Source organism: Paenarthrobacter sp., from assembly GCF_031180005.1.
Classification (GTDB): Bacteria; Actinomycetota; Actinomycetes; order Actinomycetales; family Micrococcaceae; genus Arthrobacter.
Genome location: NZ_JAPSHI010000031.1, coordinates 1 through 41,814 on the forward strand (window position 1 = coordinate 1; position 41,814 = coordinate 41,814).

Genomic DNA, 41,814 nt, shown 5'->3' on the forward strand with positions numbered 1-41,814 from the left:
CGCCAGGCGTCCAGGTGGTCTCCGGAAACGGCGATTTCCAGGCCGTCATAGCCCCAACCGGAAGCGAGGCGCGCGACTTCCTCGAAAGGGAGGTCGGCCCACTGGCCAGTGAACAGGGTGTACGGGCGGGGCATGTCAGGCTCCTTCAGTGGTGCTGGCGGAAAGCTGGATGAGTGAACTCTTGGCTGCCGCGGACTCTTCCACCGCGGCCAGGATGTGCTGGACGTTCAGGCCCTCTTCGAACGACGGCGACGGTGCCTCACCGGAGGCGATCGCGGTAAGGAAATCGCGGATCTGGTGGGTGAAGGTGTGCTCCCAGCCGATGATGTGACCCTGTGGCCACCACGCTCCGAGGTACGGGTGCTCGGGTTCGTTTACCAGGATTCTCCGGAATCCCTGTTCGCGGACAGGCACTGTGGTGTCCATGAACTGGAGTTCGTTGAGGTTCTCCAGGTCGAATGTCAACGAACCGAGCGAACCGTAGATCTCGAGCCTGAGGGAGTTCTTCTGGCCCGTAGCCACGCGGGAGGCTTCCACAGAGGCGATTGCTCCGGAGGCGAGAGTCAGATTAACCCAGGCGGCGTCGTCGACCGTGACATCCTCCGGACCTTCCGCGCCGGGGCGCTGATCCACGAAGGTCTGGAGACGGCCCGAGACCTCGGTGACGGCATCATCCAAAAGGTAAAGGATCTGGTCGATGGCGTGCGAGGCGATGTCGCCCAGGGAGCCGGATCCGGCGGTTTCCTTCCGTAGGCGCCAGGTCATGGGGGACTCGGCGTCGGTCAGCCAGTCCTGCAAGTACGCTGCGCGGACGTGGCGAACGGTCCCAAGGCGGCCCTCGGCAATGAACTCACGGGCGAGGGCAAGCGCGGGGACCCTGCGGTAGTTGAAGCCGATCATCGACTGCACGCCGCGGGCACGGGCTTTAGCGGCGGCCGCCGTCATCGACTCAGCCTCGCCGATGGTGTTGGCCAGCGGCTTCTCCACCAGGACATGCTTGCCGGCTTCCAGCGCGGCGATGGCGATTTCGGCGTGCATCCAACCCGGTGCGCAGATGTCGATGATGTGGATATCGTCGCGCTCAATGACGGAGCGCCAATCAGTGGCGGACTCGGCCCAGCCGTACTTGGCAGCGGCTTCTGCGACGGCACCGGCGTCCCGGCCGACGAGCACTTTCTGCTCGAAGGCCGGCACGTCAAAGAAGCTGGCTACGTTCCGCCACGCATTCGAGTGGGCCTTGCCCATAAAGGCGTAGCCGATTGCCGCAACGCCCAGTGGCGTGTTTCCAGGGATAGTCATAGTGTTCCTCGCCTCTAGAGCGTCGCTGTTTCGGGGGCCCAGTCCTCGGGAAGGGCAGCCGAGACGGGGGCGTTGCTGGTGACGTCCACGAAAGTGCCTGATTCCACCGATTCGGTGATGGAGACCATGGTGTCCAGGACGTGGTAGGCGAGTTCGCCCGTGGCGCGGTGCGGTGCGCCGGTACGGATGGCGCGGGCCATGTCCAGGGCTCCCATGCCGCGGCCGTTGGCCGGTCCGGTGGCGGGGATGATCTCGGGTTCTTCGGCACCGGGTCGCCAGAGCTTCAGGTCGCCGTCGAAGTAGTTCGGGTCCGGGAGGGACAGCGTCGCTTCGGAGCCGGTGATCTCCACGAATCCCATGCGTTGGCGGGGGGATTCGAAGGAGAACACGCTGTGGGAGGACTGGCCCCCTTCGAACTGCGCCATCGCGGAGACGTGCGTGGGGACCTCGACGGCGAATTCCTCGCCCGCCTTGGGTCCGGAACCGATGATGCGGCTCGCTTTGGCGGAGGAGCCGACGGCGGCGACCTTGCGGATCGATCCGAAGGTCTGGATCAGGGCAGTCAGGTAGTACGGGCCCATGTCGAACAAGGGACCGGCTCCGTGCTGGAACAAGAACGCCGGGTTTGGGTGCCAGGATTCCGGGCCAGGGGTCTGGAACGTGGTCATTCCGGTGAGCGGGGTGCCGATGTCGCCGCGTTCGATGATCCGCCGTGCCGTCTGCAGGCCCGCACCCAGGAAGGTGTCCGGGGCAGTGCCGAGGCGGATACCTGCTGCATCTGCTGCCTTGAGCAGTCCCAGCCCGGATTCGCGGTCCAGCGAGAAGGGCTTCTCGGTCCAGACGTGCTTGCCCGCGTTCACTGCCGCTGTGGCGACTTCGACGTGCGCTGCCGGGATGGTGAGGTTGATGATGAGCTCGACGTCGGGATGGTTCAGTGCCAGCTCGGGCGTACCGAATTCTGCGACCCCGTATTCCTTGGCGCGGGCTTCCGCGGCCTCGACGAAGAGGTCCGCGATGACCAGGACCTTCAGGTCGGGAAAGATCGTCAGGTTGTCCAGGTACTGCTTGCTGATGTTGCCGGCACCGATGACGGCAACGCCCACGGGGCCTTTCCGGGTGGAAGGGGTGAAGCTCATGCCTGCACTCCTTCCGCTGCCTGGGCGCCGGTTGCGCCGGCTGCCTCTGCGCTGGCTGCGGCGGCTGCCTCTGCGCTGGTTGCGGCGGTCAGGTAGGCCAGGCTCTGGGTGATGCCTTCGAAGATGTCACCGGAGTAGTCATCGAATTCCACGACGCCCACTTCCAGGGACTTGGCTGCGGCGATGACGTCCAGCACCGGGATGGTGCCCTGGCCGGCAGGCTGTTGTGCTTTGGTGTCGGTGTTCCCCGGGCCGTCCTTGATGTGGATGAGCTTCACCCGGTCACCGAGGCGGGCCAGCAGCTCCACCGGGTCGTGACCGCCGACGGCAACCCAGTACGTGTCTACTTCCAGGACCAGTTCCGGATCCAGCAACCCCTCGAGGTATTCCAAGGCGGTCTTGCCCTCGATGGTGGACTCCAGCTCCCACGCGTGGTTGTGATACCCCACCCGGATGCCATACCCGGCACCCTTCTTCGCTGCAGCGTTGAGCTTGGCGGCCGTAGCTTGAATGTCCTCGGCGGACTGCCAGTGCTCCGCGGGAAGGAAGGGATCGATCACCGTGGTGATGCCCAGTTCCTTGGCCGCAGCGAAGATCTCGTCCTGATCCTGGGACAACAACGGGGCATGCCCGGAAGGCGCGGTCAGGCCGTTCTCCTTCAATGCCTCACCCAATTCCTTGGCCGTGGCCACAAAGTTGTACGGCTCCACCTGCGTAAAACCGATCTCGGCAACCTTCCTAATGGTGCCCGGCAGGTCCTCCTGAAGAGCGTCCCGCAGGGTGTACAGCTGGATCGAATAAGACATTGGGTTCCTTTTCCGGGGAGGGTTGTTCTGGAGTATCAGCGAGATGGCGCCAGTCTAGTGAGCCCTTGCCGAGGGAGCTACAGGTTCCACCAAGCACGCCGGTTACGCACTCATTTCAGCCTAAGGGTACTTTTGTCGATGGTCCAGCAAAAGCTGCAGATAGTCCGACAAACTTCCGCTGGGTGACATGCATAAGCAATCGTGCTTCACTAATTGGATGACAAAAGCTGCCGGGACCGACGCCGGAAACACCTCCGCGCCAGAGGCCGGCAATCTTTCACGCGCTGGTAATCTCTTCCAACTCCTCCGCGACGGCAAGGCCCGCACCCGCGCTGAGCTCGCCGAAACCACGGGACTGGCCCGTTCCACTGTGGCCTCACGCATTGACTCCCTCATCAGCGCGGGGCTCGTCGGACCCGCCGGCGAAGCGAGCTCCACCGGCGGACGGCCGCCGTCGCGTTTTGCTTTCAACCCGGCAGCGCGGGTGGTCCTGGCCGTCGACGTCGGAGCTACCCACGTGATTGTTGCCGTCACCGACCTCGGCGGCAACGTCCTGGCGGAGCGACGATTGGGGCAGGAAGTCGCCGATGGTCCGGACATCGTCCTGGGCCGCGTCGTTGCTGCAGGCCGCGAGATCCTCGCCGAAGCGGGCCGTGAGCCCGGCGACCTCGCAGGCATGGGCATCGGCCTCCCCGGTCCCGTTGAACACGACACCGGGCGGCCGGTGAAGCCGCCCATCATGCCGGGCTGGGACGGATTCGACGTCGTCACGTTCGTCCAGCGCTCCCTGCCGGTTCCCGTCCTGGTGGACAACGACGTCAACATCATGGCCCTCGGTGAACGGACAGCGTACTGGCCGGACCACGACAACTTCCTGTTCGTCAAAGTGGCCACCGGTATCGGCGCCGGCATCATCAGCAGTGGTCAACTGCAGCGCGGCGCCAACGGAACCGCCGGCGACCTCGGGCACGTCCGTGTCCCGCGCGGCGACGACGTCCTCTGCCGTTGCGGCAACCACGGATGCCTTGAGGCGCTTGCTTCAGGTCCCGCCGTCGCGCGCCAACTACAGTCCCAAGGGCTGGAAGCTACCAACGGCGCTGACGTCCTGCGGCTTGTTGATGAGGGCAACCTGCAGGCAATTCAGGCGCTTCGGCAGGCCGGGCGCGACGTCGGTGATGTGCTCGCCACCGTGGTCAACCTGCTCAACCCGTCCATCATTGTCATCGGAGGCAGCGTGGGGGAAGCAGGCGAGCATCTGGTGGCGGGGATCCGCGAAGTGGTCTACCGGCGGTCCCTGCCCCTGGCCACGACGCACCTGCGCATCGGCATTTCCATGGCCGGGCAGCATGCAGCGATCCTGGGCGCCAGCCACATGGTCACCCAGCACGTCCTGTCGCCGGCAGTGATTGAGGCCACGCTTCAAGCAGCGGGATAAGCGCTCCATATGGCCCTTCGCGGCGCGGGAGCGTGATAGCAATGAAAGTGATGAAAACGCTTCCTGTCACATTTCGGCCTGTCCCTTGAGCCAATTTCTTGCCAAGATTCCCCGAGGCTGGTTGATCCTTGCGTGCATCGGACTGATCGCCCTCAACATGCGGGGCCCTTTCGTGGCGGTGGCGCCCGTGGTGGACTCCCTTCAGCAGGACCTTGGGTTCTCTCCGGTTGAGCTCGGACTGCTGACCGGCATCCCCGTGCTCTGCTTCTCCCTTGCTTCGCCCTTGGCCTCACTGGCAGGCCGCCGTCTTGGGGCAGAAGTCGCCGTGATGCTCACGCTTCTTGGTGTGCTGGCCGGCGTGGTGATCCGCTCCAGCGGCGGTGGCGTTTCGGTGATGGTGGGCACGGTCATCATTGGTGTGGCCATCACTATCGGCAACATAGCAGTGCCACTCATCATCCGGCGCGACTTCGCGCCCCGGCGCCAGGCAACGGCCATGGGCGTCTACACGGCCGCCCTCAACGTTGGCTCGTTCCTCACTTCCGTGGCCACGGCGCCCCTTGCCGAACTGGTGGGATGGCGACTTGCCTTGGCTGCGAGCGCTTTGTTGGCTTTGGCGGCCATCCTGTTCTGGGTACCCACTGTTGGTGCCCGGAAGGCCTTTGTTCCCCTGGCGGTTCCTGCTCCGTCCTCTGCCGGTGCCGGTCGTGTTGCGGGTGTTCGATGGCTGACTGTGGGCCTCACACTTGGCTTCGCGGGCCAGGCGTTCTCCTACTACGGGGTTACCGCCTGGCTGCCGAGCTTCCTGTCCGACGAACTCGCCATGGGCACCGCCGAGGCCGGTGCAGGTTCCTCGCTGTTCCAGATCTTCGCGATTGTGGGCGGCTTGGGTGTGCCGCTCCTGGCCCGGTTCGCGAGTACGACGACGGTCGCAGTCACCTTGAGTGCGCTATGGCTTACAGTTCCCGTTGGCTTGTTGCTGGCACCTGAGTGCTGGTGGATGTGGTCCTCGCTGGGCGGTGTTGCACAGGGTGGAGGCATCACGGTGATCTTCATTGCCATCATCAAGTTCGCACAATCGCAGGCCGCCGCCGGGAAGATGTCCGCCGTGGTGCAAGGCGTTGGCTACTGCTTCGCTGCGTTGGCTCCCACTGTCGTTGGGTTCGTGCACAGTGTTACCGGGGGGTGGACTGTCCCGCTGTTCGTGATCCTTGGCTCGGTACTCGCGTTCTGCGTGTGCACCACGTTGTCCGTGCGCTGGGTGGCCCGGCAGCGCTAGGTTTGTGCCCGGCCCAAACCCGCCCAACCCCGCCCTGCCCCGCGCTGCCCCGCCTCCGCCCGTCTCCACCCTGCCCTGCGCTGCCCCGCCTCCGCCCTGCCCGTCTCCACCCTGGCCGTTTCGGGGGTTCCCTGCGGAGCGTGCCGTGCGCCCGGCATGCTGTGCAGCTAGGCCGCGAAGCGGAGTGCGCGGGGCATGGGAAAGCCCCGTTGCTGGGCTGCCTCCCCGACGGTCGGGGTCACTTGTTGCGAAGAGTGCAGGCAGCCCAGCGTCGGGGCTTGATGTGTCGCTACCCAGTAGACCTAGGCGGCGACGAGTTCCTCTTCCGTGGCCTCTTCACGGGCCTCGGTGAGGAAACGGGCGTACGCAGGGATGGTCAGGAAGGTGGGGAATTCCTCGGCCAGGGTGACTTCTTCGAAGATGGCGCGGGCGTCAGCGAAGCGGTCTCCGTCGAAGCGTTCCAGTCGGGCGTATTCCTCATCCAGCATGTCTTCCACCCATTCACGGGTGATGATGTCGCCGTGGTCGGTGATGGCGTGGGAGTGGATCCACTGCCAGAGCTGGGAGCGGGAGATCTCAGCGGTGGCAGCGTCTTCCATGAGGTTGTGGATGGCCACAGCTCCGTTGCCGCGCAGCCAGGACTCGATGTAGCGGATGCCCACCTCGATGTTCAGGCGAACGCCCCCCTCGGTGATGGTGCCCTCGGTGCTGGCGATGTCGATCAGCGCCCGATCATCCGGGGTGACGTCCTCACGGGAGCGGTCCAGCTGGTTGGGGCGGTCTCCGAGAACTGAGTCAAAAACTTCCCGGCAAACAGGCACCAGGTCCGGATGGGCAACCCACGAACCGTCAAAACCGTCGTTGGCCTCACGGGTCTTGTCTGCACGTACCTTCTCGAACGAGGCCTGGTTTGCTGCCTCGTCCTTGCGGTTGGGAACAGCGGCAGCCATGCCACCGATCGCCATGGCACCGCGGCGGTGGCAAGCCCGGACCAGCTGCTCAGTGTAAGCGCGCATGAAGGGCTGGGTCATGGTCACCTGGCCGCGGTCCGGGAGCACGAAACGCGGTCCGCGGGTACGGAAGTTCTTGATCAGCGAGAAGATGTAGTCCCAGCGCCCGGCGTTCAAACCGGAGGCGTGATCGCGCAGTTCGTACAGGATCTCTTCCATCTCGAAGGCGGCCGTGATGGTTTCGATCAGCACCGTGGCGCGGATGGTGCCCTGCGGGATACCCAAGAGGTCCTGGGCCAGGACGAAGATGTCATTCCACAGCCGTGCTTCGAGGTGGTTCTCGATCTTCGGCAGGTAGAAGTACGGGCCCTTGCCCTGGGCGAGCAGGCGGCGGGCGTTGTGGAAGAAGAACAAACCAAAGTCCACGATGCCGCCGGCAATCGGCTTGCCGTCGATCAGCATGTGCTTCTCCGGCAGGTGCCAGCCACGCGGACGAACCACAATAGTGGGCAGGTCCTTTGCAGCTTTGAGCTTGTATTCCTTGCCCTCAGGGGAGGTGAAGTCGATGCGGCGTTCCAAGGCATCAGTCAGGTTCAGCTGTCCCTGGATGACATTGCGCCACGTCGGCGTGGAGGAGTCTTCCATGTCTGCGAGCCAGACCTTCGCACCCGAGTTCAGGGCATTGATGGTCATCTTCTTATCCACCGGGCCCGTGATCTCCACGCGGCGGTCCTCCAAGCCCGGGGCCGGAGGAGCCACACGCCACGACGGGTCGTTTCGGATGCCCTCGGTTTCCGGGCGGAACCGCGGATCCTGGCCGGCGGCGATCTGCCCACGGCGGGCATGCCGTGCCTGCATCAGCTCCTGACGACGATCAGCCGTGGCCCGGTGCAACTTGCCGATGAACTCGAGCGCATCCGGCGTGAGGACCTCGTTCTGCCGGCAAATGGGCTGCGCGGTGATAGTGATGCCGTTGATAGTGAAGTTGTCAGTGAAGCTGTTCATTTCAATCTCTCCTATGAGAAGCAAAAGTTCGACGGCGGCACTCGGGTGAGGTGGGCACGAGGCTAAGGAGCCGGTGGCGTGGCAGCCTGCGTAAAAGGGGCCCTGCGTCCCGGTCTCGTCCTCGCTCAGCGAGGTCGAAACCGGGACGTGGGGAATAGCAGGCAGAGCGTTGCCGGTCCGCGGGCCGGCGGAGGCACCGCCGTCGGGTGTTGGTTAGTGGAACTGGCCCTCTTCGGTCGATCCGACCAATGCGAGGGTGGATGCGTTCGGGTTGAGCGCAGTAGCGATGTCGTCGAAGTAGCCGGTGCCGACTTCGCGCTGATGCTTGGTGGCGGTGTAGCCGCGGGACTCGGAGGCGAATTCTTTCTCCTGGAGCTCGACGTACGCGCTCATGCCTTCACGGGCGTAACCGTGGGCGAGGTCGAACATCGAGTAGTTCAGGGCGTGGAACCCGGCCAGGGTGATGAACTGGAACGTGAAGCCCATGGCACCGAGTTCACGCTGGAACTTGGCGATGGTGGTGTCGTCCAGGTGCTTGCGCCAGTTGAAGGACGGGGAGCAGTTGTAGGAGAGCATCTGGTCCGGGAACTCGGCCTTGACCGATTCGGCGAACTTGCGGGCCAGCTCCAGGTCCGGGGTGCCGGTCTCCATCCAGATGAGGTCGGAGTACGGTGCGTAGGCCTTGGCACGGGCGATGCATGGTTCGATGCCGTTGCGGACCTTGTAGAAGCCCTCGGCGGTGCGTTCGCCGGTGATGAATTCCTGGTCGCGCTCGTCAACGTCTGAGGTGATCAGGGTTGCGGCTTCGGCGTCGGTGCGGGCGATGACCACGGTGGGGGTGTCGGCGACGTCGGCTGCCAGGCGGGCTGCGTTCAGGGTCCGGATGTGCTGCTGGGTGGGGATCAGGACCTTGCCGCCGAGGTGTCCGCACTTCTTTTCGGAAGCGAGCTGGTCTTCCCAGTGCACGCCCGAGGCACCTGCGGTGATCATGGACTTCATGAGCTCGTAGGCGTTGAGCGGTCCACCGAAGCCGGCTTCGGCGTCAGCGACGATCGGAACCAGCCAGTCCTCAACGGTCTTGACGCCCTCGGCGTATTCGATCTGGTCTGCGCGGAGCAGGGCGTTGTTGATGCGGCGGACAACCTGGGGTACCGAGTTGGCCGGGTACAGGGACTGATCCGGGTAGGTCTGGCCGGAAAGGTTGGCGTCTGCGGCCACCTGCCAGCCGGACAGGTAGATGGCGCGGAGGCCGGCCTTGACCTGCTGCACTGCCTGATTTCCGGTCAGTGCGCCCAGAGCGTTGGTGTAGCCGCCGGTGGGAGCTTCCTCGGTGAGCTGCTTCCAGAGCTTCTCCGAACCGCGGCGGGCCAGGGTGTGCTCTTCGGAGACGCGACCGCGGAGGCGGACGACGTCGGTGGCCGAGTAATCACGGGTGACGCCTTCCCAACGCGGGTTGGCGGACCATTCAAGTTCCAGCGCTGCTGCCTGCTGCTCTGCGGTCTGCTCTGCTGGTTCAAACGATGCGGTCATTGCATGTCTCCTAAGTGGTGCCCGGGCCGGCCTCCGCTGCGCCTTTGCTGCATCGGCCGGCTTGTCCGGGGTCTGTATTTCTTTTTCGTAAGACCTACTTTTCTGCACTTCCAAGAGGGTTACTAGAGGAAAACTATGGAAAGAAATGCACTTCTTCGCGTATTCTCAAGAAATGTCGCCTGTTAGCTGGAATCGCGAAGTCGCGTCGCCGTCGTTGTCCGCTGCGTCCCCTGAACTGGACGTCATCAGCCTTGGCCGCCGCGTGCGCCATCTGCGCAAGCAGGCCGGGCTGACCCTCGACGACTTGAGTGCCGCCGTCGGGACCGCACCGAGCCAGCTGAGCCTCATAGAAAACGGCAAACGCGAACCTAAGTTGGGGCTCCTTCAGCAGCTCGCTGCATCGCTGAGTGTGACTATCGACCAGCTTCTGGGAGCGGAGCCGCCGAGCCGCCGGGCAGCACTGGAAATCGAGCTGGAACGGTACCAGCGGGGGCCCCTTTATGAGTCCCTCAACCTGCCCAAAATCCGCATCAGCTCGCGGCTTCCGCTCGATGTGCTGGAGTCGCAAGTGGGGCTGCTTCAGGAGCTTGAACGCAAACTCAATGAGCAAGTCGCGACGCCGGAAGAAGCCCGCCGCGCGAACGGCGAGTTGCGTGCCATGATGCGCGAGCGCGGTAACTATTTCCCCGAGTACGAGGCCGAGGCGCAGAAGGTCCTCAAAGGAGTGGGTTACACCACCGGTCCGTTGAGCCAGCACGTTATCGCGGACATAGCCGAGAACCTGGGTTTCACTCTGCACCATGTGGGCGATTTGCCCCATTCCACGCGTTCCGTGACCGATTTGAAGAACCGCAGAATTTATCTGACGCAGAACCAACGTCAGGACCACGACCCCCGTTCGGTCCTCCTGCAAGCGTTGGGCCACTACGTACTGGGACACGAAACTCCGCGGAACTACGGGGATTTCCTGGCGCAGCGAGTGGCCACCAACTACTTCGCCGCCGCTTTGCTGCTTCCCGAACAGGCAACGGTGGAATTCCTGCAAAAAGCCAAGGCCGCCAAGGAAATCGCCGTGGAGGACATCCGGGATGCCTTCGCCGTGTCCTACGAAACTGCCGCGCACCGCTTCACTAACCTGGCCACCAAGCACTTGGGCATCACCACGCACTTCCAGAAGACCCATCAGTCCGGCATCATCTACAAGGCCTACGAGAACGACGGCGTCACCTTCCCGCAGGATCACACCGGGGCGATTGAAGGGCAGCCGTCATGCAAGGCCTGGACGTCGCGGGCAGTGTTCGACGTTCCGGACAAGTTCAGCGCCTACAGCCAATACACGGACACGCCGTCGGGTACGTACTGGTGCACAGCCCGCACCGAGCGCTCGGCTGCCGGCGAATTTTCCTTGAGCATTGGCGTGCCGTACCAGCACGTGAAATGGTTCCGCGGCCGGGAGACCATCGCCCGCGCAACGTCCAACTGTCCCGACCCGAATTGCTGCAAACGACCCCCGGCGTCGTTGGCGAACGAGTGGGCCGGAAACGCTTGGCCGTCAGCCCGGGCCCATTCGCACCTGCTCGCCGCCATGCCTCCCGGCGCGTTCCCCGGCGTGGATGAGACCGAGGTGTACTCCTTCCTGGCGGCCCACTCCGAGCGCTGACGCTCGCTCATGTCCCTCGGGCTTGAGCATGACGCTCGCTCATGTCCCGGCACATTTAGGCAATCCCTCGCTCACTTCGCGTGAATTCCATCCTCAAACGGAGCACCATGTGAGAACAACACCAAACAGGGGGATGCGCCATGAAACGAACCGTCAGAGTGACCGCGCTGCTCGCGGCAGCAGCGCTGGTGAGCGGTTCCGCGACCATCAGTGCCTGCGCACCGCAACCGGCCGACGTCGGACTCCAAACGGCCGACGGCGTGACTCGCGTTTCGGTTCAGACATCGGACTACTCGGCGCAGCTCGCGGCGTTCAATGAGTCGGCGCGTGAGCTCGGCGCCACGCTACTCGCCGATGGCGGCGACTCGGACAACGGCAACGTGGTGTCGTCGCCCGCCAGCCTGCTGATTGCGTTGAGCATGCTTCGGGCCGGGGCATCCGGAGCCACTGCTCAGGAGATGGACTCAGCCCTTGGGTTGCCCGGGAAGGGGCGCGACGAAGCGATGAACGCACTGCTGGCCTCCCTTGAAAAGTTCGACGGCGACCCTGGCTCAGTCGATGAAGAGAACCCGCCGCGTAAGCCGGTCATGCATGCCGCCAACGGGCTGTTCGTTGACAAAGGTGTGCCAACCGGCGAAGCCTTTCTCACCACGCTCGCCAAACATTTCGGAACCGGTGTGTACCCGGTGAACTTTCAGGACGAAGCCGTGACCAAGCCGGCCATCGACCAGTGGGTCAGCAGGAACACCGGTGGCCGGATCAAGGAAGCACCCGCACAATACGATCCTGACAACACCTTCAGCCTGCTCAATGCCCTGTACTTCGCCGCCGCCTGGCAAACGCCGTTCGACGCCAACGACACTGCGGACGGCCCCTTCACCAAGGGCGGTGGGGAGGTAATCAAGGTGCCAATGATGTACACCTCCCTCTCCATGGCCTACGCCGAAGCTCCCGGATGGAAGGCCGTGGATCTGCCTTACGCCGAGGGTTTCGTCATGCGGCTGGTACTGCCCGACGGCGGTGCATCGGGTTCGGTTGGTGCGTCAGGGGCGGCGGGTCCGGCCGCCGTTTCTGCGGAGGTGCTGACGGACGTGGCTAACGGCTTGGGCGCCGCCAAGCAGGGCATGGTACGGATCAGTCTCCCCAAGTGGGACCACAAGACTACGTTTGAGCTGAGGAGAGTCTTCAAAACACTTGGACTCAACCAGATGCTGGCCACGGACAAAGATTTCGACGCGATTCAGCAGGGAATGAAACTGACACAGGCGGCCCAAGCTGCCAACATCACCGTTGCCGAAAAGGGGACTATTGCCTCGGCGGTGACCCAAATGAATGCCGAGGCCTCCAGCGCCGTGGTCCCGGAGCGGGAGATCGTCCTCGACCACCCCTTCCACTACCAGATCGTTCACGTTGACACAGGAATGCCACTGTTCGTGGGATGGGTGGCGGACCCGCGCAGCTAGCGGACCAGGCGCTGCACCAGCACCGCGGCTGCTCAGCCCATCAGAGACTTCGCCCAAGCTAGTGCTTTTTCACGTCGCGGCTCCGCTTCATCGACCTGTTGGACTCGCTGCACCAGCCTCGCTGCCCCAATCAAGCCGGCGTCGACCAGGGCCAGCACAAACGCGTGATCTTTGGGACGCGCCGCGATTAACTTGGCAGCGCATAGATCGTAAGGGTCGAGACAAAGACCCGTGCTGTTCTTTGTGTTTTCGTTGCGCACGCTGACCAGCCGGTACTCCCAGTCACGCGGCAACACGGCAGTGCTTCGACCGACTCCTTGAACGTAGAACCCAAACTGTTCGTGAAAGGGCGACCATTCGCCAATCGCAGCGTCGATGCTGTCGGCAAGCGTCCCCGCATCGTCATCTGACATCGGAGCTATGTCCACCTCGTCTGACATGGTGGCGGCCCAAGGCAGCTGCTCCTCAGTATAGGAACCGAGTATGGATTGGCTTCCGATGACGATGACCCGGTCGGCATGAATGATCTCGGTTGCCGCACGTATGGCGTGCTCAAGCTCCTCACGGCGCAAGGGCTGCCGCCTTCTTTATCGCCAGAACCCGTTCGTCCTGGGTAAGGATCCCATTGAAGGGACTCATTTGCCTTAGTTCTTTTGCGAACGGGCTGTCTTCAAGCATCGCGGCTTCGAGCTCGTCCACGGGCCGTTCCAGAAGCTCTTCCCATCGGTTTAGCCACTCTTCGGCCACGGGGTTCCTCGGCTTCTCGCGCATCCGCTGAATGCCCGCTCGACCGACTCTCCGGATAGCAACTTCATCTTCGTGCAGCTTTAGCCCGAGTTGAAGGTGAAGCTCGAAGGGGATGCGTTCCTCACGACGGATCATGACCGGCCTACGAGCCCGGGCCGACCTGATTGACGCCTGCACGACGGCTGGACTGGAGTTCAACCGTTTCGCGATTTCCCGAATGGACAGACCCGCCGCATGGAGGGAAAATATTGCTTCCTGTCGCCGCCGGGCAGCGGTCAACTGCTGCTGGCGCAATTCCTCACTGATCCTGCCTAGATCCGCAGCTTCACGAAAGAGCCCGTCGACATCGAGAGTGTCCATGCATGTATGGTACCCCCATACATGCATGTAGAACACACGGCATCGGATATCCGTCAGGGACCCGCGAAGTTAGCGGACCAGGCGCTGCACGAGCACCGCGGCTGCTTCGACAACCTCGTCGGCCTCGCGTTTAGTGGGGCTGAGAGCCACCTCCTGCCCGGCGACGGTGATGATGTCCGTGATCACGGCAACGGTGAGCCTGCCAAAGGTGTCGTCGCTGGCGCCCAGGAGCACGGAATTCTGTCGCACCCACTCACGCCCACGTTCCCGCCGAAGTACCTCGAAGCCCGGGGGAGTGTCGCCCTCAATGAACACCCGCTCCAAGTGGCGGTGCTTCCAGGTGTAGTCGAAGTAGCTGCGGCTGCCCACGTTGAACAGCGAAAGGGGATCGTTCTCGCCGGCTTTGCGCGCCTTCGCCACGGACGCGGCGACCATGCGCTCGTGTTCGTTTTGGTAGTCGTCCCACAGGGCGAGGAAGAGCTCAGTCTTCCCGCCAAAGTGGTGATAGAGGCTGCCCACGCTGGATCCTGCCCGCGCCACGATGTCCGAGATGCTCGCGTCGGTAAAGCCATGCTCCACGAAAACGCTGGCGGCGGCGTCCAGGAGATTTCGCTGTGTTGCCGCGGTGCGGGTCCATTGCCAGGAGCCGGCAGTGTTGGCTGCATCGGATGTCTTGCGAACCACGCTCTCGCTCCTCCCGCAGCCAGAAGAAAGACCGGAGTGTTGCCCGGCCATTTTTGGAATCTTACTCCGGAAAGAATCCACATAGCCAACAGCAAGCCTTGACTGGCCCTTGCAGACCGGGAAATAATTCTGGAAGTCTGTTCTAGAAATATGTATTGCGGCATGTATCCGAATGCTGCGATTTTTGACGTCGAACGCCCCGAAACCCGGGTACCGTTTTCACCGTCGGGCTGCAACTGGTTGAATCGCTATATAGCGCCAACTGGTCGCAGCCAAACAAGCCAGAGAGGAACGCGGCCTGATGTCCGTTTCAAGCAAGTCGTCCAGGATCACGTCGAACAGGTGGTTCAAACCCGTCGTCGTCACCGCAGGAGCTTTGGTGGTGGCACTGATCCTGGTGCTCGTTGCGCAATGGCTCCGGACCCTCCAGCCCGTGCAACAGTTCCTCACCGACTACCCGGGGCACTCCGCCGTTCCTGAAGGCGCCCCGACAGGGTTCCCGGCCTGGCTTGGCTGGCAGCACTTCCTCAACATGTTCTTCATTGTGCTGATCATTCGGTCCGGCTGGCAGGTACGAACCACCACGCGCCCGGCTGCCAACTGGACCCGGAACAACAAAGGTTTCATCAAGACCAAGAATCCCCCCACCAAGATCAGCCTGGACCTGTGGTTCCACCTGACCTTGGACGCGCTGTGGGTCCTGAACGGCATCATCTTCATCGTGCTGCTTTTCGCTACTGGTCAGTGGCTGAGGATCGTTCCCACCAGTTGGGACGTCTTCCCGAATGCCATCTCGGCGGGGCTGCAGTACGCATCACTGAACTGGCCCGTTGAAAACGGCTGGAACAACTACAACAGCCTCCAGCTGCTCACCTACTTCATCACGGTCTTCATTGCCGCGCCGCTGGCCATCATCACGGGCATTCGGATGTCCGGGGCATGGCCCAAGAAGGCTGCGATCAACAAGTTCTACCCGATCGAGCTGGCCCGGAAGATCCACTTCCCCGTGATGATCTACTTCGTGGCCTTCGTGATCGTCCACGTGACCCTGGTGCTGGCAACCGGTGCGCTGCGGAACCTCAACCACATGTACGCCTCCAACGACGACAACAACAGCTGGTGGGGTTTCGGGATCTTCGCAGCATCCATCGTGTTCACGGCCGCCGCTTGGTTCCTGGCCCGGCCCTTGTTCCTGCGCCCCATCGCTTCGCTCATGGGCAAGGTCTCGCGCTAAACAGAGGTCTCGCGCTAGGACAGCGCCCCGCCCTGCCACAGGGCATCAAACGGAGCCCCCGAAGACACGCGGTTCTTGATGCCGGCAGTCACGAAGGCCTTCGCCGTTCGGGCAGCTTCCAGCGGCGTCGCACCCTTGGCCAGTTCGGCAGTCACTGCAGCGGCCAACGAGCAACCGGCACCCGAGACGGCGACTTCGCCAACTTTGGGCGCACGCAGGACCTCCAGCGTCTCGCCGTCGTAGTAAACGTCGACGGCGTCCGGGCCTTCCAGCCGAACCCCACCCTTGGCAAGGACTGCTGCGCCGCTGATCTCATGAATGCGGATGGCGGCGGCCTTAAGCGACTCTTCGTCAGTAATGGTGAGTCCGGAAAGCGACTCGGCCTCGAAGTGGTTGGGAGTGACGAAGGTAGCCAGCGGCAGGATCTGCGCCTTCAAGGCCTGGTCAGTGTCCAGGGCGTGGCCAGGTTCCTGTCCCTTGCAGATCAGCACCGGGTCCAGCACGACGTGCCTGAAGGAGCCGCTGGCCAGTGCGTTTTCCACGGTGCTGATGGTCGCCGGGCTTCCGAGCATGCCGATCTTCACGGTATCCAGCACGGAAGGCGCGCCGGAAGCGGCACCATATGCCGCCGTCGTGGCTTCCAATTGGTCTGCGATGACCTCCTGGTCCACGGGGACAAAGCGGTGGTTCCAGCTGTCCTTGGGGTTGAAGGAAACGATGCACGTCAGGTTCGCGATGCCGAACACTCCAAGTTCCTGGAAGGTCTTGAGGTCGGCCTGCGCTCCGGCGCCGCCGGTCGCTTCGGAGCCGGCGATGGTCAGGGCAATGGCAGGGGCAACGGCTGAAGTCATGTGTTCATTTTGCCATTCGCCCCCGTCACACGCCCATTTCGCGCCTCCCGGCTAACCGTGGCAGCCTTAGCCGTGCAGCGCCCGGTAAGCTGCCTCTGCAGCCGGGTGCAGGGGCAGGCCAGCTGTGTTGATCAGGGTTTCCGGACTGAGGAATTGAACGCCAGTGCTGGACTTCGGCACCAGATCCTGGGCCTGCCCCACCATCAGCTCCACGGTTTGCCGAACAACATGATCCGCCAGGTCCCTACGGCACAGAAGCAGGTTGGCCACCCCCACGGTCCACACGGCAGGTGCGTTTCCATAGCTGTTCGCGGGAATGAGGACGCGGTCGTAGAAGAACTCCGACTGAGCCCGCATCGCAGTGATGAGTTCGGAAAGGTCGAGGAGCCGCACGCCAAGGTCCTGTGCCGCGGCGGCGATGGGCGCCGTCGGGACACCTCCGGACTGGATCATCACGTCTATGGAACCGTCCTTCAGGGAAGCCAAGGCCTGGTTCAGCCCAAGGTTGACCTGCCCCACAGCCCTGCCCGGCCCAGTCGTCTCGCCTGAGAGTCCTGCGGCAGAAATGATTCGGCCGGCCGTGAGGGTGGTTCCCGAGCCTACCTCACCCACGCCCACGGTCTTCCCGGCGGCGTCGGCGAAGGTTCGGATGCCGCTGTCCTCGCGCACAATACAGTGGACGTAGTTTTGGTAGACCTTTCCCAGCGCCACCAACTGCCCGTCGTCCTTGCCCAGGGCTGTGGCTTGCGCTGCAGCGTCGGCCAGTGCGACGGCGAGCGTCGCCTCCCCGGATAAGACACGCTGGACGTTCTCCAAACTTCCGCCGGTGGTCAGCGCGACTGCCTTTTCGGCCACCCGTTCCCGTTGCAGCAGGTCCGCGAGGAGGGCAGCAAACTCTAAGTAGAAGCCGCCGGATTCGCCGCCGGCAACGGTCAGTTCCTGTGGCCGGTCCTCCGGTGTGCAGGCCGCTGTTGACGCTAGCAGGCCGCCCCCCACACCGAGCACGGCAACCGCTTTTAGGGCGCTTCGCCGGGAGATCATCGCTGACTCAGGCATGCGATTCCTCCCACGGCCGTACAAACTCCAGCCGGGCAGTCAGCCCGTGCGGCTCATTCGCTTGCAGGACCAGCTGTGCGTCGTTCGCTTCCGCGAGCCGTTCCACGATGGTCATACCCAGCCCATTACCGGGGATCTTGCTGTGTTGCGGCGCGCGCCAGAACCTGGTGGTGGACGCGGCGAGTTGATCGGCGGGGAGGCCGGGACCGTCGTCGGAAACCTCGACGGCGGTGCCTCCCTGCGTCTGCCGGCTCGCCACCGTGATACGTGCCCCCGGAGCGTATTTGAGGGCATTGGCGAGGAGCTCACCCACCATATGCGCGAGTTCCTCCGGGTCACAAACAATCTGGCTTCCGGACGCCGGGCCCTCCAATGTCAGCTCCGAGCCGGCAAGGTGGGCGGCCGGCGTCGCCCTTTCCACTTCACCTTGCAGGACCGGGAAGGGGTCGATGACGGCCAGCCGCTTATGCTCTGATGCTGGCTCCACACCGGCAGACACTTCAGAGGCGCGGTGTTCAGCAGTTGCCAGCTTCAGCACGCCGTCGAGCATTTCTTCCACCCGCTCAAGTTCGGCCACTACGCCGGCTGCCGCTTCTTTCTCAGGCTCCGAGCGTAAGGCGAGCTGCAGCAGATCGATCCGCAGCCGCAGCGCCCCCACAGGATTCCGGAGTTGATGTGAAGTATCAGCGATGAGCCGGCGCTGCGACTCCATGCTTTTAGTCACAGTATCGGCCATGGCTGTGAAGGACCGGCTCAACTCACGCAGTTCAGGCGGACCGGCTTCAGGAAGCTGGCTGGTTTTGCCCGTGGCCGCGAGCTCGTGGACTGCCTTGCTGAGACGGTGGACCGGGCGCAGAACCCAAGCCGTGATCCGCGACGCCGCCACGAGCAGCAGCATCCCCAGCGCCACCGCGGCAAGCCCGACGACGAGCCACCGCTCCCGGAGCTTCTGCCGGGCGGCTTCGAGGTTGACCTCAACAACCACTTCGCCAAGTACCTGGCTGGCCGTGCCGAAGGACCTGGAGATGAAGTCATTGCCTGTCCCGAAGGCACGGATGGGGTTGAGCGTAGTGTCGCTGAGGTTAAGGCTCGCCCGGTTGAGTGCGTCACTGACCACTGGTTGGTCCTCGCTGAGGTTGCCGGAGCTTACCGTTTGCTGCTGAAGCCGGATCAGGATCCCTTCGCCGTAAAGCTCGGAATAGCGGTCCATTTCACGCTGGAGTTGGGTTGTGTCGTTGTCCTCAGCGGCGTCGCTGGCCAGTTGCGCGAAACGGTTGAGGGCTGCCACGCGGTTGATCTGCAGTTCCTGGGTGAGCTCCCTGCTCGCCGATGTCAGGATCACGCTGGACACCGTCACCACAATGACAACCACCAGCAGGCTGAGGATGCCCAGTACGCGGACTTTCACGGTTGCTCTACGCGGTAGCCGACGCCGCGGACGTTGATGATGAAGCCGGGAAGTTGGAGCTTGGACCGGAGGCCTGTGAGGTGCACGTCCAAGGAACGGGAGTGCGCCAGGAATGCGTCGCCCCAGAGCGCATCCAGGAGCTGCTCCCTGGTCACCACGGAGCCTGCGTTCCTGACCAGCAGGCTGAGGAGGTCGAATTCGGTTGCCGTGAGGGCGAGTTGTCTTTGGCCCACGGATGCCACCCGGCGGTCGAGGTCCACTTCCAAATCTCCGAGGACGATGGTGTGCGGAGCGTCCTGTCCGGAACGGCTGGCGCGCCGGGTGACTGCCTCGATTCTGGCGAGCAATTCCACGAGTTTCACGGGTTTGACCAGGTAGTCATCGGCTCCGGATCGAAGGCCCAACACCACGCTGCGTTCGTCGTCGCGAGCGGTCAGGATCAGGATAGGAATCTGCGTGACCTGTCGCAGTTTGCGCAGGACGTCCAAGCCATCCATGTCAGGGAGGCCGAGGTCCAGCAGGATCACTTCGTGCTGCCGGTGGGCCAGGAGCGCGTCCTCGCCCCGGGACACCCGGGTGTGCTTGTGGCCAGCAGAGGCCACGGCTGCGCTCAGGGCCGACGCCATGGCGTCGTCATCCTCGACGATGAGCACGTGCACTGTCAGGGTCCTTTGGCTTGCTGTGGGCTGGTTCGCGGGTTTGGTTGGTGGGTTTGGTTCGCGAGTTTGGTCCGCTACTAGAGCTTAACGTTGCGAGGCCCGCTCTGCGCCCCTCAGAGTAGCCAAAGGGCGCAAAGCGGGCCTCACAAGGCAGCCAGGTTAGGCGTTGACGAGATCCTTCTTGTCGTCGTCGTCCTTCGCAGTGACTTCCGTATCACCCTTTGCCGTGCCCTTTGCCGCGAAGGCGTTGCCCTGCTCGGCATCCAAGTGCGTCGGCTTCTTGTTCTTCAGAGCGAAGATGTACACCAGGAGGGAGATGAAGATAGCGGCAGTGACATAGGTGAAGAACATGTCCACCTGGCCCGACTTCTGCAGGGCCGCACCGATCAGCGGTACAGTGCCGCCGAACAGCGAGTTGGCAATTGCGTAGCCCAGTCCGACGCCCAGCGCGCGGATGGACGCCGGGAACAGTTCAGCCTTCACCAGCGCGTTGATGGAGGTGTAGCCACCCACCATCAGCAGGCCACCGAACATCAGGAGGAACGCCACAAACGGGTCCTTGGTTCCAGCCAGCGTGGAAAGCAACGGCCACGTGAACAGTACGCCTGTGACGCCGAACCAGATCAGCAGCGGCTTTCGGCCAATCTTGTCGGACAGCATGCCGTACACGGGCTGCAGCAGCATGAAGATGAACAGCGCCCAGAAGTTGATGACGGAGGTATCGGTCTTCGCGATGCCGGACGTATCGTTCATGAACTTCAGGATGAAGTTGGTGTACGTGTAGAACGCCACGGTGCCGCCCAGGGTGATACCGATGCAGATGAGCAGCGGCTTCCAGTGCTTGGTGAACAGCAGTTTCATGGTCCCAGGCTGTGCCTCGCCCTCAACCTTGACGTGCGCGGCGCGGAGCTGATCAGCAGAGAGGGTTTCCTCCATGGACCGGCGAAGCCAGAGAACAACCAGTGCAGCGGCACCACCAATAGCAAACGGAATCCTCCAGCCCCACTCGGTCAGGTCATCCTTGCTCATGGTGTTCTGCAAGATAACCAGCACAAGGAGGGCCAGCATCTGACCGCCGATCAGCGTGACGTACTGGAAGCTGGAGAAGAAGCCGCGGCGCTTGGCCGTTGCAGCTTCGGACATGTAAGTGGCGCTGGTTCCGTACTCGCCGCCCACCGAGAAACCCTGGACCATGCGGATGAACACCAGCAGAATCAGGGCCCAGAGGCCTATAACGTCCTGCGTCGGCAGGATGGCGATGGCGAAGGAACCCGCGGACATCATGGTCACGCTGAGTGTCAGCGCAGCTTTGCGGCCCTTGCGGTCGGCATACCGGCCGAAGAACCAGCTGCCGATCGGGCGCATGAGGAACGACGTCGAGAAGACCGCCATCGCCTCAAGACCAGCCTGCAGGTCGTCCGAGGAGTTGAAGAAGTGCGACTGGAAATACGCCGCGAAAACCGTATAGACGTAGAGGTCGAACCACTCCACGAGGTTGCCCGCGGAGCCCTTGAGGATGTTGCTCACGGCTTTACGTGTCTGGGCGGCTTCGCTCAGAGGTGCAGCTTGCTGGGTGCTCATCAATGAACCTTCCTGGACGGCGCCGGAAACGGCAGCCGTGTCTTGCCTGAGTTCGTTCTGTCCATGAAGCTCGTGCTCATGGCGTCCTTGCGCATGGCTCTTCGTCGACTAAGAAAGGCCCTCCAAGGTGAAGAGGACATGTTCCAAACTATGGGTGATGCACGGCACAGCCCTAGCTCGCGGGGGATTTCCTAACACTTCCTTAGGTTTCGGCTGGCTCGGGTTGAGGTCCGACGGCGGGCACGCACGTTAGCGTCCGACGGCGGTGGCGCACGTTAGCGTCCGACGGCGGCGGCGCTCCACAGGTTTTCGGGCGCAGCTTTCCGCTGTGGCTTTCCCGAACAGCCGGAGTTATCTTCAAGGCATGGGTGGAGTTCGACGCGCGGCCCGCGTCTTGAAGCATGAGGCAGCCAATATTCCGCTACCACCAGGTCAGGTTGCCGGTCTGGTGTTGGACGTCGTCCTTGATCACCTGCGTCCCGTTCCGGTTTCCGGGGACAGGGTCCGACGCAGGGCTGCCGGTTTGGCCTTGGCTTTGGCTGGCGCAGGACTCACCGGTTGGGCGGTTTCGGAGCGCCGGCGTGAAACGGCGGGAAGTTTTGCCCTGGGCCACCCCGAGGGACTAGTGACCAGCGGACCCTATGCCGTGAGCCGCCATCCGATGTATCTCGGGTGGTGGCTGATCCACGCAGGCGTGGCGGTAAACAGGGGTTCTGTGTGGGCTCTCGTGACTCTGCCGGCTGGAATGGCGGTGGAGCATCTGGGCGCGTTATGGGAAGAAGCCATGCTCCGAAACAGATTTGGACAGCCTTATGCCGACTATGAGAGAGATGTTCCCCGCTACATCGGTTCACCGGCACGGTTAATGCGGACCAGTTTCCAAATGGCAAGGCGGCCAACTCCCGCTGCGACGGCAATCGACGTGGGAAACAGAAGGGAACCCGTGGACGAAAATGCGCCGAAAGGCACGCACACGAGCAATCCCGCAGCGAAGAATGCGGCCACGTGAAGCCACTGGTTCCGAACGCGTCGCAGGGCCAGTCCGAGGAGTGACCCTACAGCGGCACCAACTGCCCAGACCGGGAGCAGACTGTAAATGAAAAAGACAACGGCCAACTCGGGACTCTGGCTGGACAGCAACGCGCAGAACGTCAAGTGCGCCACGGATATGCCCAGAGTCAGTCCCTTGCCTCCCAGCACCACCCGATCCTTTGGTCCGTAGCGCCATCCTGTGGATGGGCTCCTTGTTGCCAGCGCGCACTCTTCATCGATTGACCAAGGGTCATGGCTCATGACTACCTCCGAGTGATGTGAGCGAGCGTTCGGCTGAAGGGGCGATTATGTGAGCGAGCGTTTGGCTTTGCCCTCGGCGATCTCGTTGAGCGCGCCGGCCAGCGAAGGATACTCAAACGCGAACCCGGCGTCGAGCAGTTTCCGGGGCTCCACCCATCGGCTCTTCAGTACAAGCTCTGTTTGTGTACGGATCAGGATGGCGCCGGCTTCAAGCAGCCAGGCCGGCGTTGGGATGCCGAACGGGACACCCATGCTTTGCCGGACAAGTGACATCAGCTCGCGGTTGTCCACAGGATAGGGCGTTGCCGCGTTAACTGGACCGGTCAGCTCAGCGTGGGTGTGCACGAACAACACCGTCCTAAACAAGTCCTCCACGTGGATCCAGCTGAACTTTTGCGTGCCATGGCCCATGTGCCCGCCCAGCCCCAGCCGAGCAAGGTTCCGGAGCGGGCTCATGACGCCACCCGCGCCGAGAACGATCGCGATCCGAAGCGCCACCTTTCGAGTGCCCGGAGCAACGGCAGCCGCCAACTCGTCCTCCCAAGCACGGGCAACGTCCACGGAGAATCCGCTTCCCGGTTCGCCGGTGACCTCAGACTGAGGACCATCTTCCGCATGCCGGTAGATGGTGCCGGTACTTGAGTTGATCCAGGTTCTGGGCCGTTCGGCACATCGAGCAGCGGCGCGTCCCAAAGCGCGAGTCGTGAGGACCCGGGAGTCCAGAATCTCGCGCCGGTGCCGCTCGTCGTATCGGCAATTCACGGAGCGTCCGGCGAGGTTCACCAGCAGTTCGGCGCCGTCAAGCGCTTTGGTGATGGCGCCGTCGTCGTGCCATTGAGCGTCAGCCGACGTGTCCCGCCCAACTGTCCGGACCTGCCACCCTTCGTCAATGAACCGCTGCGTGAAGTAGCTGCCAATGAAGCCACTAGCGCCGGCAATCACCACCGTCCTCGGCATCACGAGTCTTCCTTGACGCGTCGCACGAGCCCCAGGACGTCGTCGAACACCTTGCTGACGCCGGGAATTTTCGCCAATGACAGGCCGCGCGCCACCAGAGGAGCGGCGCCGTCGATAAGTTTTCGTGTACGGCGTTGTCCTTCGGAGCGGTCGTAGACCCAGAACAGCGCCACGCCCATGTAAGCCAGCCACAGCAGCTCGGGTAGATCGCCGCGCAACTTTTTCGCGACGGCGGGGGAGGAACCTTCGACGGCGGACCGGAAGATCGCGAGCGAGGCCTCGCGGGCGGCGGTGGACGCCTCGCCGAACGGGTTGACGGGCGACGTCGGCCGGATCGCCGTCGCGATGAAATCGGAACCGAACTGGTGGTACGGCGCCATGACGTCGATACCGGAGTGCAGAACTGCTTTGAGGCGCCCCGCGAGATCCTGGACGCCTTCGAGGGCCTGCGCAGCCATTGTGGCGTGTTCGTCCTGTACCTGGATGTAGAGCTCTTGGACGAGCTCGTCCTTGGAAGCGAAGTAGTAGTAGGCGTTGCCGACGGAGACTCCAGCCTCCTGCGCAATTGCGCGCATGGTGGTCTTCTCAAAGCCGATTTCACGGAACATCTTCAGCGCGACGTTGGCCACGAGCTGCCGGGTCTGCTCACTCTTTGCTGCCATGGTGCCGCTCCTCAATCGAATTTTGAACGTGTTCAAGGATGAGTATGACATGGCTTCTGAACATGTTCAAAAGATGATGGTTGTGCAGACAGGAAAGTACAGGCGCGGAGTGGGAGAATGGAATCGGTGCCGGGCCGGATGCCCCACCAACCACAGTGCTAATACAGCGGGGCAGTCTTACTACGGACGCCTGCGCGAACCACTAAGAAATGGATGACCCATGCCCTCGCCCTCAGGCTCCAGTACTTTGAGCAAGCCCGCACCGCGCTTCGCTTCGATCGGCTCGCCGTATTTCGGCATCATGCTGGCCATCATGGCCGTAGTGCTGATCCTGTCCAACATCGGCGCCTCCAAGGGCGTAGTGTTCGGGCCGATTATCACTGACGGCGGCTTCTTCCTGTTCCCCCTCGCATACATCCTGGGTGACGTGATGAGCGAGGTCTACGGGTTCAAGGTGGCACGAAAGGCCATCATCACCTCGTTCGCGCTCTCGGTGTTCGCATCGCTCTGCTACTGGATCATCATCGTGCTGCCGGGCTTCAATGACGAGTACGGCACAGCCAAGCAGGCAGCCATCGAAGGTGCCCTGGGCCCGGTTCCGCTGATCGTCCTCGGTTCACTGCTCGCTTTCCTGGCCGGGCAGACCATCAACTCCTGGATCCTGGTGAAGATGAAGGAGCGCACTGGCGAGAAGTCTCTGTGGGCGCGCCTGATGGGCTCGTCCGTGGTGGGCGAATTCGTTGACACCCTGATCTTCTGCAGCATCGCGGCGTCGGTCATCGGCATCACGGACTTCGGCTCGTTCCTGAACTACGTCCTGGTTGGCTTCGTCTACAAGACGGCCGTGGAATTCCTGTTCGTACCCGTCACCGTGCTGGTTGTTGGCTGGATCAAGAAGCGAGAGCCGAGCTACGGAGTAGCCGCGGCCTAGCCTCCGCAGGGGCCCATTTCGATGGCTTGCTGCGCACCATGCCGTGCGTTCGGCACGGTGCGCAGCCTAGCCCCGAAACGGACCGGCGATGGCGCGCTACGAGTAGTACCGGCCCAGCGTCTCCGCCTTGAACTCGAAGAATTCCCCGGATTCGATGGCCAGGCGGGCGTCGTCCACCATCTTCACCACGAAGCGTTCGTTATGGATGGAGATCAGGGTTGCCGAGAGCATTTCCTTGGCCTTGAAGAGGTGGTGGATGTAGGCCCGTGAATAGTTCAGGCAGGTGTAGCAATCGCAGCCGTCCTGCAACGGCCCAAAGTCCGTCTTGTACTTAGCGCCGGACAAGTTGAAGCGGCCAAAGGGTGTGTAGAACGCGGAGTTCCGGGCAACACGGGTGGGGGAGACGCAGTCGAAAGTGTCGGCACCGTTCTCGATGGCCGTGAAGATGTCGTCCGGTTCGGAGATCCCGAGCAGGTGCCGGGGTTTGTCCTCGGGAAGTTCCTCGTTGCACCAGCGCACAATGGTGCCCAGGTTTTCCTTCTCCAACGCACCTCCGATCCCGTACCCGTCAAAGGGCATGGCGCCCAGATCCTGGCAGGCCTTCCTTCGCAGGTCCTCATACTGGGCTCCCTGAATGACACCAAACAGCGCTTGGTATGGCTTACCCACACGGGAAGCGGTCAACGAAGCGTGTTCCTCCAGGCATCGCAGGGCCCACAGCCGCGTTCGCTCCAACGACTCCTCTTGGTAGGCCCGGGAGTTCTGCAACGTGGTGAGCTCGTCAAAGGCGAACATGATGTCCGCGCCGATCTGGTGCTGGACCTGCATGGAGATTTCGGGGGAGAAGCGGTGCCGATCCCCGTTGAGGTGGGATTTGAACCAGACACCGTCGTCGTCAATGTGTGCCAGCCGCTCCTTGCCGGGCGCTACTGCATCGTCCGGTCCTGAGCTGTCCACGTTCTTCATGTCGATGACTTTTTTGAACCCCGAGCCAAGGCTCATCACTTGGAATCCGCCCGAGTCAGTGAAGGTGGGCCCCGACCAGTTCATGAACGCGCCAAGCCCGCCAGCGGCGTCGAGGATCACCGGCCCCGGTTGCAGATACAGGTGGTAGGCGTTGGCAAGCACAGCCTGCGCGCCGAGCTCGGCGATGGACTCCGGCAGCACTGCCTTCACGGTTGCTTTGGTCCCGACGGCGATGAACGCGGGCGTCTGGATGGTCCCGTGCGGTGTGGTGATGGTTCCGGTTCGGCCCAGGAAAGAGCCTCCGTTTACTTCCACCTGGGCGTCCGACGGGGAGCACGTTTCAGTTAGGCGCTGGCCCACAGAAAAGGAGAACTCGGATTGCCGGTCGGACAATCCGGGCAAGTCAGGCCGGGTGGGAGCAGGGGAAGATGCAGGGGCAGATGAGGAAGCTGGCACGCTACCAAGTGTGCCAGCTTTACGGCAGGTAACCTTCCGAAGAAACCCTACGAACCGTAGTTCTCAGCCTTCCAGTTGTCCCACGAGGACCGGATGTCCGCTAATGTGTGGGCGCCCAAATCGTAGGTGGAGGCAATCACCATGGAGCCGCCGTCGGGCCTTTTCTCCGGAATCGGCAGTTGCTCCGCCACGATCAGCAGTCCGTCCCCATGCTCGGCGTAGCTGTGCACAGTGAGGCCCACCTGGTGACGGCTCTTGAACCAGACCTTGCCGGAGATCTTCTCACCGGTGGCAAGAGTGAGCGAGTACTCCTCCCCAACAGGCGGCAAATCCCCGAGCCCCAGCTTCTCGATCGCCGGTCCGCCTTTACCCGGCAGGGAAATGAAATGGGTCCGCCGGTGTCCGTGGGGGTGCCGTTCCAGCGCAAACCGCAGCTGATGCAGGAACGTGAGCCAACCCTGGGTGATGTCCTCATCCCACTCGGCCCATTCCGAGTTGTGGTCGAGGGCGGCCCTGGTGACCCGCACCTCCGTACCACCGGAGACCGGGTGGAGCTCAAAAACATCGCCGCCGTTGACGGTCAGGCTCGTGTGGTCGGGCCCCTCCACAACATCGGTGTTGAAGTAGATCTGTTTGATTTCGTCGGCAAGATCGTCGGCTTCCCAGCCGTGCCATTGAGCCACCAACGACGGTTCACGCAGCATTGTCCAAACCTGCTGCGCGTCGGCATTAATCACAACGCTCAGATTGTTCGTCATGGCCCCGAATCTACCGCCGTTGGCGCCCACATAACAGGTCTTGATATTCCCGAATAAGCGGTACCGGGAAAGCTAGGCGCGCACCGACTCAAGTTCGTTACCGATCCGCCGGGCCAGCTCGTCCTCGTCGATGGTCTTCGATCCACCGTGGGCGCGCAGGAACATGAGCGCTTCGAGCCGGAGGAACCGCCATTCGCGTTCGGCTTCGTGGTTCCCGTTGTCGATTGCGCGGAAGATTTCCTTGTCGTACAGATTGGGTTCGTTCAGCGACCGCTGCCTGACCCGGGCATTGATCCGGGCCTTGAAGGGGTCTTCTTCCTGGGACTCGGGCGCGCGCAACAGTTTCTCGTAAACCGCAGCACGATCGCTTTGTCCGGCTTCGCGGCAAATGAAACTGGATAGCGCCAAGGCACGTTCGATCGATGCCCAGCGGTCCAGATTGCCGTCGAAAGGCAGCACATTCAGCAAGTCGGCGACTGCCAGAGCGTGGTCCGGGTCGCGCAGCACGATGCAGAGATCGAAGGCGAGATCACTCAGGTCTCGCAGGCAGCTCCCCGACTTCGTATTGATGCCTTTGGCGAGCCGATCCGCCAGGACCTGCACGCCGTTCTTGCCCTTATGGTTGGCGGCCGCGGCACGGACCACGGCTTCCGGCGTGCCGTCGGGCTCGGGAATAAGGGCAAGTTCTTCGGCGCTCGGTCCGGTGTGCGTGGGCGGCGTTTCCGGGCGCGGAGGAACAACGACGGCGGGCACCGCGGGAGCGTCGACGTCGCCTCCTGCGGAGGTGCTTGAGTCCGAGGTGCTGGACTCAGGAACATTGGAACCAACCGGAACTCCATCACCCACCGGAACACTTGACCCGACAGCGATCCGTACTGCACCGCCGTCGACCATTGTCACCAGCAGCAACGCGGCAACGCCGTAATCGTCGTTTTCCACCTCAACGGCGGTAATTTCCTGGGCCGGCCCGTCACCGGGTGGGAACACAAAATCCCCGGGCCGCAGGTCCCCAGCCTGCTTTTCCATGTATTGCTGTGTGGCTGGGCTGTGAGTCATCGGAAGTCCTTTGGTTCTCGTGGGGTCCGCCGTCCAGTCTACAAAGACCAGCTGGTGAAGGGGCCGGGACCCGCTAGAGAACGATGCCCGAGAAAGCCAAGGCCTGCCGGACGAGATTCCCGCGGCCGCCGTCGAATTCCTGCTGGACGTTGTCGCTGAGCACCTCTTGAGGCGTCATCCACGTGAGTTCCAAAGCGTCCTGGCGGGGTTCACATTCGCCGGTCACAGGAATGATGTAGGCCAGCGAAACGGCGTGCTGGCGGTCATCCGTGAAGCCTGTCTGAGACGGGGCCGGGAAATATTCGGCCACCGTGAAGGGAACAGGGCTGATGGGCAGCTGCGGGAAAGCCAGGGGGCCGAGGTCCTTTTCCATGTGCCGCAGGAGCGCCGCGCGGATGGTTTCGCGGTAGAGAACGCGGCCGGAGACGAGGTAGCGGACCATGTTTCCGTCGGCGTCGCCCTGAAGGAGGGTGCCCACTTCGTTCACATACCCGAGCGGATCCAGCCTGACCGGAACGGCCTCCACGTAGACCATGGGGAGGCGGCCGCGGGCTTCGAAGAGGTCTTCATCCGAAAGCCAGCCTGGATACGGGTCGGGTGTACGTACGCTCATGGTTAAGTTCTACCGCATCCCCAGCCGAACTTCCTTGGCAGCGGCGCCGTGGCTCCGGGGTTACGCTCTCGGCTGTATTACGAGGCCGGGACTGGTGACTTCTCCACGACAATCGACGCCGGCGCTGCGCCGCCCACAGCATCCGGGTTGGCGACGTAGAGGAGGTCTTCGGTGATCCTGGCCTCGACATCCGCAGCTTTGAGGCGCGCCAGCAGTGGTTCCAGATCGCCGTCGTACTCAAACGCAAGGTCCCCGTTGGTGGCGTCCGCGCCGTGAGTAATTTGAAGGATTCCGCCGTTCTTGGTGGTGAACGTGGCCGATTCGTCGTCCTCCGTGCGTGGCCGGGCGCCGATGTTTCGCAAAACGTTTGCGGAGAACGCCACCAAAGGGCTGACCCACGTCGCTGCCACCGTGAGTGCTGGATCGGCATCAATTGATGTGGCCCAGCTGCCATCTGCTGCCCGCTGCGCCGGGAAAGCAAAGAACTCGAAGCCGTCATCGGCAGAGATGCGTACAGAGGGCCCGTAGGAGGCTTCATGGAGCTCCGCCTGGGTGCCGTCTTCTTCGGTGCGGCGTGCGAACTCCTCCAGGTTCCCTACCTCGACACTGAAGATCGTGTAGCCATCCAGTGGGTGACCACGCTCCAGCCGACCCAACGCGACGCGACCCGAACCGGCGTCGAACTCCTGCCAGTCGCCGTCGTCCACCGTCTTCACCAAACCCAGCGCCTGCAGCAGCGTGGCCCATTGCTCAAAGTGCGATGTGTAGTGGATGGGGCGGGCTCGCAACATTGGTCCTCCTGGGTTGGGTCCTCGCGGTTCGGGTGTCCGCTCCCAGCCTATGCCGCGTGGCCTTGCGGGGGACGGTGCATTTCACAGGAGAATGAACCCATGCCCATTGAACTTGAGGAACTCCTTGTTTCCGACGGAGCCGCTTGGCGCTCTTGGCTTTCGGAGCATGCCGCTGAGAGTCCCGGCGTGTGGTTGATTCTGCACAAGAAGGGCGGCAAGCTCACGGAGTTGGACTACGACGCCGCTTTGGATGAGGCCCTGTGTTTTGGCTGGATTGACGGCCAAGCGAGGAGCCGCGACGCCGAAAGTTACTTCCAGCGAATGACGCCCCGCGGCCGTAAGAGTATCTGGTCAGCGCGGAATGTGGGGCACATTGCGCGACTGGAGTCCGAGGGCAGAATGACCGCTGCCGGACGAGCGGCCGTCGAGGCCGCAAAAGCTGATGGACGCTGGGAAGCGGCCTACGCCGGACCGGCCGATTCCGTGGTTCCGGATGACCTCGCGGCAGCCATCGCCGCAGTCCCGGAGGCCCAGGCAATGTTCGATTGTCTGACCTCCCAGAACCGCTTCGCCCTCATCCACCGCACCAACGGGGTCAAAAGGGCCGATACCCGTGCTCGCAAGATCGCCGGTTTCGTGGAGATGCTTGCCCGTCACGAAGCCCCGTATCCGCAAAGGAAGCGGCCCGCTTCAAGCGGCAACTAGAGCGTGGCGGCAGCTTCCAGCGCCATCCAAGCTTGAAGCTGCGTGGAAAGCTCGACGGCGGCACCCACCGGGTACGTTTCGCTCGCCGGACGCTGGGGGTCGAAGGAGAACACGATGGCTGGAGCTCCCTTACGACCCGTGGCCTGGTTCGGGTCCTCGCGGCGCCCGGCCCAGAACGCTTCGGCTGTGCTGCGAACCAAGGACCTGGCCGTTGCCCTGGTTGTGGCTGGGAGCCGGGCGTCCCGGGCTGCCAAAGCGAGATAACGGAGCAGGATGCCGGTGAAAAGGCCACCATCGCCCGTGCCATCACCACGGATGACCTGCGTGCCGGGCAGCGTCAGCTCGCGTTTCACGGCGTCCACCAGCAGGGCGGCCCTGCGCAGGTTGTCATCACCGCCCAGTTCCAGCAACGCACCCAGGACCGGGCCTTGGTTGTAGGTGTAAATGGCCTCATCCACCATCACCCTGCCCTGACTGATCCGAAGCCCGTCCCGATACACGCCACGTTCCGGGTGGAGGAGCTTGTTGTTGAGCCAGTCCACCAACTTCCGTGCGCGCTCTGTGTGGTCGGTCCGCGCGTAATAGAGTGCCACGGGGGCTGTGGCAGGGGTGTTCTTGAAGTCCCGTTTGGTGCTCCAGAAAGTACCGCCGCCAAGGTGGTCCGTGGAAGCTGAATCGAACTGCAGCGTCAGGCTCTTGCGGACATAGGCGTTCCGCCGCCGACCAGGTTTGTTGGTCTCTTCGGCAAGCTTTTCCAATCGCAGCGTGGCGAGTGCCAGCCACGCCATGTCGTCGTAGTAGTCGTTGACGAATCGCAGCAGATTCCGCAACCGGATGGTGGTGACCAGCCGCGAAGCGAGCCGGCCCGCGCTCGGGCGGGAGTCGCCGTCGAACTTTGTTTTACTCGCGAGTTCGCGGCGGCCCGCATCCACCAGGCAGTCCACGTAGTGCGCTTGCCACCAGTAATGCCACGGGCCGGAGAGGCTCTTGATGGTGTTGCTGGGCAGGCTCACTGCACCTATGTGCGTACCTGGCAGGAAGAGCAGGCGCCTGCCGAAGCTTCGGGTCACTGATCGGGCCGCTTGGGTGGCACGTGTTGCCCATTCGGCGGCGTCTGTGGAGGGGGCCGGCGCCCCGGGTTCGGTCTGGCTGGACATGCAATCAGCCTAGCGGGGCAGGAAGTGTGCGCTTGCCAACAATTCCAGTTAACATTCATTAACGGATTTGGGTCTGCATCAAGGAGGATGAATGGACATCAAGGGCACGGTCGCGCTGGTAACCGGCGGGGCATCAGGGCTAGGGGCCGCTACCGCGAAGCGCTTGTTCGACGCCGGAGCTTCGGTGGTACTGGTGGATCTGCCGCAATCGGCTGGTGACGGATATGCGGCCGAACTGAATGCGGCACGTTCGGGTGAGGGGGAGTCGGGTCCACGTGCTGTCTTTGCTCCTGCAGACGTCACCAACGAATCGCAAATCCAGGCCGCCGTCGATGCCGCCGTATCTTTGGGACCGCTCCGGATCGTGGTCAATTGCGCAGGTATCGCAACGCCGGGGAAAGTCATTGGCCGCGAAGGCGTGCTGCCGCTGGAGAACTTCAACAAGGTCATACAGATCAACCTTGTGGGCACCTTCAACGTGATCCGCCTGGCCGCTGCTGCCATGGTGGAAACCGAACCCGTCTCCACGGAACTGGGTGGGCCCGAACGCGGCGTCATCATCAACACCGCCTCCGTGGCTGCCTTCGAAGGCCAGATCGGCCAGCCAGCCTACGCTGCATCCAAGGGTGCCGTAGCGGCAATGACGCTGCCCTTGGCGCGGGAGTTTGCCCGATCACTGATTCGGGTAGCCACCATCGCGCCCGGCATCTTTGAAACGCCCATGATGGCCGGACTTCCCCAAGCAGCCCAGGACTCCCTCGGACAACAGGTCCCGCATCCTGCACGCCTGGGCCGTGCCGTGGAGTACGCAAACCTGGCAGCCCACATCGTCGAAAATGCCATGCTCAACGGGGAGACCATCCGACTCGATGGCGCAATCCGAATGGGACTCAAGTGATGGGCGATTACAGCGGCCCTTCCGGGTCCTTGCCGGGGACAGTTCCCGCTGGTTCCGGTTCCGCCGGTCCCGTTTCGCCGTCAGTGGCTGACCTACCCACGGCTGACTTCTTTGACTTCGAATCGCTGCTCAGCGTCCAGGAACAACGGAAACTCAACGAACTCCGGACCTTCCTTGCCTCCGAGATCGCCCCATACGCCGGGCAGTGGTGGGAGAAAGCAGAGTTTCCCGAAAACATTCTTCCTAAGCTCGCGGCCCTCCGGCTCAGCGCGCCCGCCCAGCGCGGATATACCCACCTGTTCGCTGGCCTGGTTATTGCCGAAATGACAAGGGTCGACACCTCGATCGCAACGTTCTTCATGGTTCACCACGATCTCTTCGTGGAGTCGCTGTACGACTTCGGCAGTGACGCTCAGCAGGACCGCTACCTGGACGACGCCTCCAACCTCCGCACAACCGGGGCCTTCGCCCTTACTGAGCCGGGCCACGGGTCCGACGTCGCCGGAGGAATGGAGACCACTGCGCGCCGGGTTGCGCGGGAAGATTCCGACGGCGGCGACTACTGGGTGATTAACGGCGCCAAACGCTGGATTGGGAACGGGACGTTCTGCGATTACATGCTGGTGTGGGCCAAGGACGAAACAGATGGCGCCGTGCGTGCATTCATCGTTGACGCATCATTGCCGGGCATCACCCGTAGCCGCATCGAGAACAAAATTGCCCTGAGGACTGTGCAGAACGCCGACATCGTGTTTGCGGACGTTGAGGTAGCTGAGGCAGATCGTTTCGCTGGCATCAGCAGCTTCGTCGACACCAACCACCTACTCCGTGGCTCCCGCATCATGGTGGCCTGGCAGGCAGTTGGCCAACAACTTGCAGCCTTCGACGTCGCCCGGCAGTACGCCGTCGAGCGCATGCAGTTCGGTAAGCCGCTGGCCAAGTTCCAGCTCATCCAGCAACATCTGGTGGACATGCTTGGAAACGCGGTAGCCAGCATGGGAATGATGGTTCGGATCGCGCAGCTGCAGGAGGACATCTTCACAGATGCGCAAGGAGTGCGGCACGGAGGCGCAGAGATGGCGCAGGTGGCGCTTGCCAAGGCCTACTGCAGCGCCAGGATGCGGGAAACCGTGGCGTTGGGCAGGTCAATCCTGGGCGGGAACGGAATCGTCACCGATTACCGCATCGCGAAGATCTTCGCCGACGCCGAAGCCATCTACACATACGAAGGTTCCTACGAAATTAACTCGCTGATCGTTGGCCGTGCAGTGACAGGGGTTTCGGCCATCGCCTAAACCTGATGTGGCTCAGACAGCCATTGGTGTCCGGGAGCTAGTCCTCCGGAAGCTTCTCCCCGGCTTCCACCCGAACATCGATTGAATTGCCCCGGACAGGCATTGGGCAGGTGCCATAGGGAGTGAAGGCACTCGGGTAGTTGATGGCGCGGTTGAAGTCGATCACTACGGACCCGTCGGGTCGGGGCCGCGGGATGAACACCTTGCGCCATTCATCCGTGGTGTCACCGTTGCTTTCATCGTGGAAGGTTACGTTGAGCGCGCCCAGCTTCTCCTCTTCCGCATGCAGCCGGATCTCGTGGGGAACACCCGGCACACGGAACACCACCTCGCCCACTGACCTGTGGACACCGTCCACCAAGGGGTTCGCCGTGCCGATTGGCACGTCCATTGGCTCGTCGTAGGCTTCAAACCGGCCCCCGATAACCCAACCGGGGTTGTAGTCGTAGGTGGGGACTCCTTTGAACCCAGTCAATACCGGGGAGCTGCTATCGCGCGTGCGAACGGCGTATTTATCCGCACGCATAGCGAGTTCCACCACAACTTGCTTGCCGTCCTCGCCTCCGAACTCCACCCACATGAGCGACTCTTCATCCTGCAGCGCCGCCGAGATGGTCCCATCGACGACCTCTCCTGTCTCCACCAGCGTGAGTCCGTCCGCAGCGCTCGCCGTGAGGAAGGCCGTGGTGCCGTCTGTTGACCAGAGGCCGGGAACGAGCTCAACCTCCGAGGGCTGGCCCTCAAGCCATTGGAAGGATGTGAGCGTCAGCCAGCCGTGTTCGGTGGCCAAAGCTGCATTTCTACCTGCACGGAACCGCTCCCAACGGGCGATTTGGGCGTCGGTTGCGATGGTGGGCGAGCTCATGGTTCTCCTCGGCTGGTTCACGTCAGTTCGTGGCGGTTGCACTTGCCTCAACTATGCTCCGGTCTTGGACATTCCCGGAATTCTCCGCCACCTGAGCCCGTCCCACTACCTTGGATCGGCCCGCGCTTCTCTTGGATCGGCTCGCGCTGGCCCTTACTCATGCCAGCGCGAGCCGGGATTGATGGACGGCAACGATGGGCCGCGCACCAAGTGCCCAACCCATCGTTGCCGTCTTGCCCCGAAGAGCGCTATCCGGTCGAACTCTTAGTGCGACCGGTGCCCGTACTTACGGGCACCTGCGAAGGCGAGCAGGGATCCTACGGCCAGAAGCGCCGCAGCAATGAAGATGAACCCTTGCCCCTGGGCGCCGGTGTTGGCCAGCTGCTCAGAGTTGTCTTCGTCGGTGGATTCCGCCGGTTCCTCCGGAATCACTACAACAACGGGATGGCTGGTGCTCGGGGCCGGTTCCGGCGTTGCTGTTGCGGTGCTGGTGCTCGGGGCCGGTTCCGGCGTTGCTGTTGCGGTGCTGGTGCTCGGTGTCGGTGTTGCGGGTGCTGTGCTGGGGCTCGGCGTCGGTGTCGGTGTCGGTGTTGCGGGTGCTGTGCTGGGGCTCGGCGTCGGTGTCGTTTCGACTGTCCCGTCGCCCGTTCCGCTGGCGATGCTTCGACGCGCCTCGGCGCCAACGGGGTTTTGTTCGCCCGAGATGTTAACCGTTCCGTTGTTCTCGTAGACATCCAGGGAAGGGTCGGTCACCGTCGTGACGACGAAGAGCTCCACATGCTCGCCTTCCGGCAGCCCCTGCCAACTGACCGTTAGCGACTCCGGGGTGCACTGAATGCTTGCCGGATATTGCTCATTATCGAAAGGTTCAACTATGTTGCCGGCGCCGCTCACTACTTTGCCAACTCGGGGTGTAACTTGGCTGCAATCGATCTCCATGCCGGCCGCGGGGATGTCTGTCACCACAACATCGTTGGTTTCGAATGCCATGGGCGGCATGTAGAAGATCGACTCCAGTTTCGTCTGGGCGGGGTCTGCCCACCACATCGACTTTCCGACAGACGTTGGCACTCCCGGGTCGCAATCCTCTGTGCAGGGTTCAGTGGTTAGGGGGACACGAACCACGCTGTCACCAACAACAAAGTTCAGCTCCTCCGTTCCTCCGTTGGTGGGCTCAAGCGAGTACTGAGTAGTGAAGAAACACTTTCCGCCCACATTCAAGGGATGCGAAGCCACGAAATCGGTCAGGGTGAAGACCACCAAGCCGTCATCGTTCACGGCGGCTGTGGCAACTGTACGACCAGCCGGGTTCTTTAGGTCAAAGGTAGTGTCGCCAAACCAGCGCAGTTCAGCGGGGAGCCGAACACTGAAGGTGTCCCCGGGTTGCGACTTGTCGGGAACTGACCATTCACATTTCACATCCACTTGGTCCCATTGCTTGGTAACTACTGATTCCGTGCTGATGGTGATTTCTGCTTCCGGAATATTTGCCGCACTGGCCGGAAGCGCGGTTAGCCCCAAGCCCAAGAGAGCCATGACCACGGCCAGCAGCGCAGTCACCAGCGACACAGTTTTTAGATGGATCTGATTGTTCATTTTCGGGATGGTCCTTCGAATCCTTGGGTGTTGTGTTCCGTCACAGGGTGAGTGTTGGCAGCGGAAGGTTCGTGACGTTGCCGCTCGGATTCCGGCCCCGGGATGTTCAGCGGGAGTCCTGTACTGCCGTTTCGGTGGCCGCTGCGTTCGACACTCCCGCCGCAGAAAGCGGGTAAAACATCATGCGCGCAGGGCTCAGGGTCTCATCACCCAAGGCCTCCAGCACGGCCTTGCATCCCAGTAGCCGGGAGAGGCTGCGTTCTCCAAGAGGAAAGAGGATATGGACAGCAGAATTCTGGTACATGGCCATGGACCCGGTTCCGTGCAGCTGGCCTTTGACGGCTTCCCCGAGCCGGGCAAGGAGTGTCCAGCAGTGTCCGCGACTATGGCGGGGACCGGGCAATCGGATGATCGCCAGAGCATGCGGGCCGGGGTGTTCCGGCCCTAAAGTGGATACCTCGTGGATCCGTCGCTGAAAGTGCGCTTGGGTGACCAAACCTGTGTAGACGTCGGTGCATGAGATGGGCTCGGCTGTTTCTGCAACCTCCGCCCAGCCTTCTGCCAATGATTGAAGTGCATCGATGTCGATGGGCTGTCCCGAGGCCACAAACAACGCACGAAAATCGTTCATGGTCTCGTTGATGCCGACGCCATTCCTGGCGCGGGCCGCTCCGAGTAGTTTTGACCTGCAGGCCGGAATCGCTGTGCCGCTGGCGAGTGACGCTACGATTGTCCGGATCTCGGGCACGAACCAATCCGCACGGAAACGCCATCCTGTCTTGCAACTGATGGTTTGCCATCTTCGCTGTAAAAGATACCGTGAAAACGCGCATTCGCCGAATGATTTGGTCCTAAACGAAGTCATATCCGAATAGTGCGCTGAATAACTAGTTCGTGACGAGATACTTTCCCCAAGCTTTGGTAAAGACTCTGTAGAAAAACGCGTCACGACTTGCCTCCAGCCCCCACTCCATAAATATGGGCAGGGTTCATTACGGTTTGGGGATGCCATAGATGGCACACAGGTCAAACGCAGGCAGCAAATCAACAATCGACGACGACGGGCGTCTCATTGAGCTGGTCAGGGGCGGAGACATGTCCGCGTTTGATGGTCTCTACGAGCGTCACGTGTCCATTGCATCCATCGTCGCCCGACGCAACGTGGACAATCCAAGCGATGCCGAGGATGTCGTGGCCGAGGCTTTTCAAGCTGTGCTGCAAGGCCTCGTGGCCGGGAGGGGGCCGGATACATTCTTCCGGGCATACCTGTTATCGACAGTAACCAGGCTCTCCCATCAACGGAACCGAAAAGCCGGCAAGGTCCTGCCCAGCGGTGATGACTCTGTCCTGGATCATGCCTTGGCCGATTCGGATGCCGCCATCAGTGCTTTCGAATCGCGCACGGTCGCCAAAGCGTTCCGCACTTTGCCGGAACGGTGGCAGGCGGTGCTGTGGTACTTGGACGTGGAACGCATGAAACCTGCAGCCGTTGCACCCATTCTGGGGCTTTCCCCCAATGCCGTTTCAGCGCTTGCCCTCCGTGCACGGGAGGGCCTCAGGAGGCAATACCTGCAGTGCCATATCGCAGAGCAGGCCGATGGTGAGTGTTCCGAGTTCGTTTCAAAACTCGGCAACTTCGTCCGCGGTGGACTTTCGGCATCCACCGAACGCAAGGTTCGGGATCACCTGAATGGCTGCTCTACATGTACGGCCGCCCTCTCGGAGTTGAAGGACGTTCAAGGGAGCATGCGGGCCGTGCTCCTGCCTTTGGTGACGGGTGTTCCCATCACCATCTGGGCAGGAAAAAGCACGGGACTGGGCGTCTTAGGCGCGGTTTTCCCCGCTAAGGCTGCACTTATCGCACCAGCGCTCGCCCAACCGATAGTCGTGGCCGTCGTCGCAGCGGCCGGGATGGGGCTTGTGTTGGGGTCCATAGGGATCGTTGACCATCTGACTTCGGAAACTTATTCGCAGCAGCGCGCGGTGGAGACTGGCGGTCCACCCTGGGGCAGTGAAACGGCGACGCCCACTTCGGCGGCTACGCCAAGCGGCACGCCGCTCCCTGCATCTTCCTCTCCGGCGGACTTACCGCCAGCTACGTCAGAACTGGTGCCGGCCCCGGCGGAATTACCGTCAGCAGCGGTGGAATTGCTTCCAACCCCGGTGGAGGAGGTGCCTTCGGGGGCGCAGGTACCCTCGCCGCCAGCACAGGAGAAACCGGCACAGGAGAAGCCCGCACAGGAGAAGCCCCCTGAACCCTCCGTGGCCGCGTCCCCGGTGGCACCACCTTCCCCCACACCCACTCCCGCACTCTCGGAAGGCCCGAAGACCACCGCTCCGGCGATTGTCCGCGGCTCTGTACGGCAAATTTCAGGCTGGAGTTCAAGGAACATCATCATGGAAATCGACTTCCGAGTCTCAGGCGGAGGCCCTTTAGGTAGCGGCAAGGCCGTATTTTCGGTAGCCGCGGATGCATGGATCGAGGAAGGTTCCCTTCAGGCTCCGGAGGGATGGACCTGCGCGCTGGAGAACCGGCGCGTTGCTATTTGTGCCACCAGCGCTGTGCAACGGGAAGATCTCCAATTCCATGTGGTGACCGATTCCAAGGGCAATAAAAAAAGTCGTGAACTGAGCTACACCTTGAGTGGCCCGGGGTTGGCTCCCAACAAGTTCTCCTACAACTACTGACAGGGGGTTCTGGTTGCGCAAGGCGACGCCAAAATCTGAGACACATTCTTTTGTTGACTTCTGTGCGGGTAAGATCCCGTAGGAAACATTAGTAATCCGGCTCACAGTATCCAGCGCAGTGTACGGGCCAAACCAGATCCCGAAGGTAAGTATCAATGGTTCACACTGCCCATCAAGACACCGATCTCGCAGCCGAACTGCGTGCCGACGTGCGTCGCGTATCCACCCTCCTCGGCGAGTCCCTGGTTCGACAACACGGTCCGGAACTGCTCCAACTCGTGGAGCAGGTTCGTTTGCTGACCAAGGAGTCTAAAGAAGCCGCACGAGGCGGCGCGGATGCTACCGGCCCTTGGAGCGCGCACGACGTCGTTGCCCAGGTCCGCGAGTTGCTCGCCTCCCTGCCGCTGGACCAGGCGACCGATTTGGTCCGTGCCTTTGCGTTCTATTTTCACCTCAGCAATGCAGCTGAGCAGGTACATCGCGTTCGTGGACTGCGTACCCGGCAGGAAAAGGACGGCTGGTTGGCAAAAGCGGTCTCAGAGATAGCCGGCCAAGCGGGCCCACAGGTCCTGCAGGATGTGATCGACGAACTCGATGTCCGGCCCATTTTCACAGCTCACCCCACCGAGGCATCACGTCGCTCTGTGCTGGATAAGGTCCGCAAACTATCGGACGTCCTTGCTGAGCCAACCACGGATGGGACCTCGGCGCGGCGCCGCCAGGACCGGCAACTCGCCGAGATCATCGACCAAATGTGGCAGACTGACGAACTCCGCCAAGTCCGCCCCACACCGGTGGATGAGGCTCGAAACGCCATCTACTACTTGAACAGCATCCTGACCGACGCCATGCCGGAAATGCTGACCGACCTTTCGGAACTCCTGGCTGAGCATGGTGTAACGCTCCCGGCGGCTGCTGCACCCTTGAAGTTTGGTTCGTGGATCGGTGGAGACCGTGACGGCAACCCGAACGTTACTGCTGCTGTCACCAGGGAAATCCTGCAGCTACAGAACCAAAACGCTGTCCGGATCAGCATTGCCCTCATCGACGAACTCATCTCGGTGCTCTCCAATTCGACGGCTCTTTTTGGGGCCGACCAGGAACTGCTGGATTCGATCGCTGTGGATCTCAAGAACCTCCCTGGACTGGACAAACGTATCCTTGAACTGAACGCGCAGGAGCCCTACAGGCTCAAGCTGACGTGCATCAAGGCCAAGCTCATCAACACCGGTCGCCGTATTTCAGCTTCCACTTATCACGAGCCGGGCCGAGACTACGCCACTACTCCTGAGTTGCTCGCGGAGTTTGGGTTGCTTGAGGCCTCGCTGCGGAACCACTCGGCAGCGCTGGTGGCAGACGGCGCGTTGGCGCGTGTACGCAGGGCAATCGCTGCCTTTGGCTTGCACCTGGCAACACTGGACATCCGCGAACACGCCGATTACCACCACGATGCTGTGGGGCAGCTCGTGGACAGGCTCGGCACTGAAAAGCCCTACGGCGAATTGACGCGTGAGGAACGTTTCACGTTCCTGGGCGCGGAGTTGGCGTCCCGCCGCCCATTGTCCGGCCACCCGATCAAGCTTGACGGCACTGCGGACGGCACATACGACGTCTTCCGGAGTATCCGCCAGGCCCTCCACACTTACGGCCCGGACGTCGTGGAAACGTACATCATTTCCATGACCCGAGGCGCCGATGACGTCCTGGCCGCAGCAGTTCTTGCCCGCGAGGCTGGACTGATCGACCTCTTCAGCGGCAAACCCCATGCCAAGATCGGGTTCGCTCCGCTACTGGAAACGGTGGAGGAACTCCGGGCTTCGGCCGAAATCGTGGACCAGTTGCTCTCCGATCCGTCATATCGGGAACTTGTCCGTCTCCGGGGCGACATCCAGGAAGTCATGCTGGGTTACTCCGATTCCAATAAGGAATCCGGCGTCATGACCAGCCAGTGGGAGATCCACAAGACCCAGCGCAAGCTGCGTGATGTAGCTGCCAAGCATGGCGTCCGCGTTCGCCTCTTCCACGGCCGCGGAGGATCAGTTGGCCGCGGTGGTGGACCCACTTACGACGCCATCATGGCCCAGCCGAACGGCGTTCTTGAAGGCGAGATCAAGTTCACCGAGCAGGGCGAGGTCATCTCGGATAAGTACTCCCTGCCCGAGCTCGCCCGCGAAAACCTGGAACTTTCCCTGGCCGCAGTGATGCAGGGTTCGGCCCTGCACCGCACCCCGCGCACCTCGGATGACGAGCGTGAGCGGTACGCAAACGTCATGGAAACCATTTCGGATGCAGCGTTCGCCCGCTACCGTACATTGATTGACGATCCCCAGCTTCCCGCCTACTTCCTTGCGTCTACACCGGTGGAGCAGCTGGGTTCATTGAACATCGGTTCGCGCCCCTCCAAGCGTCCGGATTCAGGTGCCGGACTCGGTGGCCTGCGGGCAATCCCGTGGGTTTTCGGTTGGACCCAGTCGCGCCAGATCGTTCCCGGCTGGTTCGGCGTGGGTTCCGGGTTGAAAGCCGCCCGCGAAGCCGGTGACACCGATCAGCTGCTGGAAATGATGGACCGCTGGCACTTCTTCCGCTCTGTCATCTCCAACGTCGAAATGACCTTGGCCAAGACGGACATGGAAATTGCCGGTCACTACGTTTCGTCCCTGGTCCCGGAGGAACTGCACCGCCTGTTCCACATGATCCGCGACGAGTACGAGCTCACTGTGGCCGAAATCGAGCGGCTTACCGGCGAGATCGAACTCCTCGATGCCCAGCCGACACTGAAGCGTTCACTCGAAATCCGCGATCAGTATCTGGACCCGATCAGCTACCTTCAGGTGGAGCTGCTCCGCCGTGTGCGCGAGGAGCAGCTGTCCGGCGGCGAGATCGACGAGCGGCTCCAAAGGGCCATGCTCATCACCGTCAACGGGGTAGCTGCAGGGCTTCGCAACACCGGCTAGCAAACCTTCTCTCACATCCCTCGGGATTGT

At 62.3% G+C, this 41,814-nt stretch carries 36 protein-coding genes and 2 pseudogenes; 12 read left to right on the forward strand and 26 right to left on the reverse strand.

Annotated elements, in window-relative coordinates; all coding sequences use genetic code 11:
* The 4 genes and pseudogenes from RIF72_RS17400 to RIF72_RS17415 all read right to left on the reverse strand — a co-directional run.
* A pseudogene (locus RIF72_RS17400) lies at positions 1–134 on the reverse strand (sugar phosphate isomerase/epimerase); the annotation flags it as partial.
* A 1-nt stretch (position 135) separates the two neighbouring features.
* Complete coding sequence (locus tag RIF72_RS17405; protein WP_309076087.1) at positions 136–1,299, reverse strand: Gfo/Idh/MocA family oxidoreductase; 1,164 nt, start codon at positions 1,297–1,299, stop codon at positions 136–138.
* Positions 1,300–1,313: 14 nt separating this feature from the next.
* Entirely contained in the window at positions 1,314–2,435 is a 1,122-nt protein-coding gene (locus RIF72_RS17410) for a Gfo/Idh/MocA family oxidoreductase (RefSeq protein ID WP_309076088.1), read from the reverse strand.
* Positions 2,432–3,241 (reverse strand): sugar phosphate isomerase/epimerase, encoded by an 810-nt coding sequence (locus RIF72_RS17415; protein ID WP_309076089.1) that lies wholly within the window; start codon positions 3,239–3,241, stop codon positions 2,432–2,434. The genes RIF72_RS17410 and RIF72_RS17415 overlap by 4 nt, the downstream gene beginning before the upstream one ends.
* A 217-nt stretch (positions 3,242–3,458) precedes the next feature.
* Here RIF72_RS17415 and RIF72_RS17420 point away from each other — a divergent pair, with 217 nt between their 5' ends.
* Positions 3,459–4,676 carry an ROK family transcriptional regulator gene (locus RIF72_RS17420; RefSeq protein WP_309076090.1) on the forward strand — a complete coding sequence of 406 codons (1,218 nt, stop codon included), beginning with the start codon at positions 3,459–3,461 and terminating at the stop codon, positions 4,674–4,676.
* A gap of 85 nt (positions 4,677–4,761) precedes the next feature.
* Positions 4,762–5,955, forward strand: a complete 1,194-nt coding sequence (locus tag RIF72_RS17425; RefSeq protein WP_309076091.1) for an MFS transporter — start codon at positions 4,762–4,764, stop codon at positions 5,953–5,955.
* Between the two features lie 302 nt (positions 5,956–6,257).
* Here the strand turns inward: RIF72_RS17425 and aceB are convergent, their stop codons facing one another.
* The gene (gene aceB / locus RIF72_RS17430) at positions 6,258–7,910 is read right to left on the reverse strand and encodes a malate synthase A (RefSeq protein ID WP_309076092.1); all 1,653 of its coding nucleotides are present in this window, start codon (positions 7,908–7,910) and stop codon (positions 6,258–6,260) included.
* Positions 7,911–8,123: 213 nt separating this feature from the next.
* Positions 8,124–9,440 (reverse strand): isocitrate lyase, encoded by a 1,317-nt coding sequence (gene aceA / locus RIF72_RS17435; RefSeq protein ID WP_309076093.1) that lies wholly within the window; start codon positions 9,438–9,440, stop codon positions 8,124–8,126.
* A 145-nt stretch (positions 9,441–9,585) separates the two neighbouring features.
* On the opposite strand from aceA, the gene RIF72_RS17440 reads away from it, so the two are divergent.
* Entirely contained in the window at positions 9,586–11,100 is a 1,515-nt protein-coding gene (locus RIF72_RS17440; protein WP_309076094.1) for a helix-turn-helix domain-containing protein, read from the forward strand.
* Positions 11,101–11,240: 140 nt separating this feature from the next.
* Positions 11,241–12,563 (forward strand): serpin family protein, encoded by a 1,323-nt coding sequence (locus RIF72_RS17445; protein ID WP_309076095.1) that lies wholly within the window; start codon positions 11,241–11,243, stop codon positions 12,561–12,563.
* A gap of 32 nt (positions 12,564–12,595) precedes the next feature.
* Here RIF72_RS17445 and RIF72_RS17450 read toward each other — a convergent pair whose 3' ends face one another.
* From RIF72_RS17450 to RIF72_RS17460, 3 genes are all read right to left on the reverse strand, one after another.
* Complete coding sequence (locus RIF72_RS17450; protein ID WP_309076096.1) at positions 12,596–13,135, reverse strand: DUF6036 family nucleotidyltransferase; 540 nt, start codon at positions 13,133–13,135, stop codon at positions 12,596–12,598.
* Positions 13,125–13,670: a helix-turn-helix domain-containing protein gene (locus RIF72_RS17455; RefSeq protein ID WP_309076097.1), complete on the reverse strand. Its 546-nt coding sequence runs from the start codon at positions 13,668–13,670 to the stop codon at positions 13,125–13,127. The genes RIF72_RS17450 and RIF72_RS17455 overlap by 11 nt, the downstream gene beginning before the upstream one ends.
* 69 nt (positions 13,671–13,739) lie before the next feature.
* A complete protein-coding gene (locus tag RIF72_RS17460) occupies positions 13,740–14,354 on the reverse strand; it encodes a TetR/AcrR family transcriptional regulator (protein ID WP_309076098.1) in 615 nt (204 codons plus the stop codon).
* Between the two features lie 301 nt (positions 14,355–14,655).
* On the opposite strand from RIF72_RS17460, the gene RIF72_RS17465 reads away from it, so the two are divergent.
* Positions 14,656–15,588 (forward strand): cytochrome b/b6 domain-containing protein, encoded by a 933-nt coding sequence (locus tag RIF72_RS17465; protein ID WP_309076099.1) that lies wholly within the window; start codon positions 14,656–14,658, stop codon positions 15,586–15,588.
* A gap of 14 nt (positions 15,589–15,602) precedes the next feature.
* Here the strand turns inward: RIF72_RS17465 and RIF72_RS17470 are convergent, their stop codons facing one another.
* The 5 genes from RIF72_RS17470 to RIF72_RS17490 form a co-directional block, all read right to left on the reverse strand.
* Positions 15,603–16,439, reverse strand: a complete 837-nt coding sequence (locus RIF72_RS17470) for a hydroxymethylpyrimidine/phosphomethylpyrimidine kinase (protein WP_309076100.1) — start codon at positions 16,437–16,439, stop codon at positions 15,603–15,605.
* 66 nt (positions 16,440–16,505) lie between these two features.
* Positions 16,506–17,495, reverse strand: a complete 990-nt coding sequence (locus tag RIF72_RS17475; RefSeq protein ID WP_309076101.1) for a TAXI family TRAP transporter solute-binding subunit — start codon at positions 17,493–17,495, stop codon at positions 16,506–16,508.
* Positions 17,488–18,903: a HAMP domain-containing sensor histidine kinase gene (locus RIF72_RS17480; protein ID WP_309076102.1), complete on the reverse strand. Its 1,416-nt coding sequence runs from the start codon at positions 18,901–18,903 to the stop codon at positions 17,488–17,490. The genes RIF72_RS17475 and RIF72_RS17480 overlap by 8 nt, the downstream gene beginning before the upstream one ends.
* Positions 18,900–19,562 (reverse strand): response regulator transcription factor, encoded by a 663-nt coding sequence (locus RIF72_RS17485; protein WP_309076103.1) that lies wholly within the window; start codon positions 19,560–19,562, stop codon positions 18,900–18,902. The genes RIF72_RS17480 and RIF72_RS17485 overlap by 4 nt, the downstream gene beginning before the upstream one ends.
* A gap of 159 nt (positions 19,563–19,721) precedes the next feature.
* Positions 19,722–21,143 carry an MFS transporter gene (locus RIF72_RS17490; protein ID WP_309076104.1) on the reverse strand — a complete coding sequence of 474 codons (1,422 nt, stop codon included), beginning with the start codon at positions 21,141–21,143 and terminating at the stop codon, positions 19,722–19,724.
* A 364-nt stretch (positions 21,144–21,507) separates the two neighbouring features.
* Between RIF72_RS17490 and RIF72_RS17495 the strand changes: the two are divergent.
* Positions 21,508–21,939 (forward strand): annotated as a pseudogene (locus tag RIF72_RS17495) (methyltransferase family protein); the annotation flags it as partial.
* A 44-nt stretch (positions 21,940–21,983) separates the two neighbouring features.
* Here the strand turns inward: RIF72_RS17495 and RIF72_RS17500 are convergent.
* Genes RIF72_RS17500 through RIF72_RS17510 form a run of 3 tightly spaced genes read right to left on the reverse strand, consistent with a single transcriptional unit; the run spans position 21,984 to position 24,055 of the window.
* Entirely contained in the window at positions 21,984–22,436 is a 453-nt protein-coding gene (locus tag RIF72_RS17500) for a hypothetical protein (RefSeq protein ID WP_309076121.1), read from the reverse strand.
* Between the two features lie 45 nt (positions 22,437–22,481).
* The gene (locus RIF72_RS17505; RefSeq protein WP_309076105.1) at positions 22,482–23,396 is read right to left on the reverse strand and encodes a TIGR01777 family oxidoreductase; all 915 of its coding nucleotides are present in this window, start codon (positions 23,394–23,396) and stop codon (positions 22,482–22,484) included.
* Positions 23,393–24,055: a TetR family transcriptional regulator gene (locus RIF72_RS17510; RefSeq protein ID WP_309076106.1), complete on the reverse strand. Its 663-nt coding sequence runs from the start codon at positions 24,053–24,055 to the stop codon at positions 23,393–23,395. The genes RIF72_RS17505 and RIF72_RS17510 overlap by 4 nt, the downstream gene beginning before the upstream one ends.
* A gap of 220 nt (positions 24,056–24,275) precedes the next feature.
* On the opposite strand from RIF72_RS17510, the gene RIF72_RS17515 reads away from it, so the two are divergent.
* On the forward strand, positions 24,276–24,986 hold the full coding sequence (locus tag RIF72_RS17515; protein WP_309076107.1) for a queuosine precursor transporter: 711 nt from the start codon (positions 24,276–24,278) through the stop codon (positions 24,984–24,986).
* 96 nt (positions 24,987–25,082) lie between these two features.
* Here the strand turns inward: RIF72_RS17515 and tgt are convergent, their stop codons facing one another.
* From tgt to RIF72_RS17540, 5 genes are all read right to left on the reverse strand, one after another.
* Positions 25,083–26,408, reverse strand: coding sequence for a tRNA guanosine(34) transglycosylase Tgt (tgt, locus tag RIF72_RS17520; protein ID WP_375164249.1), 1,326 nt, complete (start codon positions 26,406–26,408; stop codon positions 25,083–25,085).
* 47 nt (positions 26,409–26,455) lie between these two features.
* Positions 26,456–27,166 (reverse strand): SRPBCC domain-containing protein, encoded by a 711-nt coding sequence (locus tag RIF72_RS17525; protein ID WP_309076108.1) that lies wholly within the window; start codon positions 27,164–27,166, stop codon positions 26,456–26,458.
* 72 nt (positions 27,167–27,238) lie between these two features.
* On the reverse strand, positions 27,239–28,222 hold the full coding sequence (locus RIF72_RS17530; protein ID WP_309076109.1) for a DUF6707 family protein: 984 nt from the start codon (positions 28,220–28,222) through the stop codon (positions 27,239–27,241).
* Positions 28,223–28,295: 73 nt separating this feature from the next.
* Complete coding sequence (locus RIF72_RS17535; protein ID WP_017199858.1) at positions 28,296–28,835, reverse strand: NUDIX hydrolase family protein; 540 nt, start codon at positions 28,833–28,835, stop codon at positions 28,296–28,298.
* Between the two features lie 77 nt (positions 28,836–28,912).
* Entirely contained in the window at positions 28,913–29,626 is a 714-nt protein-coding gene (locus RIF72_RS17540) for a hypothetical protein (protein ID WP_309076110.1), read from the reverse strand.
* Positions 29,627–29,725: 99 nt separating this feature from the next.
* On the opposite strand from RIF72_RS17540, the gene RIF72_RS17545 reads away from it, so the two are divergent.
* Positions 29,726–30,331, forward strand: coding sequence for a YdeI/OmpD-associated family protein (locus RIF72_RS17545; protein ID WP_309076111.1), 606 nt, complete (start codon positions 29,726–29,728; stop codon positions 30,329–30,331).
* Here the strand turns inward: RIF72_RS17545 and RIF72_RS17550 are convergent.
* The gene (locus RIF72_RS17550; RefSeq protein WP_309076112.1) at positions 30,328–31,488 is read right to left on the reverse strand and encodes a glycoside hydrolase family 76 protein; all 1,161 of its coding nucleotides are present in this window, start codon (positions 31,486–31,488) and stop codon (positions 30,328–30,330) included. The genes RIF72_RS17545 and RIF72_RS17550 overlap by 4 nt on opposite strands.
* Positions 31,489–31,579: 91 nt before the next feature.
* Here RIF72_RS17550 and RIF72_RS17555 point away from each other — a divergent pair, with 91 nt between their 5' ends.
* Positions 31,580–32,386, forward strand: a complete 807-nt coding sequence (locus RIF72_RS17555) for an SDR family NAD(P)-dependent oxidoreductase (protein ID WP_309076113.1) — start codon at positions 31,580–31,582, stop codon at positions 32,384–32,386.
* Entirely contained in the window at positions 32,386–33,681 is a 1,296-nt protein-coding gene (locus RIF72_RS17560) for an acyl-CoA dehydrogenase family protein (RefSeq protein ID WP_375164250.1), read from the forward strand. Before RIF72_RS17555 ends, RIF72_RS17560 begins: the two co-directional genes overlap by 1 nt.
* 37 nt (positions 33,682–33,718) lie before the next feature.
* Here the strand turns inward: RIF72_RS17560 and RIF72_RS17565 are convergent, their stop codons facing one another.
* The 3 genes from RIF72_RS17565 to RIF72_RS17575 form a co-directional block, all read right to left on the reverse strand.
* Complete coding sequence (locus RIF72_RS17565) at positions 33,719–34,546, reverse strand: DUF1684 domain-containing protein (RefSeq protein ID WP_309076115.1); 828 nt, start codon at positions 34,544–34,546, stop codon at positions 33,719–33,721.
* Positions 34,547–34,810: 264 nt separating this feature from the next.
* A complete protein-coding gene (locus RIF72_RS17570) occupies positions 34,811–36,142 on the reverse strand; it encodes an Ig-like domain-containing protein (protein WP_309076116.1) in 1,332 nt (443 codons plus the stop codon).
* A gap of 106 nt (positions 36,143–36,248) precedes the next feature.
* A complete protein-coding gene (locus RIF72_RS17575; RefSeq protein ID WP_309076117.1) occupies positions 36,249–36,890 on the reverse strand; it encodes a hypothetical protein in 642 nt (213 codons plus the stop codon).
* Between the two features lie 266 nt (positions 36,891–37,156).
* Here RIF72_RS17575 and RIF72_RS17580 point away from each other — a divergent pair, with 266 nt between their 5' ends.
* Both RIF72_RS17580 and ppc read left to right on the forward strand, forming a co-directional pair.
* The gene (locus RIF72_RS17580) at positions 37,157–38,830 is read left to right on the forward strand and encodes a sigma-70 family RNA polymerase sigma factor (protein ID WP_309076118.1); all 1,674 of its coding nucleotides are present in this window, start codon (positions 37,157–37,159) and stop codon (positions 38,828–38,830) included.
* Positions 38,831–38,985: 155 nt separating this feature from the next.
* Positions 38,986–41,784, forward strand: coding sequence for a phosphoenolpyruvate carboxylase (ppc, locus tag RIF72_RS17585; protein ID WP_309076119.1), 2,799 nt, complete (start codon positions 38,986–38,988; stop codon positions 41,782–41,784).
* The last annotated feature ends 30 nt before the right edge of the window (positions 41,785–41,814 follow it).

Coding starts and splice junctions, on each gene's coding strand:
- RIF72_RS17555 (WP_309076113.1), top strand. CDS start 31,580: ATGGACATCAAGGGCACGGTCGCGCTGGTAACCGGCGGGGCATCAGGG.
- RIF72_RS17420 (WP_309076090.1), top strand. CDS start 3,459: ATGACAAAAGCTGCCGGGACCGACGCCGGAAACACCTCCGCGCCAGAG.
- RIF72_RS17405 (WP_309076087.1), bottom strand. CDS start 1,299: ATGACTATCCCTGGAAACACGCCACTGGGCGTTGCGGCAATCGGCTAC.
- RIF72_RS17560 (WP_375164250.1), top strand. CDS start 32,386: ATGGGCGATTACAGCGGCCCTTCCGGGTCCTTGCCGGGGACAGTTCCC.
- RIF72_RS17500 (WP_309076121.1), bottom strand. CDS start 22,436: ATGAGCCATGACCCTTGGTCAATCGATGAAGAGTGCGCGCTGGCAACA.
- RIF72_RS17525 (WP_309076108.1), bottom strand. CDS start 27,166: ATGACGAACAATCTGAGCGTTGTGATTAATGCCGACGCGCAGCAGGTT.
- RIF72_RS17445 (WP_309076095.1), top strand. CDS start 11,241: ATGAAACGAACCGTCAGAGTGACCGCGCTGCTCGCGGCAGCAGCGCTG.
- RIF72_RS17465 (WP_309076099.1), top strand. CDS start 14,656: ATGTCCGTTTCAAGCAAGTCGTCCAGGATCACGTCGAACAGGTGGTTC.
- ppc (WP_309076119.1), top strand. CDS start 38,986: ATGGTTCACACTGCCCATCAAGACACCGATCTCGCAGCCGAACTGCGT.
- RIF72_RS17415 (WP_309076089.1), bottom strand. CDS start 3,241: ATGTCTTATTCGATCCAGCTGTACACCCTGCGGGACGCTCTTCAGGAG.
- RIF72_RS17510 (WP_309076106.1), bottom strand. CDS start 24,055: ATGGCAGCAAAGAGTGAGCAGACCCGGCAGCTCGTGGCCAACGTCGCG.
- RIF72_RS17535 (WP_017199858.1), bottom strand. CDS start 28,835: ATGAGCGTACGTACACCCGACCCGTATCCAGGCTGGCTTTCGGATGAA.
- RIF72_RS17565 (WP_309076115.1), bottom strand. CDS start 34,546: ATGAGCTCGCCCACCATCGCAACCGACGCCCAAATCGCCCGTTGGGAG.
- aceB (WP_309076092.1), bottom strand. CDS start 7,910: ATGAACAGCTTCACTGACAACTTCACTATCAACGGCATCACTATCACC.
- RIF72_RS17475 (WP_309076101.1), bottom strand. CDS start 17,495: ATGCCTGAGTCAGCGATGATCTCCCGGCGAAGCGCCCTAAAAGCGGTT.
- RIF72_RS17410 (WP_309076088.1), bottom strand. CDS start 2,435: ATGAGCTTCACCCCTTCCACCCGGAAAGGCCCCGTGGGCGTTGCCGTC.
- RIF72_RS17440 (WP_309076094.1), top strand. CDS start 9,586: ATGCACTTCTTCGCGTATTCTCAAGAAATGTCGCCTGTTAGCTGGAAT.
- RIF72_RS17490 (WP_309076104.1), bottom strand. CDS start 21,143: ATGAGCACCCAGCAAGCTGCACCTCTGAGCGAAGCCGCCCAGACACGT.
- RIF72_RS17530 (WP_309076109.1), bottom strand. CDS start 28,222: ATGACTCACAGCCCAGCCACACAGCAATACATGGAAAAGCAGGCTGGG.
- RIF72_RS17540 (WP_309076110.1), bottom strand. CDS start 29,626: ATGTTGCGAGCCCGCCCCATCCACTACACATCGCACTTTGAGCAATGG.
- RIF72_RS17455 (WP_309076097.1), bottom strand. CDS start 13,670: ATGGACACTCTCGATGTCGACGGGCTCTTTCGTGAAGCTGCGGATCTA.
- aceA (WP_309076093.1), bottom strand. CDS start 9,440: ATGACCGCATCGTTTGAACCAGCAGAGCAGACCGCAGAGCAGCAGGCA.
- RIF72_RS17470 (WP_309076100.1), bottom strand. CDS start 16,439: ATGACTTCAGCCGTTGCCCCTGCCATTGCCCTGACCATCGCCGGCTCC.
- RIF72_RS17570 (WP_309076116.1), bottom strand. CDS start 36,142: ATGAACAATCAGATCCATCTAAAAACTGTGTCGCTGGTGACTGCGCTG.
- RIF72_RS17515 (WP_309076107.1), top strand. CDS start 24,276: ATGCCCTCGCCCTCAGGCTCCAGTACTTTGAGCAAGCCCGCACCGCGC.
- RIF72_RS17545 (WP_309076111.1), top strand. CDS start 29,726: ATGCCCATTGAACTTGAGGAACTCCTTGTTTCCGACGGAGCCGCTTGG.
- RIF72_RS17550 (WP_309076112.1), bottom strand. CDS start 31,488: ATGTCCAGCCAGACCGAACCCGGGGCGCCGGCCCCCTCCACAGACGCC.
- RIF72_RS17580 (WP_309076118.1), top strand. CDS start 37,157: ATGGCACACAGGTCAAACGCAGGCAGCAAATCAACAATCGACGACGAC.